Source organism: Nocardiopsis trehalosi NBRC 14201 (genome assembly GCF_001552555.1).
Lineage (GTDB): Bacteria > Actinomycetota > Actinomycetes > Streptosporangiales > Streptosporangiaceae > Nocardiopsis_B > Nocardiopsis_B trehalosi.
In genome coordinates, this window is record NZ_BCRK01000021.1 from 1 (window position 1) to 51,846 (window position 51,846).

Below are 51,846 nucleotides of genomic sequence, written 5' to 3' on the forward strand. Positions count from 1 at the left end.
CGGGAGCCGCCCATCAGGCGCGGCCGTCGCCGGCGCCGCCGCTCACCGAGGACGTCCGCCGCCGCCAGGTGGGGGCTCAGGCGTGGGGGTCCGGGGCCGGTACGCGCGGCGTCGGGGGGCTGCGGTGGTGGGGGACGTCGTGGACCGCGTGGTAGGCGTAGCCGAGCGCTTCGTCGACCAGGGCGGCCAGGTGGTCGCTGGTGATGCGGTACAGCATCCGGCGCCCGTCCTTGCGGGAGGTCACCAATCCGGCCAGGCGCAACCGCCCCAGATGCTGGGACACCGAGGACCGCGACGCCTCCACCTGGGAGGTCAGCGTGGTGACGTCCTGCTCCTCGCCGAGGAGGCGGAGCAGGTGCAGGCGGGTGGGGTCGGCCAGCAGGCCCAGCACCTCGGCGGCGGCGCCGTACTGTTCGTCGGAACCGTCCGGCGGACCATTTGCGTTATTGTGCGCGTGCATGTTTGCATGATGTCGTGTGCAGGGGCCCGGCCGCAACCGCCGGGCCCGCGACCCCGGACGAAAGGCGCGGCCCGATGCGCGCGGAGCACGATCACCACGGTCATGGTCACGACCACGGGTCCCGGCGCGGTGTGGGGGCGGTGTGGGCGCGCCTGGCCCATGCCGTCACCCCGCACAGCCACGACACCGCCGACCGGTTCGACTCCGCGCTGGAGTCCAGTCGGCTGGGCGTGCGCACCCTGGCCTGGTCGTTCCTCGCCCTCATGGTGACCGCGTCCCTCCAAGCCGCCGTGGTCGCCTTCACCGGATCGGTGGCGCTGCTGGGCGACACCGTCCACAACTTCGCGGACGCCCTGACCGCGCTACCGGTCGGTGCCGCCCTGATCCTGGGGCGCCGGGCGGCGACCCGCCGCTTCACCTACGGGCTGGGCCGCGCCGAAGACCTCGCCGGGGTGGCCGTGGTGGTGCTCATCGCCGCCTCGGCCGCCGCGGCCGGATACGAGGCGCTGCACCGGCTGGCCGACCCGCGGCCGGTGGCCCACCTGTGGGCGGTCGCCGCAGCCGGGGTCATCGGGTTCGCGGGCAACGAACTGGTGGCGCGCTGGCGCATCCGGGTGGGGCGGCGCATCGGGTCGGCGGCGCTGGTCGCCGACGGCGCCCACGCCCGCGCCGACGGCTTCACCTCCCTGGCGGTGGTGGGCGGCGCCGCCGGTGTCGCCCTCGGCTACCCGATGGCCGACCCGCTGGTCGGCCTGGCCATCACCGTCGCGATCACGTTCGTGGGCTACGGCGCGGCCAAGCAGGTCGGTGCCCGGCTGATGGACGCCGTGGACCCGGCCCTGGTCCAGGCGGTCGAGGACGCGGCCCGCGATGTGACGGGGGTCGCCGCGACCGGGGAGGCGCGGATGCGGTGGGTCGGTCACAGCCTGCGTGCCGAACTGTCGGTGGCGGTCGACGCCGACCTGGACGTTGCCCGGGCACACCGGATCGCCCATCAGGTGGAACACGCGGTGCTGCACGCCGTGCCCCGGATGCGCGCCGTGGTCGTGCACGTCGAACCCGATCGCGGGGCCGGCGCCGCACACGCCGGGCTCGCCCACCACCGCTGATGCCGGGCTGAGGGGGCGGGGACACCGCTCCGGCTCGTCCCGGTGTCGGCGCCGTCTCCGCCGGGAGCGCCGCCTCGCCGTGACCGGGGCCGGTGGGGTCGGGGAGTCGGGCCAGCCCGAGGCGGCGGGGCGGGGGCTACCACCCCAGGCGGGACAGGGCCTCGTCGGGGGACACGCCTTCGGGGTCGGGGGAGGCCCACGCCGCCGCGCATACGGCGCGGAGGCCGTCGAGGCGGTCGCCGTCGCCCGACAGCAGCACCGTGCCGTTGTCCACCCGCGCCACCCAGTCCGCGCAGCGCGCCACACCGTTGTCGACCGCCGTCTCGGGGTGGGGGTGGTGCAGGCCGTCGAGGTCCCACGCCAGGTACGACGGGCGGTGCGGGGGAGCGGCGGTCACCGCCTCGGCCGGGGTCGTCACCCCCGACAGCACCAGCATGCTCGCCACACCGCGCGCGGTCGCCCCCTCGATGTCGGTGTCCAGCCGGTCGCCGACCACCAGCGGCGACACCGCGCCGGTCCGCAGCACCCCCTCCTCGTGGAGGGGCCGCATGGGCTTGCCCGCGACCACCGGCTCGCGGCCGGTGGCGTGGGCGATCACCCGCGCCATCGACCCGTTGCCGGGCTGGATGCCGCGGTCCAGCGGCGCGGTCGCGTCGTTGTTGCTGGCGACGAACAACGCCCCCTGCGCCACCGCCAGGGTGCCTTCGACCAGCTGGTCGTACCCCAGGCGCGGCGAGTACCCCTGCACGACCGCCACCGGCCGCTCCACGGCCAGGGTCACCGGGCGCAGGCCCTGCCGGCGCAGCGCCACCCGCAGGCCGGTGTCGCCGACGACCAGCACGGGCGACCCGGCGGGGAACCGCTCCGCGAGGAGGCGGGCGGCGGCCTCCGCCGAGGTCACCACCTCCTCCGGTGCGGCGTCGATCCCCATGGCGGTCAGCCGGTGGGCGATCGCGGAGGGGGTCCGGGCGGCGTTGTTGGTGACGAACGCCACCCGCATGCCGGCCGCCCGCGCCTTGCCGATCGCCTCGGGTGCGGCGGGTACCGGCCGTGCGCCGATGTACACGACCCCGTCGAGGTCGAGCAGGGCCGCGTCGTGGACGGCGGTGAGCGGTCGGGTCGAGGTCAGCAGAGTCATGCGCTCCGTCATCAGGGTCGGGGTGGGCGGGAGGGGGTGGCGAACTCGCGGATCACCAGCCCCGTGCGGGGCTTCGGGCCGAAGGACGTCGACTTGCGGGGGGTGAGTCCGCCGCGGGCGGTGACCGCGTAGACGTCCGCGACGTCCAGGGCCGGCACGAGGACGGCCGTGTCCGCCCCGGGCCGGGCCGCCGCGGCGGAAGCGGCGGGGTCGTCGTGCACGAGGTCGACCCGTTCGTCGCCGGCGCCCCACAGCGGCAGCAGCAGGTGTTCCAGGGCGGCGGTCGGCAGCGCCCGCCACTCCGGTGGCCGGCCGGGAGCGGCGCGCGTGAGCGCCGACGGGTCGAACCCGTCGACCAGGTAGCGGGCCTGCGACGCGTCGGCCAGCAGCAGTGCGGGCCCGTGCGCGGCGGCCGCGCGCAGCCGGGCGAGCCCCCCGTCGGGACCGTCCCCGGCGGAGACCTTCTTGACCCTGGCCACCCGCTCGGCCGCGCGGGCGGCGGCAGCGGTGTCCAGGCCGCGCACCACCCGGTGGATCGCCCCCAGGTGCGGGGGCCAGGCGTCAGAGTCCACGAGCAGGGCCAGTCCGTGGTCCCACGGTCCCGGGGCGGCCGCATCGGCGCGCAGCCGCTGGTACGCGGCGTAGCGGTGGTGCCCGTCGGCGATCAGGGCGGTGCGTCCGGCCAGATCGGCGGCGACGGCGGCCTGGGCGGCGGGGTCCGCGACCGCCCACAGCCGGTGCGCCACGCCGTCGCCGGTCACCGTGTCGACCAGGGGGGCGTCCGCGCCGTCGGCCACGGCGTCGGTGGTGCGGGTGGCGGCCCCGCGCGACGCGCCCGCGCCGCCCCGGTACAGCAGGAGGATCGGCTCCAGGTTGGCGCGGGTGGCGGCCATGAGGCGGACGCGGTCGTCGACCGGTGCGGCGGCGACGTCCTCGTGCGGGCGCACCACCGTCCCGCCGGGAGCGGGCAGGCGCAGCGCGCCGATGAGGCCGCGCTGGCGGGTGCCGTCGGGCGCCGTCTGCTCGTAGACGTAGAGCACGGGGTCGGGGTCGCGGACCAGGACGCCGGTCGAGATCCACCGGCGCAGGGTGCGGGCCGCCGCGGCGTAGCGGTCGGGCCCGGTCAGCTCGCCCGCCAGCACCGCGCTCTCGGCGGCGGGCGGCACCGTCAGCCGGGCCGCGTTGTGCGGTTCGGCGCCGACCAGGTCGGCCACCGCCGCCGCGTCGACGACGTCGTAGGGCGGGGCGAGCGCCAGGGCCAGGTCGAACCCGGGGGTGTCGATGAGGGCGCGCGCGTCGGGGGTCGCGTAGCGCAGCCCCCGCAACGGGGCCAGCTCCAGGACCTCCGCGTCCGACTCCGTCGGGTCCGAATCTGTGCGCACGCTGGCACGATACCCGCCCCCGGGCCCGCCCCCAGGGGGCGGGCCCGGGGGCGGTGGCGGTCTACAGCAGCTTGCGCATCCGGAGCAGGTCGCCGAAGCTCGCGTCGAGCTTGACCCGGCCGGAGAGCATCGCCTTGGCGAAGTCGAGCCGGTCCTCGGCCAGCTCCACCAGGTCACCGCTGGACACGGTGATGCGCACCTGCGCCCGGTCGGCGGGCGCGGCGGCGGCCCGGGGGGTGACGTCCTCCAGGCCGTTGCGGGTGAGCCGCATGTCGAACACCGTGTCCAGGTCGGGCACGGTGACGCTGACGGTGCGCTCCACGAGGTGCTTGCGCCGGTCCGCCTCGTCGACCTTCATGATCCGGTCGGACACCTTGCCGATCGCCGCCCGGCACTCTTCAACGCTGCTCATGCCCCCCATGATGCCGCACCCCGATCGGTGCCCGCCGCGACGGCCGGGCCGGGCGGCGGCGACCGCGCGGGGTACCCGGCCGGTGGCGGGGCGGCCGCCGCGTGCGCGGTTCGGGCTCCCGGTGCCGGGCGATCCCGGTAGCGTTGTCGCACGAACCCCCTGGAACCCCCTCATCCCAGTGGCACGTTCTTGTGGCACGGTCGAGCAGCAAGGAGCACGTCACCATGGTCGTCGATGCGGTTCGCGCCTATCTCGACGCCGCCAGCGGCCTCACGGAACTCACCCGCAAGCGCGCCGTGGCGGCGGCGAAGACCCTGCTGCGGGCGGCCGACGACCGGGCGCCGGGCACGCGCGGCACCGATGCGGCGGAGGGGGCGGCCGGGGCGCCGCGCGTGGGCGCGACCATCCAGACCCTGGCCACCGACCTGATCGAGACGAGCCGGGCCAACCGCGAGGCGCTGGACGCGCTGGTGCGGGCGGAGGTGGAGCAGGTCCTCGGCCGGCTCGACCTGGTGCGGCGCGACGACTACGACCGGCTCGCGCGCCGGGTGGCCGAACTGGAGCGCCGCCTCGCGCAGCGGGCGCCCGCCGCCCGGTCCGCCGGTGCTCCGGCCCCGGTGCAGCCCGCAGACGTCCAGGCCGCGCTGCGCCCGACCCCCGGCGTGACCGAGGCCACCACGGCGCCCCGCCCGGCGGCCTCCCCGGACGCGGTCCCGGCCCCCGCGCACCCCGCCGACGCGGCCGCCGCGCCGACCGCTTCCCCGACCGACGCCCCCGACACCGCCCCGGAACCCGCCGACGCGGCCGCCGGGACCGCCCGGGACGTCGGCGACCCCGCGCTGTTCACGGCGGACGGCGAACCCACCGGTGACGTCACCGCCGGGGCCGCCGAAGACGCCCCCGAGGCGCCCCCCACCGACACGGTCGAGACCGGAGCGGAACCGGCCGCGGCGGCGGACGGCACGCCGCCGTCGGCGGAGGCCGCCCCGGCCGCCGCCGGGGACGACGGCCCGGCCGACGCCGAATCCGCCCCCGCGTCGAAGAAGGCGTCCACCCCCCGCACCGCCAAGGCCAAGTCCACGGCCGCCCGCTCCAGGTCGACCGCCAAGGGCACCAAGCGCTCCGGCGGCGCCCGCACCAAGAACGGCTCGGCGAAGAAGACCGACTGATCCCCGCCACCCGCCGCCCGACCGCCTCGGGCCCTGGTGTGCCGACCCCGGATGCCGGTCACGCGCGCGGACGGCCGCCCGGCGACGGAACCGAGCCGCCCGCCGGCGGGGGCGGCCGCGTGCCGCTCTGCGGGTGGTGACCGCACCCGTTCGGGCACGTGCCCCGGCAGGTGCTCATCTCCTCGCCACAACCGCCAGGGCGGCGGCCCGAACCACCGGCTTTCCGCGCCTCGGTCCCGTGCCGTGTGGATGCCGGGCGGGCCGGGGCGGGTCGGGCGCCGCGTCGGAATGAGGCCGAACGGGCCCGCTCCACGGCGGGGTGTGGCCGCCCTAGCCTTTCCGGATGAACCTCGACCCGAATGAAGCCCTGGCCCTGTGGTGGTCCGGCGAGCAGTTGATCGGCCACTCCGTTCTCGGCGTCCCGGTGCTCTGGCTGAGCCGCGGCGGCAAGGTGCTGTCCCTGCTGTCCGGGCTGGTGATCGTCTACGACATCATCGGGCCGCGCCGCTTCCGCGACATCGCGCGCAGCCTCATCGACGAGGACCACCCCGAGTCGTCGCGGAGCCGGGAGGCGGTGGCCGTCCTCACGGTGGGTGCCGTCGCCGCGGTCGTGGTCTCGGGCTTGGCGGCCCTCGCCGCCGTACTGGGCGAGGACCTGTGGTTCTCCCCAGCGCTCGCCATCTTCGCGATGGTCGTCGGCACCCTGTCCCTGGTTTCCGTCATGCCCCGTCTGCTCTCCGGCGTGCTCGCCGATCCCTCCCTGGGCCACCGGATCAAACGCGGTGCCGCCTATCTGCTCTGCGTCGGGTTCCTGCTGGACCTCCTCGCCTCCTGACGCCCGATGGCGGTGGGCCGAGTCGCGGGAACGGCCGTTCCACCGGGGACGACGTGCGGAGGGGCGCCCCCTGATGCGCCGGGCGGGGGCGATGGGGCCGCCCCGGCCGGCGGCCCCGGCCGCCGTCAGTCGTCCAGGCGGACGGTGACGGTGACGCGGCCCCGGGGGTCGCGGTGGGCGATCGCGTGGCCGGTGCGGTCCGCTCCGTCGAGTTCGAGCGTGATCGGGCCTCCCTCGCCCGTGAAGTTGCGCCACCACCGCTTGGCGTCGGGGATCTGGACGCCGATCGTGACCGTCGGGCCCGAACGCCGGAACGCGACGGGGGTGCTGAAGGTGCGCCCCGACCGGCGGCCCGTGTAGGTGACGACCGTGAGGTGCCGGCGGACCAGCGGGCCCAGGCGCCGCGACGACCGCGCTTTCACGGCGCACGCGTTCACGTGGTCGATCGCGCCCTTCGGCAGCGGCCCCTTGTATCCCATTTCGTCCTCCTCTGTGGCTGAACGTCGCGTCGCGCCGAACGTAACACGGTAAGCGGAGGGGGCCATCCGTTTGCCGTAAAGTGAGAAGGGTGAGCGCCGAATCCTCTCGCCTGCCGACCGCCCCGGCACGGCTGCGCGCCGACGCGCGGCACAACCGCGACCGCATCGCCGAGGTCGCGCGCGACCTCCTCGCCACGCGCGGGCTCGACGTGCCGATGGCCGCGATCGCCCGGCGCGCCGGTGTCGGCATCGCGACGCTCTACCGGCACTTCCCCACGAAGGAGGCCCTGGTCGAGGTCGTGTTCGCCGAGAAGTTCGCCGCCTGCGCCTCCGTCGTCGACGACGCGCTCGCCGACCCCGACGCGTGGCGGGGCTTCCGGACCGCCGTCGAGCGGGTGTGCGCGCTCCAGGCCGACGACCACGGTTTCAGCGCGGCCTTCGTCGCGGCCTTCCCGGCGCCGGACGCGCGCGAACGCGAACGCGCCCGCGCCGTCGAGGGCATGGCCGAGCTGACGCGGCGCGCCCAGGCGGCCGGGCGGCTGCGCGCGGACTTCGTACCGGCGGACCTCGCCCTGCTGATGGCGGCCAACAGAGGGGTCATCGCCGCCGCCGGCCGTGCGGGGCCGGCCGCCTCGAAGCGGCTCGTGGGCTACCTGCTCGGCGCCTTCGACGCCGAAGGCGCGGGGCCGCTGCCGCCGCCCGCCCCGATCGACCTGCTGGATGCCGTGGGCCGGCCGCCCGCACCGCCGGTGCGGCCACGTGCGGAGCGGGGCGGCCGTCCCGGCGCGTGAGGCCCGGCCGGCACCCGCCCGCCGGCACCGCGACCGGCCCCGGGGCGGCGCCCGCCGGTCCGCCTCCGGGGACGGCCGGGCTACCGTTGCGGTGTGCAGAGCGACGCCCCGGAGCCCGTGGTCATCGTCCGCGCGGTGCGGACCGGCCGGGCCACCCCCTCGCAGTGGGACGCGTGGACCGCTGATGGCACCTACCTGTACCTGCGGTACCGCTGGGGGCACGGGGACGTCGCCGTCGGCGACGTGGACGGCCCGGTCATCGCCGGGTTCCGGCACGGCGGTCCATGGGCGGGCGACATCTCGCTGGAGGAGTTCTGCCGGAGGGCGGGCGTCGTGCTCGCCGACGGCGTCCGCGAGGCGTGACCGGCCGACGGCGGCCGTGAGCGCGACCGCCCGGGTGCCGTCCCGGGCCCGTGGCCGACCGGCCGCGTCGCGGCCCTGAGTGGTGTTTCCTGATCATCCCGGGCTCGCGACCACGCCCCCACCGTGCGCTGCTCCGCGGCTTCGCATAGCAGGGCCCGAACGGCGCTCGCGGCGCCGATCGGCTCGAACGGCCAGACCGGGACGGATCTCGCGGATCGGCTTGCGAGCGTCCAGAGCCCCCGCTGTGCCGACCCGAGAAGCAGGCACGGTAGGGGAGAGGCCGCTCGCTGATCCGGAAGCATCCGAAAACCCTCCCAAGGGCGGCGGCGCGCGGCGTCACAGCCCCGTCCGACCGCCCGCCCCGGCGTTCTCCGCGGAGCCGCCTTCGCACGGCATGCCCGTTCGACGGGACGGTCCGGGCGGCCGCCTGCGGCGCGCCGGCGCGGGGCCGAGCCGGCGCACCCGTCCCTGCCGCGTCCGGACCCGGCACCCGTGCCCCGTGCGCGGCGCGGACCTGCCATGTGCGACGCGGGTTCCTCGGTAGGCTTCGGCCCGGACCCGCACACCCGTGCGGGGGCACCGGACGACGGCGGGGGGCGTGGCGTGGCGGGCGAGGACGGCGCGGGGCAGGACGAGGAGGCCGTCGCCGACGGCCTGGTCGAGCGGACCGTCGAAGGCACCCGCGAACGGCTGGCGGCACTGGACGACCTGGCCGTCCACGAGCACGTCGCCGTCTTCGACGACCTGCACCGCGAACTGTCCGGGGTGCTCGCCGCCCTCGACCGCGACGAGCCCGGCGCCCGCTGACCCGTCGGCGCCCGCCGACCCACCGCCGGCGGCCCCGCCACCCGCTCCGCTGCGCGGCGCGGGACGCGCCGCGTCCCCATCCCGCCGCGCCGCGCGGGCGGCCCCCGCCCCGGTCGGCGGTATCGTCGCTTGCGCAGGTTTCCCCGCAGATAGGCGCAGCGCACTCCCATGCCCAAACGCACCCGGCTCGACGCCGAACTCGTCCGCCGCGGCCACGCCCGTTCGCGCGGCCACGCCGCCGAACTGATCGACGGCGGGTGCGTCCGCGTCGCGGGCGTGCTCGCGACCAAGCCCGCCACCCAGGTCGGCACCGACCAGCCCATCGTCGTGAAGACCCCCGACGACGCGCCCGCCTACGTCTCGCGCGGCGCGCACAAGCTCATCGGCGCCCTGGACGCGTTCGGCGTCGACCCCGCCGGCCGCCGCTGCCTGGACGCGGGCGCGTCCACGGGCGGGTTCACCGACGTGCTGCTGCGGCGCGGTGCCGCGCACGTGGTCGCGGTCGACGTCGGGTACGGGCAGTTGGCGTGGTCGCTGCGCAGCGACGACCGGGTGACCGTGCTGGAGCGGTGCAACGTGCGCGAACTCACCCCCGGCCAGGTGGGTGAGCCGCTGCCCGACCTCGTCGTGGGCGACCTGTCGTTCATCTCGCTCAAGCTGGTGCTGCCCCCGCTGGTGCGCTGCGCCGACCCCGCCGCCGACTTCGCGCTGATGGTCAAGCCCCAGTTCGAGGTGGGCAAGGAGCGGGTGGGCGCGGGCGGTGTCGTGCGCGACCCGGAGCTGCGCGCCGAGGCCGTGCGCGGCGTCGCCGAGCACGCCCGCACCCTGGGCCTGGGCACCGCCGACGTGACGGCGAGCCCGCTGCCGGGCCCCTCGGGCAACGTCGAGTACTTCCTGCGGCTGCGCGCCGACGCCGGCCCGCTGCGGGAGGACCGCCTGGCCCGCGCGATCGCCGAAGGGCCCCGCTGACACCGGGCCCCCGTTCCCGGATCGCCCGCCCGGCCGCGCCTGTCCCCGGTGTCGTGTACCGTTCGGCGGCCGGGCGAACCCCGAGGTCGCGGGCGGGCCCCTGGACACCGCCCCCCGGTGGCGGCAGCGGATAACGTCGACCCGTGCGCGCCGTCCCCCGCGCCGCCTCCGGCTAGAGTGACCCGGCCGGGTGGGGCCGGGCGGCGCCACCCACGGGTACCCCCAGGCGATGCGAGGAGACGCCCATGACCGGCCCTGGACCGGGCGGCCGCAGTGTGCTGCTGGTGGCGCACACCGGCCGCTCCGCCGCGCTGCGCAGTATCGAACTGGTGCACCGCAGCCTCACCGACGCCGGGCTGACCGTCAGGATGATCGCCTCGGAGGCCGACGAGCTGAAGGCCGCGGGGGTCGACCTGCACCCGGTCGAGGTGGTGCGCCCCGACGACGCCGCCTCCGGCGCGGAGCTGGTCATGGTCCTGGGCGGCGACGGCACCCTGCTGCGGGCGGCCGAGATCGCCCGCCCGGCCGGGACGCCGCTGCTCGGGGTGAACCTGGGCCACGTGGGCTTCCTGGCCGAGGCCGAGCGCGAGGACCTGTCGGCGACGGTGCGCAGCGTGGTCGCCCGCGACTACGAGGTCGAGGAGCGCATGACCCTCGACGTGGCGGTGTACAACGACGGCCGCAACGGCACCGGCCCGCCGGTCCGCACCTGGGCGCTGAACGAGGCCACCCTGGAGAAGGCGTCGGCGCGCCGCATGCTGGAGATGGTGCTGGAGATCGACGGCCGGCCCCTGTCGCGCTGGGGCTGCGACGGTGTGGTGTGCGCCACCCCCACCGGGTCGACGGCGCACGCGTTCTCGGCGGGCGGTCCGATCGTGTGGCCGGAGGTGGCGGCGCTGCTGGTCGTGCCCATAAGCGCGCACGCCCTGTTCGCGCGGCCGATCGTGGTCTCGCCCGATTCCACGATCGCCCTGGAGGTGCTGCCCGAGACGACCGCGGGCGTGCTCTGGTGCGACGGACGCCGTAAGGTCGAATTGCCCGCCGGGGCGCGGATCGAGGTGACGTGCGGCGAAGTGCCGGTGCGCCTCGCGCGGCTCCAGCGGGCGCCGTTCACCGACCGGCTGGTCGCCAAGTTCGCCCTGCCCGTGGCGGGGTGGAGGGGCCGCGCCGAGCACGATCTGTGAGTGAACGGCGGGGGGCCGGGCAGGCGTCCCGCGTCCGAGCGGTACACCCACTGGTGGGAGCAGGAGAGGATTCGGTGCTCGAAGAAGTCCGCATCCAGGGCCTTGGCGTCATCGACGACGCCGTTCTGGAGCTGTCCCCCGGGTTCACCGTCGTCACGGGCGAGACCGGGGCCGGGAAGACCATGGTGGTGACCGGGCTGGGTCTGCTCTTCGGCGGGCGCGCCGACCCGCAGCGCGTGCGGCCGGGCGCCGACCGCGCCGTGGTGGAGGGCCGGCTGTCGGTGCCCGCCGAGGGCCGGGTCGCCGACCGGGTGACCGAGGCGGGCGGCGAGCTGGACGACGGCGTCCTCATCATCACCCGCGCCGTGTCGGCCGAGGGCCGGTCGCGGGCGACCCTGGGCGGCCGGTCGGCGCCGGTGAGCGTGCTGGCCTACCTCGCCGACGACCTGGTGGCCGTGCACGGCCAGTCCGACCAGCAGCGGCTGCTGCGCCCCGAGCGGCAGCGGGCCGCGCTCGACCGGTACGCGGGCGACCGGCTGGCCCGCACCCTGAACTCCTACGCGGCCGTCTACCGCCGGCACCGCGAGGTCGCCGCCGAGCTGGACGAGCTGACCACCCGGGCGCGCGAACGCGCCCAGGAGGCCGACATGCTGCGGTTCGGCGCCGAGGAGATCGCCGAGGCGCAGCCCCGCCCCGGTGAGGACGCCGAACTCCTCGCCGAGGAGGCCCGGCTGGCGCACGCCGACGCGCTGCGCGTCGCCGCCACCACCGCCCACGAGGCGCTGACCGGCGACCCCGCCGCCGAGGTGCAGGCCGACGTGGTGGGCCTGCTCGCGGCCGCCCGCGGGGCGCTGGCCGCGGTGCGCGAGCACGACGCCGCGCTGGCGTCGGTGGCCGACCGGCTGGAGGAGGTCGGCTACGTCCTCAGCGACGCCGCCACCGAGCTGGCGTCCTACGCCGAGTCGGTCGAGTCCGACCCGGGGCGGCTCGCCGCCGTGCAGGAGCGCCGCTCCCTGCTCACCCAGCTCTCCCGCAAGTACGGCGCGACGACCGACGACGTGCTGGCGTGGGCCGAGGACGCCGCCAAGCGGCTGGCCGACCTGGAGGGCGACGACGACCGCATCGACGCGCTGCGCGCCGAGGAGGCCGAGCTCGCCGAGCGGCTGACCGGCCTGGCCGACGAGCTGACCGCCGTGCGCACCGCCGCCGCCGAGGCGTTCGGGGCCGCGGTCACCGAGGAGCTGACCGCGCTGGCCATGCCGCACGCGCGGGTCGCGGTCAAGATCACCACGGGCACCGAGTTCGGCCCGCACGGCCGCGACGACATCGAGGTGCTGCTGGCCCCGCACCCCAGCGCCCCGCCGCTGGCCCTGCACAAGGGGGCGTCCGGCGGTGAGCTGTCGCGTGTGATGCTGGCCATCGAGGTGGTGTTCGCCGGCGCCGACCCGGTGCCCACGTTCGTGTTCGACGAGGTCGACGCGGGGGTGGGCGGCAAGGCGGCGGTCGAGATCGGCCGCCGGCTGGCGCGGCTGGCCCGCCGCGCCCAGGTCATCGTCGTCACGCACCTGCCGCAGGTGGCGGCGTTCGCCGACAACCACCTGGTGATCGAGAAGTCCAACGACGGCACGGTCACCGAGAGCGGGGTGACCCGGCTGGACCGCGGCGGCCGCACCCGGGAGCTGTCGCGCATGCTCGCCGGGCTGGAGGACTCCGAGCTGGGCCGGGCGCACGCCGAGGAGCTGCTGACGATCGCGGCCGCCGACCGCGCCCGCTGACCCTCCACGCGGGCCGCCCGCGTCGCCGCAGGTCACGATGGGGGCGTGTGCCCCGGAACGCCGGAAAACGGTGTCACCGGGTGAACACGCCGTGTACTCGCGCGCTATAACGGTGGCGCGGACCCGCGTGGCAGTATGCGAGCAATGAAGGTCCCGACGGCGCTCGGCGCCCGAATCCCCAGAATCCGCCGGGCGCGCCCCGACGGTTCCGCCGGTATCACCGGACCCGTCCGGTCGGACCGCCGGACCAAGAACCTCACCAAGCGGCTGCGCCCCGGCGACATCGCGGTCATCGACCACGTCGACCTCGACCGGGTGAGCGCCGAGGCGCTGGTCGAGTGCGGCGTCGCCGCCGTGCTCAACGTCGCCACCAGCATCAGCGGGCGCTACCCCAACCTCGGCCCGCAGCTCCTCGTCGAGGCGGGCATCCCGCTCGTCGACGACGTCGACCCCGAGGTCTTCTCGCGGGTCCGCGACGGCGAACCGGTGCGCCTGGAGGGCGGGGTGCTCTACCGCGGGTCGGCCGTGGTCGCCACCGGGGCCGTGCAGGACGTCGCGTCGGTCGAGGCCGCCATGGCCGAGGCCCGCGCCGGGCTGTCCGTGCAGTTGGAGGCGTTCGCCGCCAACACCATGGAGTACCTGCGCCGCGAGCGCGCCCTGCTGCTCGACGGGGTCGGGGTCCCCGACATCGACACCCGCATGGAGGGCCGGCACGCGCTGATCGTCGTGCGCGGCTACCACTACCGCGAGGACATCGCCGCCCTGCGATCCTACATCCGCGAGTACCGCCCCATCATGATCGGGGTCGACGGGGGCGCCGACGCGCTCCTGGAGGCCGGGTACCGGCCCGACATCATCGTCGGCGACTTCGACTCGGTGTCCGACCACGCGCTGACCAGCGGCGCCGAACTCGTGGTGCACGCCTACCGCGACGGCCGCGCGCCCGGCCTCAAGCGGGTCCACGACCTCGGCCACCAGGCCGTGGTGTTCCCGGCCACGGGCACCAGCGAGGACGTCGCGATGATGCTGGCCGACGACTCCGGGGCGGCGCTGATCGTCGCCGTCGGCACGCACGCCACCCTGGAGGAGTTCCTCGACAAGGGGCGCGCCGGCATGGCCAGCACGTTCCTCACCCGGCTGCGGGTCGGCGGCAAGCTCGTCGACGCCAAGGGGGTCAGCCGCCTGTACCGCAGCCGCATCTCGCCCTGGACGCTGCTGGCGCTCGTGGCGGCCTCTCTGCTCACCATCCTGGTCGCGGCCTACAGCTCCCCGGCGGGGCAGGTGTACATCACCTTCCTGGCGGTGCGGTGGGACGCGTTCCTCTACTGGCTCACGGGGTTGTTCACGTGATCGACTTCCGCTACCACCTGGTCTCCATCGTCGCCGTGTTCCTCGCGCTCACGGTCGGCATCGTGCTCGGCACCACCATGCTCCAGGACCCGCTGCTCAACACGCTGCAGTCGGAGACCTCCGACCTGCGCGAGGAGAGCGAGGAGCTGCGCGGTGAGAAGGACGTGGTCGACCGCTACAGCGCGGGCGGCGACCAGCTCGCCGCGGCGTTCTCCGACGACATCCTCGCCGACCGCCTCGCCGGGGTGCGGGTGGTGGTTCTGGAGTCGCCGGGGGTCGACGAGGAGCTGCGCAACGGCGTCGTCGCCCGCATCGAGCAGGCCGGCGGCACCGTCCCGGGCCGGGTGGCGTTCACCGAGAAGTACATCGACCCCGACCAGGCGACGTTCGTCAACGAGCTGACCGACCAGCTCGCCGCGGGCGCCGACCTGCCGCGCGGCGGCGCGCACGAGCGCGCCGGCGCCGAACTGGCGCGGGCGGTGATCGACCCCGGCACCGGCGGCGAGGACCCCGCCGCCGAGGACGCCACCGGGTTCGACGCCTCGGCCGTCCTCGCCGGGTTCACCGAGGCCGGTCTGGTGGCGGTGCAGGGCGACCCCGCCGAGCAGGGCGACATCGGCGTCGTCCTCGCACCCGGCACGGTGTTCGCCACCACCGGCGGCTCGCCCGAACCGCAGGACGGCACGGACTCCCCGGGCAACGACGCCATGCTCGCCCTCACCCGCGCGCTGCACGACGCCGTCGGCGGCGCCGTCCTCGTCGGCGACACCGGCGCGCTCGGCGCGGGCGGCATCCTCGCCGAGGCGCGGGCCGCCGAGGAGCCGTTCAGCACGGTCGACAGCGCGGGGCGCACCGCCGGCGACGTCGCCACGGTCCTCGCGGTCGCCGCCGCCACCGAGAGCCGCGCCGGCGACTACGGCATCGGCGAGGGCGTCGACGGCTTCCTGCCCGACCCGCTGCCCGGTGTGCGCGAGAGCGGCGCCGACCCGCAGGACCGGCGCAGCCCGCCCCACGGCGACGGCGCCGAGGACGGTGGCGACGGTTCCGGTGCCGACCCCGCCGGCGACGACGCCGGCGTCGGCCCCGCCGACCGGCCCGTGCGCGACGTCGAGACCGGCAAGGGCTGAGTCCCGCCGCGCCGCCGTCAGCGGCGCGCCCGGGTCCAGGAGAGAAGGAAGGCGACACCCCCATGACCGTCCGCCCGTCCGGTACCGCCCGCCGCGCGCGGCGCCTGCGCGCCGCTGGGGCCGCCGCACTCCTCGGAGCGGCCTGCGCCCGGGGCGCCTACGCCACGCTGTTGGGGCCCCGCCGGCGCGACCGCGTCGACGGCGACGTGTTCCGCACCGCCGAGCACTCCCGCGACGTCTGGCAGCGGACCAACTTCCGCGGCGAGCAGGTCACCCTCGTGGAGGGGCCCGCGGTCACCGCGGGTATCTGCGCGGGGGTGGCGCTGGCGCCGGGCGTGCCCGAGCGGTGGCGCGCGGCCGCCCTGGTCGCGGTGGCCGGGGCAGGGGCGTTCGGCGCCTACGACGACCTGTCCGGAACCGCCGGCGCGCGGGGGTTCCGCGGCCACCTGGCGGCGCTGCGCCGGGGCACCGTCACCACGGGCGCGGTCAAGATCGCCGGGATCGGCGCGTCCGGGGTGGCCGCCGCGGCGCTCGCCGGACGCCGCCCGCTCGACGCCCTCCTCGACGGGGCGCTCATCGCGGGCGCGGCCAACCTGATGAACCTGTTCGACCTGCGGCCCGGCCGGGCCGCCAAGGTGGCGCTGGCGGCGGGCGCGCCGGCGCTGGCGGGGCCGGCGCCGGGCATCGCCGGGGCCGCGCTCGGCGCGGCCGCCGCGCTGCTCCCGGAGGACCTGGACGAGCGGGCCATGCTCGGCGACGCGGGCGCGAACGCGCTGGGCGCCGCCCTGGGCACGGCCGCCGCCGCGTCCCTGCCCCGCCGGGCCCGCCTGGGCGTGCTCGGCGCCGTCGCCGGGCTCACCCTGGCCAGCGAGTTCGTCAGCTTCGGCCGGGTCATCGCGGCCACCCCGCCGCTGCGCCGCCTCGATGAGCTGGGCCGGCGCCGCGACGCCGCGCCCGCCCCGGGGCCCGTCCCCGCGCACGCCCCGATGCCCCAACCGCCGCCCGCGCGGGTGGTCGTGCCCGCGCAGGCCGGCCCGCCGGCCCGCGACCGTACCTGACCGGACCCATGCCCCCACCCCCACGCCCGGCCCCCGGAGCCGCGCCCCGCCGCGCGCACGCCGCCCCGTGCGCGTTCCGCAGCGGGGCGGGCGCCGACGTCCGGCGTCCCGCTGTTCCGGGTCCGCCCGGCCGCGCGCGTGGGGGGCGGCCATACGAGGACGCCCGCGCTCTCGTCGTCCCGTGGGTGTTCCGCAGCGGGGCGGGTGCGGACGTCCGGCGCCCCGCTGTTCCGAACCCTCCTGGCCGCGCGCGTGCGGGGCGGCCCGTGTGGGCCGTCGCGGCCGCGGCCGCATGCCACGGCGGCGCGCGTGCGGCGTTCCGGTGGACGCGGCCCGGCTCCGCCGCCCACAGCGTCCGGGCCGGCGGGAACGCCCGCTCCGCCGTCCGGCCGGTCGCGGTATCCGGTCCGCCGGACGCCCGGCGCCGGCGGCGCCGGTCCGCCGCGCTGCGGCGCCACCCGGCCACGCCGGCCGGCCCGGTGCCGCGCGGACCGGTCGGCGGGGCGCGGCCGCTCCCACCGGCACCGAACGGACCTCCGGTGCGATCCGCCGCCCGGCGCCGGGCGGCCGTCGCCGCGCCTCGGTGCGCGGAGGGCCGGTGGCGGGGGGCGGGGTGGTGACGCGGCAGTGGGCGGCCGGGGTCGCCGGGGCCGCCGCGCTCATCGCCGTGGTGACCGGGTTCGCCCGGATCGCCGGGTTCGCCCGGACCCTCGTGTTCTCCCAGACCGTGGGCGACAACTGCCTGGGCACCGCCTACGTCACCGCCAACCAGGTGCCCACGGTGCTGTTCGAGGTCGCCATCGGCGGCGCCCTGTCCGGGATGGTCGTCCCCGTTCTGGCCACCGCCGCCGCGCGCGGCGACCGGGCCACCGCCGGGCACGTGGCCTCGGCGCTGCTGACGTGGACGCTGCTGGTGTCCGTCCCGCTCAGCCTGCTCCTCGCCGCCGCCGCCGTGCCGGTGATGGCGCTGATGCTCGGCGGCACGGCCGGCTGCGACCCCGGCGCGCTGCTCGCCCTCGCCGCGCGCCTGCTCGCGGTGTTCGCGCCGCAGATCGTGTTCTACGGCCTGGCCGCCGTCCTCTACGGGGTGCTCCAGGCGCACCGGCGCTTCCTCGCCCCCGCCCTCGCCCCGCTGGTGTCGAGCCTGGTGGTCATCGGCGCCTACCTCGCCTTCGTCCCGCTGGGCGCCGGCACCCAGGACGACCCCGCCGCCGTGCCCGCCGCCGCCGAGCTGACCCTGTCGCTCGGGACGACCGCCGGGGTCGCCGCGCTGCTCCTCACCGCGCTGGTGCCCGCGCTGCGGCTGCGGCTGCCGCTGCGCCCGCGCCTGGCGTTCCCCCCGGGCACCGGGCGGCGCGTGCGCGCGCTGGCCGGCGCGGCGCTGGCCCCGCTGGTCGCCATGCAGCTCGCGCTGCTGCTCGCCCTGGCCCTCGCCAACCGCGGCGGCGGCGCCGGGGCCGCCGTGCTCCACAGCTACGCCTGGATCCTGTTCACCCTGCCCTACGGGGTGGTGGCGGTGCCGATCGCGACCAGCGCGTTCACCGCCCTGTCCGTGCGCCACGGCGAGGGCGACCGCGACGGCTACGACGCGGTGCTGTCGGCGGCGGCGCGTGCCACCGCCGTCCTCACCGCGGCGCCCGCGGCCGCGCTGGCCGCCGCCGCCGGGCCCGTGGCCGCCGTGTTCGCCGCCGACCCGCTGCCGCTGGAACGGGCGCTGGTCGCCCAGGCCCCCGGCATCGCCGGGTTCGGCCTGGTCGCCGTGCTGAGCCGGGCCCTGTACGCGGTCCACCACGGCCGGGGCGCCGCCCTGGCCCAGGTCACCGGGTGGGCCGTGGTGATGGCGGCCGGAGTGGGGCTCGTCGCGGTGGCGCCCCCGGGGTGGACGGTGGCCGCCCTCGGCGCCGCGTCCGCCCTCGGGCTGTGCCTGGCCGCCGCCCTGCTCGCCGCGACGGTGGTGGCCGTGCGCGGCCGCGCGGCGCTGGCCGGGCTGGGCCGGGGCCTGCTCGCCGCGCTCCTCGGCGCGGCCGCCGGGTACGCGGCCGGCGCGGCCGTCGCCGCCGCGCTGCCGGCCGACGGGACCTGGGGCGCCGCGGGGGCGGCGGCGGCCTCGGGCGCGACGGCCGTCCTCGCGTTCGCCGCCGTCGCGGCGGCGGTCGACGCGCCCGCCGTCAGCGCGGCACTGGCGCGCGGCCGGGTCGCGCGCGGCACCGGCGGGCGCGGATGAGCCCGCCCGGCCGCACCGCCCGCCCGTCCGGAGCGGGACCGGGCGCCGCCCGCGACCGGGCGCCCGCCCGGCACCGGCGGGCGGACCGGCGCGCGCGGGCCGTGCGGAACGGGGCCGCCCGGGGCCCGGCGCCCCGGGTGCGCACAACGGAGACGACGAGGGGAAGGGGTGGACCGTGCGGATCGCGCTCGTCCTGGGGGTGAGCAGCGGCGGCGTGGGCAACCACGTCCGGTCGCTGGCCCGCGGCCTGGTGGAGCGGGGCCACCGGGTGGTGGTGGCCGGGCCGCCCGAGACGGGGGAGCGGTTCGGGTTCACCGCAGCCGGGGCGGCGTTCGCGCCCGTCGGCATCGGGGCCGTGCCGCACCCCGGCCGGGACCTCGCGGCGCTGCTCCGGCTCGGCGGCCCGCTGGCCGGGGCCGACGCCGTGCACGCCCACGGGGTGCGCGCCGGGGCGCTGAGCGGGCTGGCGACCCGCACCCCGCTCGCCGTCACCCTGCACAACGCGCCCCCCGAGGCCACCGGGCCGCGTGCGCTGGTGTTCCCCGTCCTGGAGCGGATCGTGGCCCGCCGCGCCGAGACGGTTCTGGGCGTGTCGGGCGACCTGGTCCGCCGCATGCGCGAGCGCGGCGCCCGCGACGCCCGCCCCGCCGTGGTGGCCGCGCCGCCGATGCCGCCCCCGCGCCGCACCCGCGCCGAGGTGCGGGCCGCCCTGGGCGTGCCCGAGGGCCGCCCGCTGCTGCTGGTGGTCGCCCGCCTCGCCGCGCAGAAGGGGCTCGACGTGCTGCTCGACGCGGTCCCCGCCATCGCCGACCGCGGCCCGCGCCCGGTGGTGGCCGTGGCCGGGGACGGCCCGCTGCGCGGCGCGCTCGCCGCCCGCGCCGCAGAGCGCGACCTGCCGGTGCTGCTGCTGGGCCACCGCACCGACGTCGCGGACCTGCTGGCGGCGGCGGACCTGTTCGTGCTGCCGTCGCGCTGGGAGGGGCCGTCGCTGGTGGTCATGGAGGCGCTGCGGGCCGGCCTGCCCGTCGTGGCCACCCGGGTCGGCGGCATCCCGGACCTGTACAGCGGGACCGCCCTGCTCGTGGCGCCGGGCGACCCGGCGGCGCTCGCCGCCGCGGTCGGGTCGGTGCTCGACGACGCGGCCCTGGCCGGGCGGCTGCGCGCCGCCGCCGCCCGCGCCGCTGTGATCTTGCCCACCGAGGACGACGTGCTCGACCAGGTCACCGGGCTCTACCGGGAGCTGGCGCGGCGGTGACCGGCGCGGACCCGGGGCAGGTGGGGACCGTGGGATACCACGGTCGGCCACCCCCTCTGACGTGGCATCGGACACGGACAGCGCCCAGTGTTCACAGCGCGCGTTCGATGGCATGATGAGAGGGATCCGGGAACGGCCGGAGCGCCCCAGGCGTTCGGTTCTTCGGATCAGGTGAGGGGAGTATCCCTTCGCGACGGTGTCGTCATCACGGAACGCGCAGGCGCGGGCCCGGTGCCGTCGGCCCAATGGAGTCCGGAGTCGCACAACGGACCCATGGGCGGGAGAGACCTCCGGTCGTCGAGCATGCCCTGGCCCCGTCCGGGTAGGGCGAACCGAACCGGAGGAGTTTTCGCATGGATGTCCCCTTGTGGGTGTGGGTCGCCACCATCGGCGCGATGGTGGTCATCCTCGCCGTCGACCTCGCGATCGTCGACCACCCGTGGAGCAAGAAGTCCGGACCCAAGGAGTTCGGCATGAAGCAGGCCGCCTGGTGGGCGGCCTTCTACATCGGCATCGCCATCCTGTTCGGGTTCGGCGTCTGGTACGTCGGCGGGGCGACGATCGCCGGTGAGTACTTCGCCGGGTTCGTCACCGAGAAGAGCCTCAGCGTCGACAACCTCTTCGTGTTCTACCTGATCATGGGCAGCTTCGCGGTGCCGAAGAAGTACCAGCACGAGGTGCTGCTGGTCGGCATCGTCATCGCCCTGGTCATGCGCGGTATCTTCATCGCGATCGGCGCCCAGGCCATCAACGCCTGGAGCGAGGTCTTCTACCTCTTCGGCGCCTTCCTCATCTACACGGCCGTCAAGATCGTCCGCGACCACCTCAAGAAGGACGAGGAGGACGAGGACTTCACCAACAGCTTCGCGGTCCGCATGGTCCGCAAGGTGTGGCCGGTCACCGACGACTACCACGGCGCGCACCTGACCGTGAAGCAGAACGGCCGCCGCTACGTCACCCCGATGCTCATGGTGATCGTCGCCATCGGCGTCACCGACCTGGTGTTCGCGGTCGACTCCATCCCCGCGATCTTCGGCCTGACCCAGGACCCCTACATCGTCTTCACGGCCAACGCGTTCGCCCTGCTCGGCCTGCGCCAGCTCTACTTCCTCCTGGCCGGCCTGATGGACCGGCTGTCGCTGATCAGCTGGGGCCTGGCCATCATCATGGTGTTCATCGGCGTCAAGATGATCCTGCACGCCCTGCACGAGAACGGTGTGCACGTCCCCGAGATCGGCACCGGCCTGTCGCTGGGCGTGATCCTCGGCGTGATGACCGTCACCGTGGTGGCCAGCCTCGTCGTCGGAGGGCGCCGCAAGGAGTCCGAGCCCGTCGAGGACGCCGAGCGTCCGGGCGTCGCCTCGGAGTGAGCCGCCTTCGAACGGCTGTTCGTCTATAGTGGGGGATGCCCGCCGGGTTCCGGCGGGCATCCGGCGTTTTCGCGCGCGGAAGATTTCCACCGCCCGAAGTCGTTAACGTTAGAGGTCTGCGGCCGCGCGCCGCCCGGCGCCGTGCGCCGGGCCGCCCCGGCGGCGCGGACCGTTCCACGCGTGGCACGCGCCGTCCGACTCCGGGCCCGCGCGTTCCTCGAACGCGAGCCGATGCCGAAAGGGCTGATCTAGCAACATGGCCGAGCAGCTGGTGATCCGGGGCGCCCGGGAGCACAACCTCAAGGACGTCTCGCTGGACCTGCCGCGCGACGCGATGATCGTGTTCACGGGGCTGTCGGGGTCGGGCAAGTCCTCGCTGGCCTTCGACACGATCTTCGCCGAGGGGCAGCGGCGCTACGTCGAGTCGCTGTCGGCCTACGCCCGCCAGTTCCTCGGCCAGATGGACAAGCCCGACGTCGACTTCATCGAGGGCCTGTCCCCGGCCGTCTCGATCGACCAGAAGTCCACCAGCCGCAACCCGCGCTCCACGGTCGGCACCATCACCGAGGTCTACGACTACCTGCGGCTGCTCTGGTCGCGCATCGGCGTGCCGCACTGCCCCGACTGCGGCCGCGAGATCGCCCGGCAGACCCCGCAGCAGATCGTCGACCGGGTCCTGGAGCTGCCCGAGGGCACCCGCTTCCAGGTGCTCGCGCCGGTCGTGCGCGGCCGCAAGGGCGAGTACGCGGAGCTGTTCAAGGACCTGCAGAGCAAGGGCTTCAGCCGGGCCGTGGTCGACGGCGCCGTGGTCCGGCTCGACGAGGCCCCCGCGCTGAAGAAGTACGAGAAGCACGACATCGCGGTCGTGGTCGACCGGCTCTCGGTCAAGGAGTCCGCCAAGAAGCGGCTGACCGACTCCGTCGAGACCGCGCTGCGGCTCGCCGCCGGCACCATCGTGCTCGACTTCGTGGACGTCGCCGAGGGCGACCCCGAGCGCGAGAAGGTGTTCTCCGAGCACCTGTACTGCCCCTACGACGACCTCTCCTTCGAGGAGCTGGAGCCCCGGTCGTTCTCGTTCAACTCGCCCTACGGCGCCTGCCCCGAGTGCGTCGGCCTGGGCACCCGCATGGAGGTCGACCCCGAACTCCTGGTGCCCGACCCCGCCAAGACCCTCAACGAGGGCGCCATCTCGCCGTGGTCGGGCGGGCACGCCACCGAGTACTTCGGCCGCCTCATGCAGGCCGTGGGCGACGCCGTCGGGTTCGACCTCGACACCCCCTGGGAGAAGCTGCCCAAGGCCGGGCGCAAGGCCCTGCTAGACGGCCACGACACCCAGGTGCACGTGAGCTACCGCAACCGCTACGGGCGCACCCGCTCCTACTACACCAGCTACGAGGGCGTCATCCCGTGGCTGAAGCGGCGCCACGCCGAGTCCGAGAGCGACTCCGGTCGCGAGCGCCTCGAAGGCTTCATGCGCACCGTGCCGTGCCCCACCTGCCAGGGGCGGCGGCTCAAGCCGGTCGTGCTCGCGGTCACCGTCGGCGGCGCCTCGATCGCCGACGTCAGCGCCATGCCGCTGAGCGACTGCGCCGCGTTCCTGCGCGACCTGACCCTCAGCGAGCGCGACCAGGTCATCGCCGCCCAGGTCCTCAAGGAGATCAACGCCCGGCTCGGCTTCCTGCTCGACGTCGGCCTCGACTACCTCAACCTGGAGCGCCCCGCGGGGTCGCTGTCCGGCGGCGAGGCCCAGCGCATCCGGCTGGCCACCCAGATCGGGTCCGGCCTGGTGGGCGTCCTCTACGTGCTGGACGAGCCGTCGATCGGCCTGCACCAGCGCGACAACTTCCGGCTGCTGGAGACCCTCCAGCGGCTCCGCGACATCGGCAACACCCTCATCGTGGTCGAGCACGACGAGGACACCATCCGCGCCGCCGACTGGGTGGTCGACATCGGCCCCGGCGCCGGCGAGCACGGCGGCGACGTCGTGGTGTCGGGCACCGTCCAGGACCTCCTCGACTGCACGTCGTCGTCCACCGGCGACTACCTCGCCGGGCGGCGCGCCATCGCGGTGCCCGCCACGCGGCGGCCGCGCACCAAGGGCCGCGAGCTGGTCGTCAAGGGCGCCCGCGAGAACAACCTGCGCGACCTCGACGTCGCGTTCCCGCTGGGCGTGTTCACCGCGGTCACCGGCGTCTCGGGGTCGGGCAAGTCCACCCTGGTCAACGAGATCCTGTACAAGGCGCTGGCCAAGGAGCTCAACGGGGCGCGGTCGGTGCCGGGCCGGCACACCCGCGTCAACGGGCTCAACCACGTCGACAAGGTCGTGCACGTCGACCAGAGCCCCATCGGCCGCACGCCGCGCTCCAACCCGGCCACCTACTCCGGGGTGTTCGACCACATCCGCAAGCTGTTCGCCCAGACCACCGAGGCGAAGATGCGCGGCTACCAGCCGGGCCGCTTCTCCTTCAACATCAAGGGCGGCCGCTGCGAGGCGTGCGCCGGCGACGGCACCATCAAGATCGAGATGCAGTTCCTGCCCGACGTGTACGTGCCGTGCGAGGTCTGCCACGGCGCCCGGTACAACCGCGAGACCCTCGACGTCCACTACAAGGGCAAGACCATCTCCGACGTGCTGGAGATGCCGATCGAGGAGGCGCTCGACTTCTTCGAGCCCATCTCGGGCATCCGGCGGCACATGCAGACCCTCAACGACGTGGGCCTGGGCTACGTCCGCCTCGGCCAGCCCGCCACCACCCTGTCGGGCGGCGAGGCGCAGCGGGTCAAGCTCGCCTCCGAGCTGCAGCGGCGCTCCACCGGCCGCACCGTGTACGTGCTGGACGAGCCCACCACGGGCCTGCACTTCGAGGACATCCGCAAGCTGCTCGGCGTGCTGGAGCGGCTCACCGACAGCGGCAACACGGTCATCGTCATCGAGCACAACCTGGACGTCATCAAGACCGCGGACCACATCATCGACATGGGTCCCGAGGGCGGTTCGCGGGGCGGTACCGTGCTCGCCACGGGAACACCCGAGGAGATCGCGGCCGTGCCGGAGTCCTACACCGGGCAGTTCCTCGCCAAGATCCTGTAGACCCCGCCCCCCGAGGAGGACCATGAGCGACATCCCCGGGCCGGTCCCGGCCGGCCTGGGCCGGCGCACCGCCGCGCGCCTGGTCGACCTGGTGCTCCTCGGCGCGGCCGGCCTGGCCGCCACGTCGCTGGCGGTGCGCACGCTCCCCGGCGCGGCCGACCCCGCCGGCATGGAGCCGCTGCCCGCGCTGGTGCTGTCGGTCGCGCTGTTCGCGCTGTACACCGGCTACGAGGTGGTGCTGACCGCCCTGTACGGCGGCACCGTGGGCAAGCTGCTGCTGAAGGTGCGGATCGCGGCCGTCGCGCCGGAGCCCGGGTCGGCGTCCGGGGGCGTGGCCACCGTCGCCGTCGCCCGGCGCTCCGCGGTGCTGTACGCGTCGGTGCTGCTCAACTTCGTACCCGTGGCGGGGCTGCTCGCCCTGCTGGTGTCGCTGTACGCCGTGGTCTCGGTGTTCACCTCGCCCGAGCGGCGCGGCCTGCACGACCGCGCGGGCGGTACGGCGGTCGTGGCGGGGGTCCGGCCCTCGGTATCGTCGTAGGCGCCGCGCGGTGCGGCCCCGCCGACCGCCGCGTCCGTCCCCACCCGTCCGAGGAGGACCAGTCCCCATGAGCCAGCCCCCGCCCTGGAACGACGGCCCCGGCGTCCCGGTCGGCGGCCATCCCGGCGGGGTGTCCGGGGGCGTGCCGCCCTACCACCCCGACGGGCACCGCGCCGCCCCCGCGCCGCCGCCCTACCCGGGGCCCGTCCCGGCCGCCGACCCCGGCCCGCTCCCGTACGCCGCGCCCGCCCCGGCGGCCCCGCCCGCCGGGGCGGCCGACGCGCCCATGGCGCCGGCCGCCTGGGGGCTGCGGGTCGCGGCCCGGCTCATCGACTGGCTGCTGCTCCTCGTGCCCGCCGCGATCGCGGCCGCGCTCGTCGCCGCGGCGTGGGTGGGCATCCAGGCCCTCTCCGGCCAGTCCTCGGGGGTGGCCGGCCACTTCACCAACATCTTCAGCGTCGTGTACTTCCTCATCCTCACCGTCTACGACTCCGTCGCGGTGACCAAGCGGCGGCGCACCTTCGGCAAGCGGTTGATCGGCCTGGTGGTGGCCCCCGCCGACGGCGGCGGCCGCCAGGGGCCCATCCCGGTGGCGTCGGTCGTGGCGCGGGCGGCGGTGCTCAACGTCGCCACCCTGGCGGCGGCGCTGGACTTCTGGGTGGAGGCGCTGGTGCTCCCCGCGGCGGTGGTGGCCATCGCGCTGTGGCCGCTGTGGGACGCCCGCGGGCAGGGCCTGCACGACAAGGTCGCCCGCACCGTGGTGCTGCGCCCGTCCTGACCCGTCGGCCCGGGTCGGACCACGTCCCCGGCGGTACTACATTGTGTAGTAGTCATTGGGGAGTGGAAGGAGCCGCGCGATGGGTGCGGGGTCGACGTGTGCGTGCGGGATGAGCCGGCGGCGGCTGCTGGGCGCCGCCGGGATCGCGGGGGCGGCGGTGGTCGGCGCCTCCGCCTGCGGTACGCGCGACGAGGACCGCCCCAAGCCGCAGGACGTGCTGCGGGGGACCGTGGTCGCGCAGACCACCGACGTCCCCGAGGGCGGCGGCACCATCGTGGTCGAGGGCAAGATCGTCCTCACCCAGCCCGAGCCGGGCGACTACCGCGCCTACAGCGCGGTGTGCCCGCACGCCGGGTGCACCATCCAGGAGGTCGAGGTGAACATCCACTGCCTGTGCCACGGCAGCGAGTTCGACATCGCCACCGGGCAGCCGCTGGCGGGCCCGGCCACCTCGCCGCTGGAGGAGCTGGCCATCTCGGTCTCGGGCACCGACATCACCCTGGAGTAGCCGGGACGCATGAGGGGGCGGGCACCTGCCGGGTGCCCGCCCCCTCATGCGTGTCCGGTCGGCGGCCTACTCGCTGTCGCCGTCCTCGTCGTCGCCGCGCTCGCGGGTGAAGGAGCCGTCGGAGCCCGCCACCTTGAGCTGGCCGTCCGGGCCGGGGGAGCCGGTGCCGCGGGCGCGGATGCGGCGGAACGCCGACTCGGGGAAGATCGCCGCGTAGTCCTCCTCGTCGCCGCCGGGGAAGAACTCGGTGCGGCGGCGGGGGAGCGCTCCGGGGAAGTTCTGGCTGATGTAGGTGATCAGGTGCTCGCGCAGGTCGCAGCAGAGGTCCCAGCGGGCGTCGGAGTCGGCGGTGGTGACCACGGCCCGCAGCTCCACCAGCCCGTCGGGCAGGATGTCGGTGGCCTGGAGCGACCAGCGGCGGCCGTCCCACAGGGGGTGCCGCTGGACGTACTCGCCGACCTCTTCGCGGATCTTGTCGATGGGCGCCGACCAGTCGAGCTGGAGCAGCACCCACCCGGTGATGGACGCGCCCTGCTTGGTCCAGTTCTCGAACGGGTTCGTGGTGAAGTGCGACACCGGCACCACGAGGCGGCGCTCGTCCCACATCCGCAGGGTCACCGCGGTCAGGCTCAGCTCCTCGACCCGGCCCCACTCGCCCTGGAACACGACGATGTCGTTGATGCGCAGGGCGTCGCTGAACGCGAGCTGGATGCCGGCCAGGATGTTGCCGAGGGTGGACTGGGCGGCGACGCCGACCACCACCGACAGCAGGCCGGCCGAGGCCAGGAGCCCGGCGCCGAGGCCGCGCACGGCGGGGAAGGTGAACAGGATCGCGGCCAGCGCCAGGACCCCGATGATGCCGGCCACCACCCGGCGCATGAGGCGCACCTGGGTCTGCAGCCGGCGGGATCTGCGGTCGTCGTCGGCGTTGCGCTGGGAGAGCTTGAGCAGCACGGTGTCGGTGACCGCGTAGGCCGCAGCGAGGGCGAGCCAGGTCAGGGCGGCGATCAGCAGGATGCGCATGCCGTGCTGGATCACCGGGAAGAGCGATCGGTCGTCCATCTGCGCGCGGGTGGGCAGTGCGATGTTCACACCGACCACGGCGGCCGCGAAGTAGGCGGGGTAGCGGCACCGCTGAACGAGCGGCCCGGCCATGGTCCACACCTTGGCGAGCTGATGGGTGAGCAGCCAGTGCACCACCGTGACGAGGAGCACGGCGATCACGACGGCCGCGCCGATCGCGATCCACTGTGCGACATCCACGGGAGGGTCCCCTCTGCGTAGGGAGAAAACGGTCGGTATGCGCCCAACCTAGGGCATGAGTAGACCGAATTGTGACAATCGGCGAGTGGTCTGCGGCATGCCCGCAGGGGGCGGCGCGGACCAGCCTAGGCCACCCCGCCCCGCCCTCACCGGGGTTCGCCGCGGCCGGGGACCCGCCCCGGACCGGGCCGCCGAGTGGCCGAACGTCCCCGGGGCCGACCACAATGGGGGCATGCCAGTCCAACCCCACCTGAGGCCCCGCCCCGGATCGATCCCCACCTCCCCCGGGGTCTACCGCTTCCGCGACGCCCACGGGCGGGTCATCTACGTGGGCAAGGCCAAGAACCTGCGCGCGCGCCTGTCCTCCTACTTCCAGGACTTCGCCGGCCTGCACCCGCGCACCCAGTCCATGGTGTCCACCGCCGCCGACGTCGACTGGACCGTGGTCGGCACCGAGGTCGAGGCGCTGCAGCTGGAGTACTCCTGGATCAAGGAGTACGACCCCCGGTTCAACGTCAAGTACCGCGACGACAAGAGCTACCCCTACCTCGCGGTCACCATGGGCGACGAGTACCCCCGCGTGCAGGTCATGCGCGGCGCCAAGCGCAAGGGCGTCCGCTACTTCGGCCCCTACGGCCACGCCTGGGCCATCCGCGAGACCGTCGACCTGCTGCTGCGCGTCTTCCCGGTGCGCACCTGCTCCGCCGGGGTGTTCCGCAGCGCCCGCAACAGCGGCCGGCCCTGCCTGCTCGGCTACATCGGCAAGTGCGCGGCCCCCTGCGTCGGCCGCGTCGACCCCGGCGAGCACCGGGAGCTGGCCGAGGACTTCTGCTCCTTCATGGCGGGCGACACCGGCCGGTTCATCCGCCGCCTGGAGCAGAGCATGCGCGACGCCGCCGCCGACCAGGAGTACGAGCGCGCCGCGCGCATCCGCGACGACGTCCAGGCGCTGCGCACCGCCCTGGAGAAGCAGGCGGTCGTCCTCGGCGACTCCACCGACTGCGACGTCATCGCCTTCGCCGAGGACCCCCTGGAGGCCGCCGCCCAGGTGTTCTACGTGCGCGGCGGCCGCATCCGCGGCCAGCGCGGCTGGGTGGTCGACAAGGTCGAGGACGTCGGCACCGGCGAGCTGGTCGAGCGCTTCCTCGCCCAGACCTACGGCAACGGCGACCCCGCCTCCGCGCCCGAGGGCGCCCGGTCGGCCATCCCGCGCGAGGTCCTCGTCTCCGCGCCGCCCGCCGACCGCGAGGCCGTGGTCGCCTGGCTGACCGAGCGCCGCGGCGCCCAGGTCGACCTGCGGGTGCCGCAGCGCGGCGACAAGCGGGCGCTGCTGGAGACCGTCGCCAAGAACGCCGAGCAGGCCCTGGCCCGGCACAAGACCCAGCGCGCCGGCGACCTCACCACGCGCAGCCGCGCCCTCGCCGAGATCCAGGAGGCCCTGGGCCTGGACGAGGCCCCGCTGCGCATCGAGTGCTACGACGTGTCCAACCTCATGGGCGACCACGTCGTGGCGTCCATGGTGGTGTTCGAGGACGGCCTGCCCCGCAAGTCCGAGTACCGCCGGTTCAGCATCCGCGGCACGAGCCGGGGCGACGCCGAGCAGAACGACGTCGCCTCCATGCACGAGGTCATCACCCGCCGCTTCGCCCGCTACCTGGAGGAGAGCCGCCGCACCGGCGAGGTCGCCACCATGGGCGACAGCGGCGCCGACGCGGCCGGCGCCCCCGAGGGCGCCCCCGCACCGCCCGCCGACCCGGCCGACCCCGGACAGAACGGGCGCACCGCCCCCGCGCGGTTCGCCTATCCGCCTAACCTGGTGGTGGTGGACGGTGGCCGTCCCCAGGTCCAGGCCGCCCGGCGGGCCCTGGACGAGCTCGGTATCGACGACATCGCGGTATGCGGTCTCGCCAAGCGGCTGGAGGAGGTATGGCTTCCCGACGACGACGACCCGGTCATCCTGCCGCGCGCGGGCGAGGGCCTGTACCTGCTCCAGCGGGTCCGCGACGAGGCGCACCGGTTCGCCATCACCTACCACCGGCAGAAGCGCGCCAAGGCCCTCACCGGCAGCGCGCTGGACGACCTGCCGGGCCTCGGCCCCTCGCGCCGCACCGCGCTGATCAAGCACTTCGGATCGGTGAAGCGGCTGGCGGCGGCGACGGCCGAGCAGATCGCGGAGGTGCCGGGCATCGGGGCCCGCACCGCCGAGACCATCCACGCGCGGCTCAGCGGGGAGCCCGCGGCCGCGCCGAAGGCGGGTACGGGGACCCGCGCAGCCGATCACGACGACGGCGGCGGTGCCACGGCCCGCCGCCCGGGGGACGAGGATGAACGACACGACCATGGGGGATGACCCGACCGGCACCGGCAGTCTCAGCGGCGACCTGCCGCCCGAGATCGTCATCGTCACCGGCATGTCCGGGGCGGGCCGCAGCACCGCCGCCCGGGCACTGGAGGACCTCGACTGGTTCGTGGTCGACAACCTCCCGCCCGGCCTGCTGCCCACGATGATCGACCTCGCGGGCCGCACCCAGGGCGCCGTGCCCCGGGTGGCCGCGGTGGTCGACGTGCGCAGCATGGCCTTCACCGAGGACCTGCTGTCCACCGTCGAGACCCTGCGCCAGCGCGGCATCGCCGCCCGCGTGGTGTTCCTGGAGGCCGGCGACGACGCCCTGGTGCGCCGGTTCGAGAGCGTGCGCCGCCCGCACCCCCTCCAGGGCGACGGCCGGCTGACCGACGGCATCTCCCGCGAGCGCGAGACCCTGCGCGCCGTCCGCGGCGAGGCCGACCTGGTGATCGACACCTCGCAGCTCAACGTGCACCAGCTCAAGGCCAAGGTCATCGGGTTCTTCGGCGAGGCCGAGGAGACCCGGCCGCGGGCCAACATCGTCTCGTTCGGCTTCAAGCACGGCCTGCCCGTCGACGCCGACCTCGTCCTCGACTGCCGGTTCCTGCCCAACCCGCACTGGATCCCCGAGCTGCGCCCCATGAACGGGCGCGACACCCCCGTGCGCGAGTACGTGCTCGCGCAGAACGGGGCCAAGGAGATGCTCGACTCCTACGCCGAGGTGCTGCGGCTGATCATCGACGGCTACCAGCGCGAGGGCAAGCACTACATGACCCTGGCGGTGGGCTGTACCGGCGGCAAGCACCGCAGCGTCGCCATGGCCGAGCAGTTCGGCGACCGGCTGCGCGAGCAGGGCCTGGAGGTCCACGTCGTCCACCGCGACCTCGGCCGCGAGTGAGCCCCCGGCCGCCGGATGGCGGTCGGGTCCCGCGGTGCCTAGCATTGGCTCGTTCACCGGTGGTGTCCACCCGTGTACCGACCCCCCGCACCCCGGGCACCGCGCGCCGTGCGCGCCGTCCCGCACGAAGACGTAACGGATCTTGATGCCAGACAACGCCCACGCCCCAGAGCCGGACCCCGACCCGCCCCCCGGCGGCGCGGGGCCGGACCGCAGCACGACCGGCGTCGGCCCCCGCGACCCCGCCTGCCCCGCCCCGTCCCCGCCCCGGGTGGTCGCCCTGGGCGGCGGGCACGGCCTGTACGCCTCGCTGTCCGCCCTGCGGCGCGTCACCACCGACGTCACCGCCGTCGTCACCGTCGCCGACGACGGCGGGTCCAGCGGCCGCCTGCGCCGCGAACTCGGCGTGCTGCCGCCCGGCGACCTGCGCATGGCGCTGGCGGCGCTGTGCGGCGACGACGAGTGGGGCCACACCTGGAGCGAGGTCATCCAGCACCGGTTCCGCTCCGAGGGCGACCTGCACGGCCACGCCGTCGGCAACCTGCTCATCGTGGCGCTGTGGGAGCTGCTCGGCGACTCCGTGGCCGGGCTCGACTGGGTGGGCCAGCTCCTCGGCGCGCACGGCCGGGTGCTGCCCATGTCGTCGGTGCCGCTCGACCTGCTCGCCGAGGTCGAGGGGGCCGACCCCGCCCGCCCGCACGAGATCACCGAGGTGCGCGGGCAGGTGGCGTGCGCGAGCACCAGCGGGCGGGTGCGGTCGATCTCCCTGGTGCCGAAGGACCCGCCGGCGTCGCCGCCCGCGGTCAAGGCCGTGCGCGAGGCCGACTGGGTGGTGTTCGGGCCCGGGTCGTGGTTCACCAGCGTGCTGCCGCACCTGCTGGTGCCCGACCTCGCCGACGCCCTGGTCACGACGAAGGCCCGGCGGGTCGTGGCGCTGAACCTGTCGCCGCAGCGCGGCGAGACCGACGGCTTCCGCCCCGAGACCTACCTGGAGGTGCTGGCGGCGCACGCCCCCCGGCTGGGGGTCGACGTGGTGCTCGCCGACCGCGGCGTGGTCGACGACCCCGGCCGGCTCCGCGAGGCCGCCGAGGCGCTGGGCGGCCGGCTGGTGCTGGCCGACGTGCGCGCCGACGACGGCTCCGCCCGGCACGACCCCGCCCGCCTCGCCGCGGCGTTCGACCGGGTCCTGCGCGGGTGAGCGCGGGCCGTGGCGGGCGTGTCGGCGCCCGCCGCGGCCCGGTCCGGGGCACCCTGGGAGGGTGGCCGCACACCATCGCATCGACCTGTGCCGCGTGCACGACGCCCTCGACGACCCGCCGGCCGGCCGGGTGTTCCTGGTCGACCGGTTGTGGCCGCGCGGCGTCCGCAAGGACGCCCTGCGCCTCGACGGGTGGGTGCGCGACGCCGCGCCCAGCACCGAGCTGCGCCGCTGGTTCCACGCCGACCCCGACGCCCGGTGGGCGGAGTTCCGCGACCGCTACACCGCCGAGCTGGAGCGCGCCCCCGAGGCGGTGGAGCCGCTGCGCGCCGCGCTGCGCGAGGGCCCGGTGACCCTGCTCTACGCCGCACGTGACACCGCGCACACCCACGCCGCTGTGCTGCGCGACCACCTCGCGGCGCAGGGCGCGGGCTGACCGCGCGGGTCGGCCCCGCCCCGGGCCGCCGGGCCGCCGTGTGCGGGCCGGGCGCATTCCGGAGCAAGGCCGTGCGAAGGCGGAGAACCCGACGCGCCGGATCGGCCAGGGGCTTCGGACACGCGGCCAGGGGCGTGGCGAACCGGCGCACGGCCAGTAGTCTGCGACGGAGGGCGGCGGGCGTGCGGGCCGCCCTGTCGCATCGTGGTCGCAGAGCAGGGGGAGGACGGCATCCATGGCGATGACCGGCGTGGTGAAGGACGAGTTGAGCCGACTGACCGTTCTGAAGCCGTGCTGCCGGAAGGCCGAGGTCTCCACGATCCTCCGCTTCACCGGCGGCCTGCACCTGGTGAGCGGCCGGATCGTGATCGAGGCCGAACTCGACACCGGGGCGGCGGCGCGCCGGCTGCGCCGCGACATCTCCGAGGTGTTCGGCCACGAGTCCGAGGTCGTCGTCCTGGCCCCGAGCGGGCTGCGCAAGGGCAACCGGTACGTGGTGCGGGTCATCAAGGAGGGCGAGAGCCTGGCCCGCCAGACCGGGCTCATCGACAACAACGGGCGCCCGGTGCGCGGCCTGCCCCGGCACGTCGTGGCGGGCGGGTCCTGCGACGCCGAGTCGGCGTGGCGCGGCGCGTTCATCGCCCACGGATCGCTGACCGAGCCCGGCCGGTCGATGTCGCTGGAGGTCACCTGCCCCGGCCCCGAGGCCGCGCTCGCGCTGGTGGGGGCCGCGCGCCGGCTCAAGGTGCACGCCAAGGCGCGCGAGGTGCGCGGGGTCGACCGGGTCGTCGTGCGCGACGGCGACTCCATCGGCGCGCTGCTCACCCTGCTCGGCGCGCACCAGAGCGTGCTGGCCTGGGAGGAGCGGCGGATGCGCCGCGAGGTGCGGGCCACCGCCAACCGGCTGGCCAACTTCGACGACGCCAATCTGCGGCGCAGCGCCCGCGCGGCCGTGGCCGCCGGGGCGCGGGTCGAGCGGGCGCTGGAGATCCTCGGCGAGGAGGCCCCCGACCACCTGGTGGCGGCCGGCCGGCTGCGGCTGGCGCACAAGCAGGCGTCGCTGGAGGAGCTGGGCCAGCTCTCCTCGCCGCCGCTGACCAAGGACGCGATCGCCGGGCGCATCCGCCGGCTGCTCGCCATGGCCGACAAGCGCGCCTGCGACCTGGGCGTCCCCGGCACCGACGCCAACCTGACCCCCGACATGCTGGTGCCCTGACCCCGTAACACGGCGTTAACCCCAGAACTTCACGCCGGGCCGGCGCGGCCGCCCGGCGGTGCCGCGCGGCCCGGCGGGGACCCCCGGGGCGCCGGCCGGCGGCCGCCGCCGCCCGCCGCGATCACCGAGGGTGAGCGCCGCGCGGGGGAGCGGGGCGGCGGGTGTGCGGTTTTGTGAGGCCCCGCGGACCTGGGAGAACTTCGGCAGATGGTCTAGACCTCTATCGCGCCGGGGTGCCAGCATGGGGGGTGCGGCGCGCGCCGGCCACCGGCGCGGCGGACGGGGCCGTCACCCCCCGCCCGGACCGCAGGCGATAGGCTCGCCACTGGACCCGGCGCCCGTCTCCCGCGCCTTCGCGCGGTGCCGGACGGGCACATGAGTTCCGACGACCACGTGAGGAGATTGGTAACCGTGACCATCCGTGTAGGCGTGAACGGCTTCGGTCGGATCGGCCGTAACTTCTGGCGTGCGGCCCAGGCCGCCGGCAGTGAGGTTGAGATCGTCGCGGTCAACGACCTCACTGACAACGCCACGCTCGCCCACCTGCTGAAGTACGACACCGTGCTCGGCACCCTCGACGGCGACGTCGAGGTCGGCGAGGACACCATCCGCGTCGGCAACGCCAGCATCAAGACCATCGAGCAGCGCGACCCCGCGCAGCTCCCGTGGGGCGACCTGGGCGTCGACGTCGTCATCGAGTCCACCGGCCGGTTCACCAAGGCCGAGGACGCCCGCAAGCACATCGAGGCCGGGGCCAAGAAGGTCATCATCTCCGCGCCGGCCAAGGGCGAGGACCTCACCGTCGTCATGGGCGTCAACGACGACAAGTACGACCCCGCCCAGCACCACATCCTGTCCAACGCCTCCTGCACCACCAACTGCGTGGCGCCGATGGCGAAGACGCTGCTCGACAACTTCGGCATCGTCAAGGGCCTGATGACCACGGTGCACGCGTACACCAACGACCAGGTCATCCTCGACTTCCCGCACAAGGACCTGCGCCGCGCCCGCGCCGCCGCCCAGAACATCATCCCGACCACCACCGGTGCCGCCAAGGCCACCGCGCTGGTGCTCCCGGAGCTGCAGGGCAAGCTCGACGGCATGGCCATGCGCGTCCCGGTGCCCGACGGCTCGGTCACCGACCTGGTCGTCGAGGTCGAGCGCGAGGTCACCAAGGACGAGGTCAACGCCGCGTTCAAGGCCGCGGCCGAGGGCCCGCTCAAGCAGGTGCTGCGCTACACCGAGGACCCGATCGTCTCCTCCGACATCGTGGGCACCTCGCCGTCGTGCACCTTCGACGCCAGCCTCACCATGACCTTCGGCAGCACCGTCAAGATCATCGGCTGGTACGACAACGAGTGGGGCTACTCCAACCGCCTCGTGGACCTCGCCAAGATGGTCGGCGCCGACCTGTAATCCGGACCGCGCACCGTGCGGCGCCGGGGGTGGCGTCCCCTCCACGGAGGGGGCGCCACCGCGCCATGTCGGCCCCGGCGCGCACGGGCGCCCCTCGTGAAAAGGAGAGCGCATGCGCACGATCGAGGACCTCGACGTCGCGGGCCAGCGCGTGTTCGTCCGGGCCGACCTGAACGTGCCGCTCGACGGTGACCGCATCACCGACGACGGCCGCATCCGGGCCGCCCTGCCCACCATCACCCGGCTGCGCGAGCGCGGCGCCCGCGTGGTCGTCGCCGCGCATTTGGGCCGCCCCAAGGGCGCACCCGACCCGAAGTACTCGCTGCGCCCGGTCGCCGCCCGCCTCGGCGAGCTGCTCGGCACCGAGGTCGCCTTCGCCGAGGACACCGCCGGCGACTCCGCCCGCGCGGTCACCGGCGCGCTCACCGACGGCGGCGTCGCGCTGCTGGAGAACCTGCGGTTCGAGCCCGGCGAGACCAGCAAGGACGACGCCGAGCGCGGCGCGTTCGCCGACCGGCTCGCCGCCCTCGCCGACCTCTACGTCGGCGACGGCTTCGGCGCCGTGCACCGCCGCCACGCCAGCGTCTACGACCTGCCGAGCCGGCTCCCGCACGCCGTGGGCGGGCTCATCCTGGCCGAGGTCGAGGTGCTGCGCCGCCTCACCGGCGAACCCGAGCGCCCTTACGCCGTCGTGCTGGGCGGCTCCAAGGTCTCCGACAAGCTCGGCGTCATCGACAACCTCCTCGGCACCGCCGACCGCCTGCTCATCGGCGGCGGCATGGTGTTCACCTTCCTCAAGGCCAAGGGGTACGAGGTCGGCTCCAGCCTGCTGGAGGCCGACCAGCTCGACACCGTCCGCGGCTACCTCGACCGCGCCGAGAAGGAGGGCGTGGAGATCGTGCTGCCCGTCGACGTGGTCGCGGCCGAGGCGTTCTCCGCCGACGCCCCGCACGCCGACGTCGACGCCGACGCGATCCCCGCCGACCGCATGGGCCTGGACATCGGCCCGCGCAGCCGCGAGCTGTTCGCCGCCAAGCTGGCCGACGCCCGCACGGTCTTCTGGAACGGCCCCATGGGCGTGTTCGAGATGGAGCCGTACTCCCACGGCACCCGCGCCCTGGCCCAGGCCCTCATCGACTCCGGGGCGTTCACCGTGGTCGGCGGCGGCGACTCCGCCGCGGCGGTGCGCGCGCTCGGCTTCGACGAGGACGCGTTCGGCCACATCTCCACCGGCGGCGGCGCCAGCCTGGAGTACCTGGAGGGCAAGGCCCTGCCGGGTATCGAGGCCCTGGACGACTGACCCGCACCACCCCGCGGCGCGGCGCCCCGCCGCGCCGCCCGCACACCCCGGCAAGGACCACCCATGGCAGACGCCACGCGCAAACCGCTGATCGCGGGCAACTGGAAGCTGAACAACAACCACCTCGAGGCCATCGCCCTCGTGCAGAAGATGGCGTTCGCCCTGAAGGGCGCCGACTTCGACCGCGCCGAGATCGTGGTGCTCCCGCCGTTCACCGCGCTGCGCAGCGTGCAGACCCTCATCGACGGCGACAAGCTGAGCATCGGCTACGGCGCGCAGGACATCTCCCAGCACGAGAAGGGCGCCTACACCGGTGAGGTGTCCGGCCAGATGCTGGCCAAGCTCGGCTGCTCCTACGTGCTCGCCGGGCACTCCGAGCGCCGCGAGTACCACCGCGAGGACGACGCCGTCGTCAACGCCAAGGTCAAGGCGGCGTTCGCCAACGGCATCACGCCGATCCTGTGCCTGGGCGAGGGCCTGGACGTCCGCAAGGCGGGCGGGCAGGTCGCCCACAGCCTCGCGCAGCTGGAGGGCGCCCTGAAGGGCGTCACCGCCGAGCAGGCCGCCGGGCTCGTCGTCGCCTACGAGCCGGTGTGGGCCATCGGCACCGGCGAGGTCGCCACCCCCGACGACGCCCAGGAGGTGTGCGGCGCCTTGCGCGGCCGCCTCGCCGAGCTGTACTCCCCGGAGGTCGCCGGCGCCGTGCGCGTGCTGTACGGCGGCTCGGTCAAGGCCGACAACATCGCCGGCATCATGGCCAAGGACGACGTCGACGGCGCCCTGGTGGGCGGCGCGAGCCTCAAGGCCGACGAGTTCGTCAAGCTGGCCCGCCTGGGCGGCTGACCCGCTGCCGCGGCCCGGCGGCGCCCCTGTGCGGGCGCCCCCGCCGGGCCGCGGCGCCCCGGGCCGGTACCGCACCGTGCCCGAAGGGGAACCGAGCGGTGTGCGGCGCGGGTTAGACTGCGCGGGAGGGTTTTCCCTCGCTTCACCCCTGCGCCCCCGCGGCACGGGGTAAACTCCAGAACTGTCCCCGGTCCCTCCTCCGTCGGGCCCTTGGCCCAGCCGAGCGGCGAGCACACGGTCTTGGGGCCCCAAGTCCCCCGCTTCGGGGTCGAGCTACGGGTGAGCGCGTGATCCTCGGTCTGTCCATTGTCGTGATGGTCTGCAGTGTGCTGCTGGTCCTGCTGGTGCTGCTCCACAAGGGCAAGGGCGGTGGCCTCTCCGACCTGTTCGGTGGCGGCGTCACCTCCTCCCTGGGCGGCTCGTCGGTGGTGGAGCGCAACCTCGACCGGTTGACGATCGCCACCGGTCTGCTCTGGATCGTGTGCGTGGTCGCGCTCGGTCTGCTGATCAACCGGGGCGCCTGACCCGTCCTACCCCCGTGCCCGAGGGCACGGGGAGCGCCGCCCGCACCCTGCCGTCGTGCGGTGTGCGCGCAATTCGTCGTCCCCCGAGCGGGGTATGTCCGCTGAAGGAGTTTTCGTGGGTAGTGGCAGCGCCATTCGAGGCAGCCGAGTCGGCGCCGGTCCGATGGGCGAGGCCGAGCGGGGCGAGTCCGCGCCTCGGGTCCGCGTCCCGTTCTACTGCGCCAACAAGCACGAGGTCGTGCCCAGCTTCGCGCACGAGGCCGCGGTCCCCGACGAGTGGGACTGCCCGCGCTGCGGCTTCCCCGCCGGGAAGGACCCGCAGAACCCGCCGGCGCCGCCGCGTACCGAGCCCTACAAGACCCACCTCGCCTACGTGAAGGAGCGCCGCAGCGAGGAGGAGGGCCGCCTCATCCTCGACGAGGCCCTCGCCAAGCTGCGCGCCGACCGCGCCGAGGTCCGTGCGTTCATGCGCGCCAACGCCGGCTAGCCGTCTCCGCGCCCGCGCCCGCCGTCCCCTCGGGGCGGCGGGCCTCCGTGTTCCGGGTCGGGGGCGCGGCCGCCCAGCCGGCGGGTCAGCTCCGCGGCGGCGTCGCGGGCGCGCGCCGCGAGCGCCCGCGCGGTCACCGGGCGCGCCGTGGGCACCGTCAGGCCGATCGCGGCCACCGGTGCGCCGTTGTGGTCGAACGCGGCCGCCGCGACCGAGGAGAACCCCGGGGTGACCTCGCCGTCCTCGGCGGCGAAGCCCTCGCGGCGCTCCCGGTCCAGCAGGTCGCGCAGCTGCCCGGGGGTGGCCGGGCCGCGCCCGGTGCGGTCGGTGAACGCGCCCACGCCCGGGTACAGCGCCCGCACGTGGGCGCGCGGCAGGTGGGCGAGCAGCACCCGACCCGACGCGGTCAGGTGCGCCGGCAGCCGCACCCCCACCCCGGTGACCAGGGCGGGCGCGTGCGGCGGCCGCTCCTTGAGCAGGTAGAGGACGTCGGCGCCGTGCAGCACGCCCAGGTGCGCGGTGGCCCCGCTCTCGGCGCCCAGCCGCTCCAGCAGGGGGCGGGCCAGCCGCTCCAGCGGGCCGTGCCGCAGGTAGGCCGAGCCGATCTCGAACGCCGCCACCCCCAGCCCCCACCGGCGCTCCTCGGGCAGGTGCACGACGAAGCCCTCGTCGGCCATCGCCTCCAGCAGCTGGTAGACGCTGGAGCGCGGCAGCCCCAGGCCGCCCGCGATCGCCCCGGCCGACACCGGTCCGGGCCGCGACGCCAGGAAGCGCAGCAGCCGCAGGGCGCGGGTGGCCGCCGGGACACGGGTCATGTGCGCGATTGTGGCACGCCGCCCGGGCGGCCCGATCAGCGCCGCGCCCCGCCCCGGCCGGTGCCCGGCACGGGGACGGGGTGCGCGCGCAGCCGCCCGCACGGGCAGCGGGTGTACAGCAGCAGGCCGGTCGACACCGGATGCCGCGACACCACCTCGTAGACCTCGGCGTCGGGCCATCCGCAGTCGGGGCAGGTCGGTTCCGTTCCGTCGCGAGCGTCCATCCCCTCAGTCTGGGGTCGGCGATCTTGCGCGTCCATCGACGGTTTCCGAACGGAACCGTGTAGCGCCGCTTCATCGACCCGCGCCGCCTCCCCCTTCCTCCGGGCGGCACGGAACGCCGACCGCGCGGGGACGGGGCGGGGGAGGCCGCCCCGAGGCCCGCCGTCGCGGCCAATGGCCGTGGAAGATACCCCGAAAACCGTCGGCCGGTTCCGTACGGTGGTGCGTACGTGAGCGTTCGGGCTCTGAGACGCCCCCTAGGCGAATCGAGGATGTGTGAGCGACAAGAAGGTCATGACGGTCTCCGACCTGGCGCAAGAGCTGGGCTTCGACCGTTCCACGGTGTATCGCTGGCTGCACTTGGGACAAGGGCCGAAAGTGTTCCGATCCCCGGGCGGCCATATCAGAATCTTCCGGTCCGATTTCCTGGAGTGGCAGGAGAAGGGCACCCCGCCGAATGATCATTGATCATGGAAGTGCGCGCGGATTCGGGCATCGGGAGCCGAGGCCCCGGACGTGGGGAGAACGGGGATAGTCGCACGGAGCCCGGGTATGCGGGCGCGTGGCCTCCCGCCGCGCTGCGGCGAGCCGGGCGGCCCGCGGCCGTGTCGGCGCCCGCCGCCCCTGTCTGAGATCTCGGACGGTATCGGCGCCGCCGGGGTCGCCCCGCGCGGGGCGACCGGCGTGCAATAGGGGGTATGACAGGACCCTCCGAGATCGCGGTCGGCGGCGGCCCCCTCGCCCCCGCCGACGTCGTCGCCGCCGCACGCGGCGGGGCGCGCGTCGTGCTGACCGCCGAGGCCCGCTCCGCGCTGGCCCGCGGCCGCGCCCGCGTGCGCGCCCTCGCCGAACGCGACACCCCCGCCTACGGCATCAGCACCGGGTTCGGCGCGCTGGCCACCCGGCACATCGCCCCCGACCTGCGCGCCCGGTTGCAGCGCTCGCTCATCCGCTCCCACGCCGCCGGCTCCGGGCCGGAGGTGGAGCGCGAGGTCGTCCGGGCGCTCATGCTGCTGCGGCTGCGCACCCTGGCCACCGGGCACACCGGCGTCGAACCCGCCACCGCCGACGCCCTCGCCGGGCTGCTCAACGCCGGGATCACCCCGGTGGTGCGCGAGTACGGCAGCCTCGGCTGCTCCGGCGACCTCGCCCCGCTCGCCCACGTCGCGCTGGCGCTGATGGGCGAGGGCGAGGTCCGCGACGCCGGCGGCGCCCTGCTGCCCGCCGCCGACGCGCTGCGCGCCGCCGGGCTCGACCCGGTCGCCCCGGCCGCCAAGGAGGGGCTGGCGCTCATCAACGGCACCGACGGCATGCTCGGCATGCTCGTCCTGGCCTGCCACGACCTCGACCTGCTGCTGCGCACCGCCGACATCACCGCCGCCATGAGCGTCGAGGCGCTGCTCGGGACCGACCGGGTGTTCGCCGCCGACCTCCAGGAGCTGCGCCCCCACCCCGGGCAGGCGGCCGCCGCCGCCAACATGCGGGCGCTGCTCGCCGGGTCCGGCATCGTCGCCTCGCACCGCGGCGCCGACTGCACCCGGGTGCAGGACGCCTACTCGCTGCGGTGCGCCCCGCAGGTGGCCGGCGCCGCCCGCGACACCCTCGCCCACGCCCGCACGGTCGCCGAGCGCGAACTCGCCGCCGCCGTCGACAACCCCGTGGTGCTGGCCGACGGCCGGGTGGAGTCCAACGGCAACTTCCACGGCGCCCCCCTCGCCCACGTCCTGGACTTCCTCGCCATCTGCGCCGCCGACGTCGCCTCCATCGCCGAGCGCCGCACCGACCGCATGCTCGACACCGCCCGCTCCCACGGGCTGCCCGCGTTCCTCGCCGACGACCCCGGCGTCGACTCCGGGCACATGATCGCCCAGTACACCCAGGCCGCGATCGTCTCGGAGCTGAAGCGGCTGGCCGTCCCCGCCTCCGTCGACTCCATCCCCAGCTCCGCCATGCAGGAGGACCACGTCTCCATGGGGTGGGCGGCGGCGCGCAAGCTCCGCCGCTCCCTGGACGGGCTCACCCGGGTCCTCGCCGTGGAGCTGCTGACCGCCGCCCGCGCCCTGGACCTGCGCGCCCCGCTGGCGCCCGCCCCGGCCACTGCGGCCGTGCGCGACGCGCTGCGCGCCCGCGTCCCCGGCCCCGGACCCGACCGCCACCTGGCGCCCGAGATCGACGCGGCCACCGCCCTCGTCGCCGACGGCACCGCCGTCGCCGCGGCGGCGTCCGTCGCCCCGCTGGTCTGACCCGCGAGAAAGGGACCCGCATGACCCACCACGCCACCGCCGGCCCGCGCCCCGTCCGGGCGCCGCGCGGCACCACCCGCACCGCCCGGGGCTGGAGCCAGGAGGCCGCCCTGCGCATGCTGCACAACAACCTCGATCCCGACGTCGCCGAACACCCCGACGACCTGGTCGTCTACGGCGGCACCGGGCGCGCGGTCCGCGACTGGGCGAGCTTCGACCGCATCACGGCCACGCTGCGCGGCCTCGCCGACGACGAGACCCTGCTGGTGCAGTCGGGGCGGCCCGTCGGCGTGCTGCGCACCCACGAATGGGCGCCGCGGGTCCTCATCGCCAACGCCAACCTGGTCGGCGACTGGTCCACCTGGGAGGAGTTCCGCCGCCTCGACGCCCTCGGCCTCACCATGTACGGGCAGATGACCGCCGGGTCGTGGATCTACATCGGCACGCAGGGCATCCTCCAGGGCACCTACGAGACGTTCGGCGCGATCGCCGCCCAGCGGTTCGGCGGGTCGCTCGCCGGCACCCTCACCCTCACCGCCGGGCTCGGCGGCATGGGCGGGGCCCAGCCGCTCGCCGTCACCATGAACGGCGGGGTGGCGCTCGTCGTGGAGTGCGACCCGGCGCGCGTCGACCGCCGGCTGCGCACCGGCTACCTGGACGTGCGCGCCGACGGGCTCGACGACGCGCTGCGCCGGGCCGAGCGGGCGCGCGCCGACCGCGTCCCGCTGTCGATCGGCGTCGTCGGCAACGCGGCGGAGCTGGTGCCGGAGATCCTGCGCCGGGGCGCCCACGTCGACGTCGTCACCGACCAGACCTCCGCCCACGACCCCCTCGCCTACCTGCCCGCCGGGATGGACCTGGCGCAGTGGCGCGACAGCGCCGCCGCCGACCCCGAGGGGTTCACCGCCCGCGCCCGCGACTCCATGGCCGAGCACGTCCGCGCCATGGTCGGGTTCGCCGACGCCGGGGCCGAGGTGTTCGACTACGGCAACTCGCTGCGCGCCGAGGCGCGCGCCGCCGGGTACGCGCGGGCGTTCGACTACCCGGGGTTCGTGCCCGCCTACATCCGCCCGCTGTTCTGCGCCGGCAAGGGCCCGTTCCGGTGGGCGGCGCTGTCCGGCGACCCCGCCGACATCGCCCGCACCGACCGCGCCGTCCGCGAGCTGTTCCCCGACGACGGCCACCTCGCCCGCTGGCTCGACCTGGCGGGGGAGCGGATCGCCTTCCAGGGCCTGCCCGCCCGCATCTGCTGGCTGGGGCAGGGCGAGCGCGCGGCGGCCGGGCTCCGGTTCAACGAGCTGGTCGCCGCCGGCGAGATCAGCGCCCCGCTCGCCATCGGCCGCGACCACCTGGACACCGGGTCGGTGGCCTCGCCCTACCGCGAGACCGAGGGCATGCGCGACGGTTCGGACGCCATCGCCGACTGGCCCCTGCTCAACGCCCTGACCGCCGCCTCCTCGGGCGCCTCCTGGGTGTCGGTCCACCACGGCGGCGGCGTCGGCATCGGCCGGTCGCTGCACGCCGGGCAGGTGAGCGTCGCCGACGGCACCGACCTGGCGGCGGCCAAGCTCGACCGGGTGCTCACCAACGACCCGGCGACCGGGGTGCTCCGCCACGCCGACGCCGGTTACCCGGAGGCGCGCGCCAGCGCCGAGCGCCACGGCCTGCGCATTCCCATGGACGAGGGGTGAGGGGTGGCGCCGCGCGCGGGTAGGAGCGCACCGAGGAGGAGTCCGCGAGTCGGAACGGAGGGATCATGAGCGACACGTTCGACGCTCTGTGGGCCGCGCTGGCCCCGCTGGGCCGGCACCGCACCACCGGCGGCTACCGGAGGTTCACCTGGGGGCCGGCCGACACCGAGGTCCGCGCCTGGTTCACCGCCGCCGCGGCGGAGCGCGGGCTGGACGTCCGCACCGACCGCAACGGCAACCTGTGGGCGTGGTGGGGGGAGCCGGGGCCCGACGCCGTCGTCACCGGGTCGCACCTGGACTCCGTCCCCGACGGGGGCGCCTTCGACGGGCCGCTCGGCGTCGTCTCCGCGCTGGCCGCCGTCGACGCGCTGCGGGCGCGCGGGGTGCGCCCCGCGCGGCCCCTGGCCGTCACCGTGTTCGTGGAGGAGGAGGGCGCCCGCTTCGGCGTGCCCTGCCTCGGGTCGCGGCTGCTCACCGGCGCCATCACCCCCGGCCGGGCGGCCGGGCTCACCGACGCCGCCGGCACCACCTACGCCGCCGCCATGGCCGCGGCCGGGCTCGACCCCGAGCACATGGGCCCCGACCCCGACCTGCTCGCTGGCATCGGGGCGTTCGTGGAGCTGCACATCGAACAGGGGCGCGGCCTGGTGCACACCGGCCACCCGGTGGGCGTGGCCGGCGCGGTGTGGCCGCACGGCCGCTGGCGGCTCGACTTCTCCGGGCGGGCCGACCACGCCGGCACCACCCCGCTGGCCGACCGCAGCGACCCGATGCTGCCCTTCGCGGCGACCGTGCTCGCCGCCCGCGCGGCGGCGGCCGAGCACGGCGCCCTCGCCACGATCGGCAAGGTGCTGGCCGTGCCCAACGGCACCAACGCCATCCCATCGCGGGTGCGCGCCTGGCTGGACGCCCGCGCCCCCGACGAGGCCGCACTGCGCGCGGTCACCGCCCAGGTCGACGCCGCCGCGCGCGCCGCCGCCACCGACAACGGGGTCCTGCTCACCACCTACCAGGAGTCCGCCAGCCCCATCGTGCGGTTCCAGACGGCGCTGCGCGACCGGATCGCGGCCGTCGCCGGCGGCGGTCCCGGCGAGCCCGTCCCGGTGCTGCCCACCGGCGCCGGCCACGACGCCGCGGTGCTCGCCGCCCAGGTGCCGACCGCCATGCTGTTCGTGCGCAACCCCACCGGGGTCTCCCACGCCCCCGACGAGCACGCCGACACCGCCGACTGCCACCGCGGCGTGGCCGCCCTCGCCGACACCCTCGCGGCGCTGGCCGGATGACCCCCGCACGCGGCGGCGCGCACGGACGAGAGGAGCCGCATGGCGACCGTTGACGCCGCAGGACGCTACTGGTGCGAATGGGCGCTGGTGGACACCCACCCCAGCGCCGCCGCGGCGACCCCCGGGGTCCTCCTGGAGGTCGGCGGCGGCCGCTTCACCGCCGTCGGCACCGCCCCCGCGCCGCCGCCCGGCGCCGAGCGGCTGCCCGGCCTCACCCTGCCCGGCCTGGCCAACGCCCACTCCCACGCCTTCCACCGGGCGCTGCGCGGGCGCACCGGCGAGCACGGCGGCAGCTTCTGGACCTGGCGCGAGCGCATGTACGCCGTCGCCGACCGGCTCGACCCCGACTCCTACCACCGGCTCGCCCGCGCCGTGTACGCCGAGATGGCGCTGGCCGGCATCACCTGCGTCGGCGAGTTCCACTACCTGCACCACGGCCCCGGCGGCCGCCCCTACGCCGACCCCAACGCCATGGGCGCCGCCCTGGTCGCCGCGGCCGCCGACGCCGGAATCCGCATCACCCTGCTCGACACCCTCTACCTGCGCGGCGGGCTCACCGCCGACGGCACCCACGCGCCGCTGTCGGGCACCACCACCCGCTTCGGGGACGCCGACGCCGACGCCTGGGCCGAGCGCGTCGCCGCGTTCCGGCCCGGCGGCGGCCACGCCAAGGTCGGCGCCGCCGTCCACTCGGTGCGGGCCGTGCCGCGCGCCGCCGTCGCCCGGGTCGCCGACCTGCACCGCGACGCCGGGTGGGCGTCGCTGCACGTCCACCTCTCCGAGCAGCCCGCCGAGAACGAGGCGTGCCGCGCCGCGTACGGCCGCACGCCCACCGAACTGCTGGACGACACCGGGCTGCTCGCCGCGGGGCCCGTCCTGGTGCACGCCACCCACCTCACCGGCGCCGACACCGCCCTCGTCCGCTCCTCCCCGGCGGCGGTCTGCCTGTGCCCCACGACCGAGCGCGACCTCGCCGACGGCCTGCCGCCGCTGGCCGGGTTCGAGGGGGTGGCGGTCGCCCTGGGCAGCGACGGCCACTCCACCATCGACATGTTCGAGGAGGCGCGCGGCGCGGAGATGCACGAGCGGCTGCGCACCGGGCGGCGCGGCACCCGCCCGTCGTCGCTGCTGCTGGAGGGGCTGCACGGCCACGGCCACGGCGACGCCCTCGGCTGGACGGGCGACGGCCCCGGCGGGGCGGACCCGGCGGCGGGCTGGATCGCCCCCGGCCTCCGCGCCGACCTGCTCACCCTCGATCTCGACGGGGTGCGGCTGGCCGGGTTCGACCCGGACGCCGCGACCGACGCCGTCGTGGCCGCCGCGACCGCCGCCGACGTCCGCCACGTCATGGCCGACGGGCGGTGGATCGTCCGCGACCGCGCCCACCTGTCCGTCCCCGACGCCGCCCGCGACCTCGACGCCGCCATCCGGGAGCTGACCTCATGACCGCACCCGCCGCCCGCTCACTGCTCGTGGACCGCATCGGGGTGCTCGCCACCCTCGACCCCGCGCTGGGCACCGGGCCGCTCGGCCTGGTCGACGACGCCGCCCTGGTGTTCGACGGCGGGCGCGTCGCCTGGGTGGGGCGGGCCGCGCACGCCCCGGCCGCCGACACCCGGGTGGACGCCGCGGGGCGGTGCGTCGTCCCCGGGTTCGTGGACGGCCACGCGCACCTGGTGTTCGCCGGGGACCGGGGCGCCGAGTTCGCCGCCCGCATGGCCGGCCGCCCCTACGAGGCCGGCGGCATCCGCACCACGGTGGCGGCCACCCGCGCCGCCACCGACGCCGAGCTGCACGCGACGGCGGCCCGCCTGGTGGCCGAGGCCCGCGCCCAGGGCACCACCACCCTGGAGATCAAGTCGGGGTACGGGCTGACCGTCGGCGACGAGGAGCGGTCGCTGCGGGTCGCCGCCCGCCTCACCGAGGAGACCACCTTCCTCGGCGCGCACGTGGTGCCCGCCGAGTACGCCGACGACCCGGCGGGCTACGTCGACCTGGTCACCGGCCCCATGCTCGACGCGTGCGCCCCGCACGCCCGCTGGATCGACGTGTTCTGCGAGCGGGGCGCGTTCGACGGCGACGCAGCGCGCCGCGTCCTGGCCGCCGGGCGGGAGAAGGGCCTGCTCGGCCGGGTCCACGGCAACCAGCTGGGGGAGGGGCCGGGGGTGGCGGTCGCCGTGGAGGCGGGCGCGGCCTCGGTCGACCACTGCACCCACCTGTCGCCCGCCGACGTGGACGCGCTCGCCCAGGCGGGCGGGCCGGGCGGCACCGTCGCCACGCTGCTGCCGGGCGTGGACTTCTCCACCCGCCAGCCCTACCCGGACGCGCGGGCGCTGATCGACGCGGGCGCCGCCGTCGCGCTGGCGACCGACTGCAACCCGGGGTCCTGCTACACCTCCAGCATGGGGTTCGTCATCGCCCTGGCGGTCCGCGAGATGCGCATGACGCCGGAGGAGGCGCTGGCCGCCGCCACCCGGGGCGGCGCGCGGTCGCTGCGCCGCGACGACGTCGGCCACCTCGCCCCCGGCGCCCGCGCCGACGCCGTCCTGCTCGACGCCCCCTCGCCGGTCCACCTCGCCTACCGCCCCGGCGTCCCCCTGGCCGCCGCCGTCTGGAAGAACGGCACCCTCACCGCCGGCCACCCCTGACCACCCACCGCGCCCCCGAAATTGTGCGTTTCCCCTGCGGAGCGGGTATGGCTGTGGTTATGGTGAAGCGCGTGACCGTCAATATCGACATGCCCGACGACCTCCGGACCCGGCTGAGCGCCGAGGCCGAGACGCGCGGGATGACCCTGGAGGACCTCGTCCTCCAGCGTTTGCAGGGCGCCCCCCCCGAAGACGCGACACCCCGCCGTGAATTCCGTTCCGCCGGCGCCGGCAGAAGCGGCCGTACCGACATTTCGGTGAGAGCCCGCGAGATCCTGCGCGCGGAATGGGGCGGCACGTGACCCTCGTCGTCGACGCCGGCCCCCTGTACGCGCTGGTCGACGCGGACGACGACCACCATGAGGCGGTCGCACGGCTGTTCTCCCGACATCGCGGCCCCCTCGTCGTCCCCACGTTGGTGATCGCGGAGGTGGCGTACCTCGTAGGCGAACGTATAGGGACGCGTGCGGAGCTCGCGCTACTCGACGACCTTGCGGACGGGGTGTTCGACGTCGAACCCGTCCATCGGCACGATTGGTCGCGCATCCGCGACCTCGTCGAGAAGTACGCCGATCTGCCCATAGGTGCGACGGATGCCTCCGTGATCGCCGCCGCCGAACGCCTGCACGTCACCGAGGTCGCCACGCTGGACCGACGGCACTTCTCGGTCGTCCGTCCACGGCACGTGGACGCCTTCACCCTGCTGCCGTGAGGGCGTGCGGGGAACTTACATCGGTGTAGCACGTCCGAAATGCGGCACATGCACCCTTGAGGGGAGTTGGCGCGCCCCGCCGGGCGCAATGGAGCGGACCGGCGGGGGCGCGCCCTTCCGTGAGGGGGCCGCATGGCGCTGTGGCGCATCCGCACCGTGGTCGAGGACCGCCCGGGGCAGCTGGCCGGGGTGGTCGACGCCATGGCCGCCGAGGGCGGCAACATCGTGGGGCTGTCCATCCACGCCGACGCGGCGGGGGTGGTGGACGAGTTCGTGGTCGACGTCCCCGGCGCACACCACACCCTGCTGCGCGAGGTCGCCCGGCGCAGCGTGGACGACTCCGCGACCGCCGTCCCCGCGCACCCCCGCGAGGTCGGCGACGACGTCACCCGCGCCCTGCTGCTCACCGCCCGGCTGCGCGCCGCCCCCAACCGCCTCCCCGAGGCCCTGGGCGAGCTGCTCCGCGCCGACGAGGCGCGGTGGACCAACCTCACCCGGCCCGTCGCCGAGTTCCCCGAGGAGCCCGAGACCACGCTGGTCGTGCCCGTCGGACCCCTGCGCGCGGTCCGGCTGCGCCGCACCGACCAGCCCTTCACCTGGACCGAGTCGGCCCGCGCCGACGCGCTCGTGCGCTCGGTCCTGCCGCCCACCGGCCCCGCGCCGATCGACGGCTCCCTGGTCACCGGCCACGGGGTGGAACTGTCCGTCGCCCAGGTGGGCGCCGCCGACGCCGACGCCGTGCAGCGCCTGCACCGGCGGTGCACCGCCGAGACCACGCGCCGCCGCTACTTCGCCGGGATGCCCCGGCTCACCCCGGGCATGCTCGCCGTGTTCTGCGACCCCGAGCGGGGCCTCACCCTGGCCGCCCGGCCGAGCGGGGGCGGCGAGCCGGTCGCCCTGGCGCACCTGATGTACACGCTCGACCCCGGCGTGGGCGAGATCGCGCTGCTGGTCGAGGACGCCTGGCAGGGCCAGGGCGTGGGGACCGCGCTGACGCGGGCGCTGGCCGCGGTCGCCGCCGACTGGGGCCTGGCGGAGCTGCGGGCGGACACCGTCGCCGGCAACACCGCCATGCAGCGGATCATGCGCCGGATGGGCGCCGCCATCGGACCGGTCCGCGACGGGGTGGTCCAGGCGCGGCTCCCGGTGGCCGGGACCGCGCCGCCGCGCCTCCCGGGACGGGTGGCGGGCCTGATGAGCCGACCGGGGGCCGCAGGGGGCTGATTCCCGGAAGGACGGCGGGGGAGGCCGGCGAAATGGGGCGCCGGCCTCCCCCGCTGACATGCCTCGACGTCAGGCGGAGCCGGACTCCGCGGAGCCGGGGGCGGCGACGCCCTCGCCCCGTCCGAGGCGGCTGTGCCGGCGGCCGTACAGGAAGTACACCGCCACGCCGATCGCCATCCACACCAGGAACCGCAGCCAGGTGTCGACGGTGAGGTTGAGCATCAGCCACACGCACGCCAGGGCGGCGACGATCGGCAGCACCGGAACCCACGGGGCGCGGAAGGCGCGGGGCAGGTCCGGCCGGGTGCGGCGCAGCACGATCACGCCGATGGACACCACGACGAACGCGAACAGCGTGCCGATGTTGACCATCTCCTCCAGGGTGCCGATGGGCACGAGGCCCGCCAGCACCATGACGGCGACGGTGGTCACGATGGTCATGACGTAGGGGGTGCCGAAGCGCGGGTGGGTCTTGGACAGGCCGCGCGGCAGCAGGCCGTCGCGCGACATCGCGAACGCCACCCGCGACTGGCCCATCATCAGCACCAGGATCACCGACGTGATGCCGATGACACCGCCCAGCGAGATCAGCGTGCCCGCCCAGTCGGCGCCCACCGCCCGGAACGCCTCGGCCAGCGGGGCGTCGGTGCCGAGTTCGGTGTAGGGGCGCATGCCGGTGACCACCGCGGCGACGGCCATGTACAGCACCGTCACGATGATCAGCGAGCCGAAGATGCCGATGGGCATGTCCCGCTTGGGGTTCTTGGTCTCCTCGGCGGTGGTCGCGACGATGTCGAAGCCGATGAAGGCGAAGAACACCACGGAGGCCGCCGCGATGACGCCCCAGATGCCGTACTGGCTGGGCTCCAGGCCGAGCAGCACCTGGGTCAGCGGGGTGTGGCCGATGGAGTCGGTCGCCGCCGGGCGGTCGATCGCCTCGGGGATGAACGGGGTCCAGTTGGCGACGCGGATGTAGAACACGCCGACGCAGATGATCAGCAGGACGATGCCGACCTTGATGGCGACGATGACCGCCGAGACCCGGCCGGACAGCTTGGTGCCGAGGACACCGAGCACGCCGAGCACGAGCACGATGAACATCGCGCCGATGTTCACGGGCCAGCCGGCGACCTCGATGGTCGTCGGCACGCCCAGCAGGTCGCCGGCGTACCCCGACCAGCCCACGGCGACCACCGAGGCGGCCAGCGTGAACTCCAGGACGAGGTCCCACCCGATGATCCACGCGACGAACTCGCCGAGGCTGGCGTAGCCGAAGGTGTAGGCGCTGCCGGCGACCGGGACGGTCGAGGCGAACTCGGCGTAGCACATGGCCGCGAGCGCGCACACGAGGCCGGCGATGAGGAAGGAGACGACGATGGCGGGGCCGGCGTTGTCGGCCGCCTGCCGCCCCGTCACGACGAAGATGCCGGTACCGATGATGACACCGATACCGAAGACGATGAGGTCGAAGCCGTTCAGATCCTTGCGGAGCCGGTGTCCCGGTTCATCCGTGTCCCGGATCGACTGCTCGATGCTCTTAGTGCGCCAGATACTCAACAGCGACTCCGCGCCCGATTTTGGCCCTTGTGGGGCACCTGGGGATATTACGTCGCGCGATCCTACCGCCGATTTTAGTGATCCTAAAACCCGGCCGTAAGGGCGGCGGGTCTGGGGCGAAGCGGACGCGCGCCTGTTCAGGGCGGGTGCGGTGGCGCGGGGCGGCCGTTAAGCGGAGCTACACGGGGCGGCCGCCCGGTCGGCGCCGGGTGGCCCGGACGCCGACGGCCGGCGCGCCCGGGGAGGGGCGCGCCGGCCGTCGGCGGAGGCGGGACTCAGGAGTCGTCGGCCTCGGAGTCGGGGGAGGAGTCGGTCTTCTTGGTGGCGCGGCGCTTCTTCACCGGCCGGGAGTAGTCGACCAGGGGCTCGTAGAGGGAGGCGTGCTCCTTGCTGCACTCGGCGCAGGCGTCGACCTCGCGCACCGTCCCCTCCCAGGCGAACTGGATGACATCCGTCGCCTCGACCTTCTCCTCGCGGACGGCGTGCGGATCGCAATACTTGCGCGTGAAGACCTCGGTGACCACGGCGGGCGGCGTCCCTTCGGTAGATCGTGTGGGTGCTGGTGCCGAAATCATACACGCGTTCGAAGGGGGCGGCCGGGGCTTCCGGGGATGTTCCGCCAGGCCCGGCGGGGCGCGCCGACAGCAGCCTAGCGAAGGCGGCGTGCGGCCGGGTGCACCGGTTTGTGGGGATCGACACGTGACGTGTGCGGCCGGTGGCGGATACGATTCATCTTCCGGGGAAGATTTTTCCTGATCTTCCCACCAGGAGGCTCGGCGCCGCGCAGCCAGTCCCCGTCCATCGCCCATATCCCCACCAGGAAGTGAGATAAGACGATGTCCGGACGGACAACGAGAGCGGGCGCCCTGCCCGCCGACGTCGCGCTCCTCGTCGCGCGTATCGCCATCGGCGTCATCTTCGCCGCCCACGGCTGGCAGAAGATCACCGGAGGTGTCGACGGCACCGCCCAGGGGTTCGCCGCCATGGGCGTCCCCCTCCCCGAGGTCGCGGCGGTCGTCGCCATGGCCGTCGAGTTCGGCGGCGGCATCGCCCTGGCCGTGGGCTTCGGCCTGCCGGTCACCGGCGTGCTGCTCGCCGGGATGATGGCGGGCGCCTACGTCTTCGGCCACCTCGGCACGCCGCTGTTCGCCAGTGAGGGCGGCTTCGAACTCGTGCTCGCGCTGGGCGTCTCGGCGCTGGCGCTCGGGTTCACCGGCGGCGCCTTCTCGGTCGACCGGGTCCTGCCCTGGGGGCGGCGCGCCGCCCCCGACCGGCGGGCCGCCGCCGCGGCCTGACGCGGACGCCCCACGACGCGGGCCCGCGTCCGCACCCTCCCGGGTGCGGGCGCGGGCCC

At 75.5% G+C, this 51,846-nt stretch carries 49 protein-coding genes; 39 read left to right on the top strand and 10 right to left on the bottom strand.

All coding sequences use genetic code 11. The features are described from left to right. Positions 1-76: 76 nt before the first annotated feature. Positions 77-460 (bottom strand): ArsR/SmtB family transcription factor, encoded by a 384-nt coding sequence (locus tag NT8_RS06175; RefSeq protein ID WP_067965184.1) that lies wholly within the window; start codon positions 458-460, stop codon positions 77-79. 140 nt (positions 461-600) lie between these two features. Here NT8_RS06175 and NT8_RS06180 point away from each other — a divergent pair, with 140 nt between their 5' ends. Next, entirely contained in the window at positions 601-1,569 is a 969-nt protein-coding gene (locus NT8_RS06180; protein WP_067965186.1) for a cation diffusion facilitator family transporter, read from the top strand. Between the two features lie 136 nt (positions 1,570-1,705). Here NT8_RS06180 and NT8_RS06185 read toward each other — a convergent pair whose 3' ends face one another. The 3 genes from NT8_RS06185 to NT8_RS06195 form a co-directional block, all read right to left on the bottom strand. After that, the gene (locus NT8_RS06185) at positions 1,706-2,707 is read right to left on the bottom strand and encodes an HAD-IIA family hydrolase (RefSeq protein ID WP_067965187.1); all 1,002 of its coding nucleotides are present in this window, start codon (positions 2,705-2,707) and stop codon (positions 1,706-1,708) included. Positions 2,708-2,718: 11 nt separating this feature from the next. Beyond that, the gene (locus NT8_RS06190; RefSeq protein WP_067965189.1) at positions 2,719-4,089 is read right to left on the bottom strand and encodes a DUF1015 domain-containing protein; all 1,371 of its coding nucleotides are present in this window, start codon (positions 4,087-4,089) and stop codon (positions 2,719-2,721) included. Between the two features lie 61 nt (positions 4,090-4,150). Continuing rightward, entirely contained in the window at positions 4,151-4,501 is a 351-nt protein-coding gene (locus tag NT8_RS06195) for an SCP2 sterol-binding domain-containing protein (protein WP_067965265.1), read from the bottom strand. Positions 4,502-4,725: 224 nt separating this feature from the next. Here NT8_RS06195 and NT8_RS30265 point away from each other — a divergent pair, with 224 nt between their 5' ends. Continuing rightward, positions 4,726-5,670 carry a hypothetical protein gene (locus NT8_RS30265; RefSeq protein ID WP_067965190.1) on the top strand — a complete coding sequence of 315 codons (945 nt, stop codon included), beginning with the start codon at positions 4,726-4,728 and terminating at the stop codon, positions 5,668-5,670. A gap of 343 nt (positions 5,671-6,013) precedes the next feature. Continuing rightward, positions 6,014-6,505, top strand: coding sequence for a hypothetical protein (locus NT8_RS06205; RefSeq protein ID WP_067965192.1), 492 nt, complete (start codon positions 6,014-6,016; stop codon positions 6,503-6,505). A 125-nt stretch (positions 6,506-6,630) separates the two neighbouring features. On the opposite strand, the gene NT8_RS06210 is transcribed toward NT8_RS06205, so the two are convergent. Further along, a complete protein-coding gene (locus tag NT8_RS06210; RefSeq protein WP_067965193.1) occupies positions 6,631-6,984 on the bottom strand; it encodes a hypothetical protein in 354 nt (117 codons plus the stop codon). 89 nt (positions 6,985-7,073) lie between these two features. On the opposite strand from NT8_RS06210, the gene NT8_RS06215 reads away from it, so the two are divergent. The 16 genes from NT8_RS06215 (at position 7,074) to NT8_RS06295 (ending at position 26,172) form a co-directional block, all read left to right on the top strand. After that, positions 7,074-7,775: a TetR/AcrR family transcriptional regulator gene (locus tag NT8_RS06215; protein WP_084468684.1), complete on the top strand. Its 702-nt coding sequence runs from the start codon at positions 7,074-7,076 to the stop codon at positions 7,773-7,775. 93 nt (positions 7,776-7,868) lie between these two features. After that, positions 7,869-8,138, top strand: a complete 270-nt coding sequence (locus NT8_RS06220; RefSeq protein WP_067965194.1) for a hypothetical protein — start codon at positions 7,869-7,871, stop codon at positions 8,136-8,138. Positions 8,139-8,741: 603 nt separating this feature from the next. Then, on the top strand, positions 8,742-8,945 hold the full coding sequence (locus NT8_RS06225) for a hypothetical protein (protein WP_067965196.1): 204 nt from the start codon (positions 8,742-8,744) through the stop codon (positions 8,943-8,945). A 168-nt stretch (positions 8,946-9,113) separates the two neighbouring features. Then, on the top strand, positions 9,114-9,914 hold the full coding sequence (locus NT8_RS06230) for a TlyA family RNA methyltransferase (RefSeq protein ID WP_067965197.1): 801 nt from the start codon (positions 9,114-9,116) through the stop codon (positions 9,912-9,914). A gap of 245 nt (positions 9,915-10,159) precedes the next feature. Continuing rightward, complete coding sequence (locus NT8_RS06235; RefSeq protein ID WP_067965199.1) at positions 10,160-11,098, top strand: NAD kinase; 939 nt, start codon at positions 10,160-10,162, stop codon at positions 11,096-11,098. Positions 11,099-11,172: 74 nt separating this feature from the next. Next, positions 11,173-12,873, top strand: a complete 1,701-nt coding sequence (gene recN / locus NT8_RS06240) for a DNA repair protein RecN (RefSeq protein WP_067965200.1) — start codon at positions 11,173-11,175, stop codon at positions 12,871-12,873. A 144-nt stretch (positions 12,874-13,017) separates the two neighbouring features. Continuing rightward, on the top strand, positions 13,018-14,223 hold the full coding sequence (gene steA, locus NT8_RS06245; RefSeq protein ID WP_067965202.1) for a putative cytokinetic ring protein SteA: 1,206 nt from the start codon (positions 13,018-13,020) through the stop codon (positions 14,221-14,223). Continuing rightward, on the top strand, positions 14,220-15,350 hold the full coding sequence (locus NT8_RS06250) for a copper transporter (RefSeq protein ID WP_084468685.1): 1,131 nt from the start codon (positions 14,220-14,222) through the stop codon (positions 15,348-15,350). The genes steA and NT8_RS06250 overlap by 4 nt, the downstream gene beginning before the upstream one ends. Before the next feature lie 62 nt (positions 15,351-15,412). Continuing rightward, on the top strand, positions 15,413-16,408 hold the full coding sequence (locus NT8_RS06255) for a hypothetical protein (RefSeq protein ID WP_067965204.1): 996 nt from the start codon (positions 15,413-15,415) through the stop codon (positions 16,406-16,408). 616 nt (positions 16,409-17,024) lie between these two features. Further along, positions 17,025-18,632: a lipid II flippase MurJ gene (locus NT8_RS06265; RefSeq protein WP_245646054.1), complete on the top strand. Its 1,608-nt coding sequence runs from the start codon at positions 17,025-17,027 to the stop codon at positions 18,630-18,632. A gap of 175 nt (positions 18,633-18,807) precedes the next feature. Beyond that, on the top strand, positions 18,808-19,887 hold the full coding sequence (locus NT8_RS06270) for a glycosyltransferase family 4 protein (RefSeq protein ID WP_067965208.1): 1,080 nt from the start codon (positions 18,808-18,810) through the stop codon (positions 19,885-19,887). A gap of 353 nt (positions 19,888-20,240) precedes the next feature. Then, positions 20,241-21,257 (top strand): TerC family protein, encoded by a 1,017-nt coding sequence (locus NT8_RS06275; protein WP_067965210.1) that lies wholly within the window; start codon positions 20,241-20,243, stop codon positions 21,255-21,257. A gap of 256 nt (positions 21,258-21,513) precedes the next feature. Further along, positions 21,514-24,348: an excinuclease ABC subunit UvrA gene (uvrA, locus tag NT8_RS06280; protein ID WP_067965213.1), complete on the top strand. Its 2,835-nt coding sequence runs from the start codon at positions 21,514-21,516 to the stop codon at positions 24,346-24,348. A 22-nt stretch (positions 24,349-24,370) separates the two neighbouring features. Then, positions 24,371-24,886 carry an RDD family protein gene (locus NT8_RS06285; RefSeq protein WP_067965214.1) on the top strand — a complete coding sequence of 172 codons (516 nt, stop codon included), beginning with the start codon at positions 24,371-24,373 and terminating at the stop codon, positions 24,884-24,886. A gap of 67 nt (positions 24,887-24,953) precedes the next feature. Further along, complete coding sequence (locus NT8_RS06290) at positions 24,954-25,664, top strand: RDD family protein (protein ID WP_067965217.1); 711 nt, start codon at positions 24,954-24,956, stop codon at positions 25,662-25,664. A gap of 109 nt (positions 25,665-25,773) precedes the next feature. Continuing rightward, entirely contained in the window at positions 25,774-26,172 is a 399-nt protein-coding gene (locus tag NT8_RS06295; protein WP_067965218.1) for a Rieske (2Fe-2S) protein, read from the top strand. Between the two features lie 66 nt (positions 26,173-26,238). Here the strand turns inward: NT8_RS06295 and NT8_RS06300 are convergent, their stop codons facing one another. Further along, positions 26,239-27,435 carry a mechanosensitive ion channel family protein gene (locus NT8_RS06300; RefSeq protein WP_067965220.1) on the bottom strand — a complete coding sequence of 399 codons (1,197 nt, stop codon included), beginning with the start codon at positions 27,433-27,435 and terminating at the stop codon, positions 26,239-26,241. 232 nt (positions 27,436-27,667) lie between these two features. Between NT8_RS06300 and uvrC the strand changes: the two genes are divergently transcribed. From uvrC to NT8_RS06350, 10 genes are all read left to right on the top strand, one after another. Further along, a complete protein-coding gene (gene uvrC, locus NT8_RS06305) occupies positions 27,668-29,785 on the top strand; it encodes an excinuclease ABC subunit UvrC (RefSeq protein ID WP_067965221.1) in 2,118 nt (705 codons plus the stop codon). Then, positions 29,775-30,677, top strand: coding sequence for an RNase adapter RapZ (rapZ, locus tag NT8_RS06310; RefSeq protein WP_067965223.1), 903 nt, complete (start codon positions 29,775-29,777; stop codon positions 30,675-30,677). The genes uvrC and rapZ overlap by 11 nt, the downstream gene beginning before the upstream one ends. Positions 30,678-30,948: 271 nt before the next feature. Next, positions 30,949-31,875 carry a gluconeogenesis factor YvcK family protein gene (locus NT8_RS06315; RefSeq protein ID WP_067965268.1) on the top strand — a complete coding sequence of 309 codons (927 nt, stop codon included), beginning with the start codon at positions 30,949-30,951 and terminating at the stop codon, positions 31,873-31,875. Between the two features lie 61 nt (positions 31,876-31,936). Continuing rightward, positions 31,937-32,311 carry a DUF488 domain-containing protein gene (locus NT8_RS06320; protein ID WP_067965224.1) on the top strand — a complete coding sequence of 125 codons (375 nt, stop codon included), beginning with the start codon at positions 31,937-31,939 and terminating at the stop codon, positions 32,309-32,311. Between the two features lie 235 nt (positions 32,312-32,546). Beyond that, entirely contained in the window at positions 32,547-33,527 is a 981-nt protein-coding gene (gene whiA / locus NT8_RS06325; RefSeq protein ID WP_067965226.1) for a DNA-binding protein WhiA, read from the top strand. A gap of 411 nt (positions 33,528-33,938) precedes the next feature. Then, positions 33,939-34,943, top strand: coding sequence for a type I glyceraldehyde-3-phosphate dehydrogenase (gene gap, locus NT8_RS06330; protein ID WP_067965228.1), 1,005 nt, complete (start codon positions 33,939-33,941; stop codon positions 34,941-34,943). A 112-nt stretch (positions 34,944-35,055) separates the two neighbouring features. Next, positions 35,056-36,243, top strand: coding sequence for a phosphoglycerate kinase (locus NT8_RS06335; RefSeq protein WP_067965230.1), 1,188 nt, complete (start codon positions 35,056-35,058; stop codon positions 36,241-36,243). Between the two features lie 63 nt (positions 36,244-36,306). After that, positions 36,307-37,086, top strand: a complete 780-nt coding sequence (gene tpiA, locus NT8_RS06340) for a triose-phosphate isomerase (protein WP_067965232.1) — start codon at positions 36,307-36,309, stop codon at positions 37,084-37,086. A 287-nt stretch (positions 37,087-37,373) separates the two neighbouring features. Next, entirely contained in the window at positions 37,374-37,610 is a 237-nt protein-coding gene (gene secG / locus NT8_RS06345; RefSeq protein ID WP_067965233.1) for a preprotein translocase subunit SecG, read from the top strand. 115 nt (positions 37,611-37,725) lie between these two features. Further along, positions 37,726-38,097 carry an RNA polymerase-binding protein RbpA gene (locus NT8_RS06350; RefSeq protein WP_281203393.1) on the top strand — a complete coding sequence of 124 codons (372 nt, stop codon included), beginning with the start codon at positions 37,726-37,728 and terminating at the stop codon, positions 38,095-38,097. On the opposite strand, the gene NT8_RS06355 is transcribed toward NT8_RS06350, so the two are convergent. Both NT8_RS06355 and NT8_RS06360 read right to left on the bottom strand, forming a co-directional pair. Continuing rightward, the gene (locus NT8_RS06355) at positions 38,094-38,912 is read right to left on the bottom strand and encodes an IclR family transcriptional regulator (RefSeq protein WP_067965237.1); all 819 of its coding nucleotides are present in this window, start codon (positions 38,910-38,912) and stop codon (positions 38,094-38,096) included. The two genes, NT8_RS06350 and NT8_RS06355, sit on opposite strands and share 4 nt — an antisense overlap. Positions 38,913-38,947: 35 nt before the next feature. Next, on the bottom strand, positions 38,948-39,136 hold the full coding sequence (locus NT8_RS06360) for a hypothetical protein (protein WP_067965240.1): 189 nt from the start codon (positions 39,134-39,136) through the stop codon (positions 38,948-38,950). Positions 39,137-39,410: 274 nt separating this feature from the next. On the opposite strand from NT8_RS06360, the gene NT8_RS06365 reads away from it, so the two are divergent. The 9 genes from NT8_RS06365 (at position 39,411) to NT8_RS06405 (ending at position 48,935) form a co-directional block, all read left to right on the top strand. After that, positions 39,411-39,602 carry a helix-turn-helix domain-containing protein gene (locus NT8_RS06365; protein WP_067965242.1) on the top strand — a complete coding sequence of 64 codons (192 nt, stop codon included), beginning with the start codon at positions 39,411-39,413 and terminating at the stop codon, positions 39,600-39,602. Positions 39,603-39,832: 230 nt separating this feature from the next. Further along, positions 39,833-41,377, top strand: coding sequence for a histidine ammonia-lyase (hutH, locus tag NT8_RS06370; RefSeq protein WP_067965244.1), 1,545 nt, complete (start codon positions 39,833-39,835; stop codon positions 41,375-41,377). Positions 41,378-41,397: 20 nt separating this feature from the next. Next, a complete protein-coding gene (gene hutU, locus NT8_RS06375; RefSeq protein ID WP_067965246.1) occupies positions 41,398-43,068 on the top strand; it encodes a urocanate hydratase in 1,671 nt (556 codons plus the stop codon). Positions 43,069-43,133: 65 nt separating this feature from the next. Further along, positions 43,134-44,351 (top strand): allantoate amidohydrolase, encoded by a 1,218-nt coding sequence (locus tag NT8_RS06380; RefSeq protein ID WP_067965248.1) that lies wholly within the window; start codon positions 43,134-43,136, stop codon positions 44,349-44,351. A 39-nt stretch (positions 44,352-44,390) separates the two neighbouring features. Next, on the top strand, positions 44,391-45,797 hold the full coding sequence (locus NT8_RS06385) for a formimidoylglutamate deiminase (protein WP_067965250.1): 1,407 nt from the start codon (positions 44,391-44,393) through the stop codon (positions 45,795-45,797). Next, complete coding sequence (hutI, locus tag NT8_RS06390; protein ID WP_067965252.1) at positions 45,794-46,999, top strand: imidazolonepropionase; 1,206 nt, start codon at positions 45,794-45,796, stop codon at positions 46,997-46,999. Before NT8_RS06385 ends, hutI begins: the two co-directional genes overlap by 4 nt. A 71-nt stretch (positions 47,000-47,070) precedes the next feature. Next, positions 47,071-47,301: a hypothetical protein gene (locus tag NT8_RS06395; RefSeq protein ID WP_157515559.1), complete on the top strand. Its 231-nt coding sequence runs from the start codon at positions 47,071-47,073 to the stop codon at positions 47,299-47,301. Continuing rightward, positions 47,298-47,711, top strand: a complete 414-nt coding sequence (locus NT8_RS06400) for a type II toxin-antitoxin system VapC family toxin (protein WP_245646055.1) — start codon at positions 47,298-47,300, stop codon at positions 47,709-47,711. Before NT8_RS06395 ends, NT8_RS06400 begins: the two co-directional genes overlap by 4 nt. A 132-nt stretch (positions 47,712-47,843) precedes the next feature. Next, positions 47,844-48,935, top strand: coding sequence for a GNAT family N-acetyltransferase (locus tag NT8_RS06405; RefSeq protein WP_067965257.1), 1,092 nt, complete (start codon positions 47,844-47,846; stop codon positions 48,933-48,935). Positions 48,936-49,004: 69 nt separating this feature from the next. Here the strand turns inward: NT8_RS06405 and NT8_RS06410 are convergent, their stop codons facing one another. Continuing rightward, entirely contained in the window at positions 49,005-50,492 is a 1,488-nt protein-coding gene (locus tag NT8_RS06410) for an amino acid permease (RefSeq protein ID WP_067965259.1), read from the bottom strand. Between the two features lie 275 nt (positions 50,493-50,767). Next, positions 50,768-51,016 (bottom strand): hypothetical protein, encoded by a 249-nt coding sequence (locus NT8_RS06415; protein ID WP_067965262.1) that lies wholly within the window; start codon positions 51,014-51,016, stop codon positions 50,768-50,770. A 312-nt stretch (positions 51,017-51,328) separates the two neighbouring features. On the opposite strand from NT8_RS06415, the gene NT8_RS06420 reads away from it, so the two are divergent. After that, on the top strand, positions 51,329-51,787 hold the full coding sequence (locus tag NT8_RS06420) for a DoxX family protein (protein ID WP_067965263.1): 459 nt from the start codon (positions 51,329-51,331) through the stop codon (positions 51,785-51,787). The last annotated feature ends 59 nt before the right edge of the window (positions 51,788-51,846 follow it).

Bases quoted from the DNA above. Each gene is read 5' to 3' on its own strand.
- NT8_RS06335 (WP_067965230.1), top strand. From the start codon at position 35,056: ATGCGCACGATCGAGGACCTCGACGTCGCGGGCCAGCGCGTGTTCGTC.
- NT8_RS06355 (WP_067965237.1), bottom strand. From the start codon at position 38,912: ATGACCCGTGTCCCGGCGGCCACCCGCGCCCTGCGGCTGCTGCGCTTC.
- NT8_RS06290 (WP_067965217.1), top strand. From the start codon at position 24,954: ATGAGCCAGCCCCCGCCCTGGAACGACGGCCCCGGCGTCCCGGTCGGC.
- NT8_RS06360 (WP_067965240.1), bottom strand. From the start codon at position 39,136: ATGGACGCTCGCGACGGAACGGAACCGACCTGCCCCGACTGCGGATGG.
- steA (WP_067965202.1), top strand. From the start codon at position 13,018: ATGAAGGTCCCGACGGCGCTCGGCGCCCGAATCCCCAGAATCCGCCGG.
- NT8_RS06420 (WP_067965263.1), top strand. From the start codon at position 51,329: ATGTCCGGACGGACAACGAGAGCGGGCGCCCTGCCCGCCGACGTCGCG.
- NT8_RS06255 (WP_067965204.1), top strand. From the start codon at position 15,413: ATGACCGTCCGCCCGTCCGGTACCGCCCGCCGCGCGCGGCGCCTGCGC.
- NT8_RS06295 (WP_067965218.1), top strand. From the start codon at position 25,774: ATGAGCCGGCGGCGGCTGCTGGGCGCCGCCGGGATCGCGGGGGCGGCG.
- whiA (WP_067965226.1), top strand. From the start codon at position 32,547: ATGGCGATGACCGGCGTGGTGAAGGACGAGTTGAGCCGACTGACCGTT.
- NT8_RS06405 (WP_067965257.1), top strand. From the start codon at position 47,844: ATGGCGCTGTGGCGCATCCGCACCGTGGTCGAGGACCGCCCGGGGCAG.
- NT8_RS06230 (WP_067965197.1), top strand. From the start codon at position 9,114: ATGCCCAAACGCACCCGGCTCGACGCCGAACTCGTCCGCCGCGGCCAC.
- hutU (WP_067965246.1), top strand. From the start codon at position 41,398: ATGACCCACCACGCCACCGCCGGCCCGCGCCCCGTCCGGGCGCCGCGC.
- NT8_RS06385 (WP_067965250.1), top strand. From the start codon at position 44,391: ATGGCGACCGTTGACGCCGCAGGACGCTACTGGTGCGAATGGGCGCTG.
- NT8_RS06205 (WP_067965192.1), top strand. From the start codon at position 6,014: ATGAACCTCGACCCGAATGAAGCCCTGGCCCTGTGGTGGTCCGGCGAG.
- NT8_RS06195 (WP_067965265.1), bottom strand. From the start codon at position 4,501: ATGAGCAGCGTTGAAGAGTGCCGGGCGGCGATCGGCAAGGTGTCCGAC.
- NT8_RS06275 (WP_067965210.1), top strand. From the start codon at position 20,241: ATGGATGTCCCCTTGTGGGTGTGGGTCGCCACCATCGGCGCGATGGTG.
- hutI (WP_067965252.1), top strand. From the start codon at position 45,794: ATGACCGCACCCGCCGCCCGCTCACTGCTCGTGGACCGCATCGGGGTG.
- NT8_RS06285 (WP_067965214.1), top strand. From the start codon at position 24,371: ATGAGCGACATCCCCGGGCCGGTCCCGGCCGGCCTGGGCCGGCGCACC.
- NT8_RS06175 (WP_067965184.1), bottom strand. From the start codon at position 460: ATGCACGCGCACAATAACGCAAATGGTCCGCCGGACGGTTCCGACGAA.
- tpiA (WP_067965232.1), top strand. From the start codon at position 36,307: ATGGCAGACGCCACGCGCAAACCGCTGATCGCGGGCAACTGGAAGCTG.
- NT8_RS30265 (WP_067965190.1), top strand. From the start codon at position 4,726: ATGGTCGTCGATGCGGTTCGCGCCTATCTCGACGCCGCCAGCGGCCTC.
- NT8_RS06380 (WP_067965248.1), top strand. From the start codon at position 43,134: ATGAGCGACACGTTCGACGCTCTGTGGGCCGCGCTGGCCCCGCTGGGC.
- NT8_RS06185 (WP_067965187.1), bottom strand. From the start codon at position 2,707: ATGACTCTGCTGACCTCGACCCGACCGCTCACCGCCGTCCACGACGCG.
- hutH (WP_067965244.1), top strand. From the start codon at position 39,833: ATGACAGGACCCTCCGAGATCGCGGTCGGCGGCGGCCCCCTCGCCCCC.
- uvrA (WP_067965213.1), top strand. From the start codon at position 21,514: ATGGCCGAGCAGCTGGTGATCCGGGGCGCCCGGGAGCACAACCTCAAG.
- NT8_RS06235 (WP_067965199.1), top strand. From the start codon at position 10,160: ATGACCGGCCCTGGACCGGGCGGCCGCAGTGTGCTGCTGGTGGCGCAC.
- NT8_RS06210 (WP_067965193.1), bottom strand. From the start codon at position 6,984: ATGGGATACAAGGGGCCGCTGCCGAAGGGCGCGATCGACCACGTGAAC.
- uvrC (WP_067965221.1), top strand. From the start codon at position 27,668: ATGCCAGTCCAACCCCACCTGAGGCCCCGCCCCGGATCGATCCCCACC.
- rapZ (WP_067965223.1), top strand. From the start codon at position 29,775: ATGGGGGATGACCCGACCGGCACCGGCAGTCTCAGCGGCGACCTGCCG.